Genomic DNA, 42556 nt, shown 5'->3' on the forward strand with positions numbered 1-42556 from the left:
TTTTGCTTTTGCTTTTGCTTTTGCTTTTGCTTTTGCTTTTGCTTTTGCTTTTAAAATATTTTAACATACGCAAATATCTCACTTACAATAATTCAAAATGTGCAGTTTCTTCGAGAATACCACCATAATTAGAATTTAACATAAATTTTTTTCAAAATCAATACTAAAAAATAATGATAACGTTTAACTATTTATATTCATAATATATACAGTTGAATTACATTAATAAATAAATTTAACTGTTTTTTATTTTATATGAATAAATACCTTTGACATACCTTATTAAAAATGTTTTCTATATTTACTAGCAATAAAACTAAAGTAACTTAGTTCTTAAATTTTGTAAATATTCTCGCAATTAGTTGCAAAAAAAATATAAAAGGACTAAAATTATACTTAACATAAAAATAAAAGGGGGATCTATATGAAAGTATTACTAGTAAATGGAAGTCCAAACAAAAACGGCTGTACTTATACAGCCCTATCAGAAATACAGAACACGCTAAAAGATAATGACATTGATTCAGAGATTTTATATCTTGGAAAGGCACCCCTTAATGACTGCATCGGATGTGGGAAATGTCGCGAAACTGGAAAGTGCATATTTGACGATTATGTAAATGAAACTATTGAAAGATTAGATGAATTCGATGGTATAATTGTTGGTTCACCAGTATATTATGCCGGACCTACTGGCAGGATATGTTCTTTTTTAGATAGACTCTTTTATGCTGCTTCTCCTAAGCTTCAATCAAAATTTGCAGCGTCAATCGTTTCATGTCGCCGTGGAGGAGCAAGTTCTAGCTTTGATAGACTTAACAAATACTTCACTATCAACAATATGCCAATTGTTCCATCTCAGTACTGGAACAGTGTGCATGGCAATACTCCTGACGAAGTTCGAAAAGACATTGAAGGTCTTCAGACGATGAGAACTCTTGCAAGCAATATGGCTTGGTTACTTAAACTCAAAAAAATAGCTGAAGAAAATGGTATACCGAATCCAAAACATGAAGAACAAATATATACTAACTTTATAAAATAATTTAAATTAAAAAACAAGATGGCTCTAGAGCCATCTTGTTTTTTAATAAGCCTATAAGATTTATCATCTTATTTTTAGTAAATTGTATATTTAGTTTTATATTTTTATGCAATTAGTATTCTTATTTATTTGTTCTGATACTTGGAGTTTTCCAATATGTAATTACTCTATTTAAGCAAAAAAAGAAAAGCGCAAATGCACTTTTCTTAATATATAAAAGTTTTTAGTGTTTCCAAATTAGCAGTTATACATAGAATGAAATATCAGCTTCATATAGTCCTTAGGACTATCGACATCGACTGTAAATTCTTGAAAGTCTGAGACCCTATCCATATCTTCTAACATATCATTTTGTAAATCATATTCTTTGTTTATATTTTTAAATACGCCAAAAGAATCCTTTATTCTAATGTTTCCATTACATTCATTGACTGTTTCAAAAAACTTATTCACATCATATATATTTAATTTAAACATTGCGTTACCTCCAAAGCAAACAACTACAATGCATATTTTGCAAAACATACCTATTTTAATAAACGTTAACTGGATGAATATCTATCATCTATATATAATTATACTGTATCTTATTTTTTATAAATATACTATTTCTGCCTAATAATATCATTTTTCTGCCAACCATTTCTATATTCAACTGGACTATTTCCCATATATTCTCTAAATACTTTTCCAAAGTAGCTACTACTACCAAGACCACAACTATATCCGACATCACCTACATTCATATTGCTTGATGTAAGCATTTCACAAGCCTTTTGTAGTCTATAACTTTTTAGATATTCTTGTGGGCTAGTATTTAAATACTCTCTAAATGTTCTATAGCAATCTCTCTCACTTGTATATACCGATTGGGCTATCTGTGCGACAGTCAGCTTCTCTGCATAGTGATCATGTATATAGATCATCATTCCCTTAATTTTTTCGCTTACTTTGTCTTTTTCACTATTTATTTTTCTTTCTTCTTCTGTAAGTAAAAAAAGATCACACCATATTTCTGATAATATATTTCTAATTTTGAGCTCATAAAAGTCTTCATCTTCTAAATCAAAAGATCTTTTTATTTTTTCAATTATTTTTCTTTCTTTTTCATTCTCTGGAAAAAGAGCAATTACTTTAAGTTGAGATGATGATAATGGAGTCACATAATCTCTATATATCTTATTTCCCTGTCTGCCACTTATTAACACTGGGTCAAATATATGTATTTTTTGAAGAGTTTCTTCATTTTTTCCATTGGCCCTAGTAGCATGTAACACATTTGAATTTACAAGACCTCCACTCCCCTTAGGAAAAGATATATCACCTTGAGGGGTACTGTACAAAACTTCCCCACTCTTTACATAAAACATCTCTAGTTCACCATGCCAGTGCCAAGGAACTGATTTACATCTATAATTATCTAACTCTACCAAAGATGACATCAATGGAAAATCTTCTTTAATTTCTGTCAAAAGTTGTTCTTTATTGTTATTTTTAAACTCAATCGACTTACATGTATCCATATAATACCTTCCTTTCCTCAACTATTATTTTAAGCTAAACTTCTTAATTTATAATTAAGAAGTTTTTTAAAAAGCATCAAAAAAAGGACCTATACGTATAGGCCCTTTTTCTTTTATTTCATTATCTCTTGTATTCAATTACTACTCTTCTGTAAGGATCAGTTCCTTCACTATATGTTATTACATATCTATCATTTTGTAGAGCTGAATGTACTATTCTTCTCTCATATGGATTCATATAATCAAGTTTCTTTGTTCTCTTAGTTCTAGCAACTTCTCTAGCTGCCTTATAGCAGTATCTTTTTAGAGATTCTTCTCTCTTATTTCTATAGTTTTCAATATCTATGAATACTCTAGTATGAGAGTGCTTGTTTACCTTGTTTAGAGCAAGTCCAGTTAAAAACTGAATTGCATCAAGAGTATCACCTCTTCTACCTATTAGGCAACTTGCATCATCCCCTTGGATATGAATTTTAATTAAATTATCTTCTAATTTAACATCAACATCCGCAGTTACATCAGAATTTTTAAGGAGTTCTTCCACAAATTCTTTTGCTATTTTCATTTCATCTTCAGTTGTTATGCTTACTGTATCTTCTAATTCGTTATCTTCAACGTCTTTATTTTCTTCTTTGTCATAAGATTCTACTTTGTTTTCTTCAACTGTAGTTTCTTCTTTCAATTCAGATTTCTTTTCTAAAAGATCATAGCTTATTTCAAATAAACCATCTCTTGCGCCTAATCCAAAGAATCCTTTGTTAGGCTTTTCCTTTACTGTTACTTGAATACTTTCCTTATCTGCATTAGTAGATTTTAGTAGTTGTTCAACAGCTTCATCTGAATTCTTTGCATAAAATATTTTTGATTCCACTATTCTGCCTCCTACTTTTGCTTCTTTTTGTCCTTCTTTGTTGATTGTGAGCTCTCTTTTTGTGAGCTTGCCTTCTTATCTTTCTTTACTGTTTGTGAACCTGCTTTTTTGTCTTTTTCAACTTGAAGTTTTGTTCTCAATGGTTTTGTAATTATATAGAACTGTAAAATTGAGAACAGGTTACTTACTGTCCAGTAAAGTGTAAGCGCTGCTGGGAAAATGAAACCCCAATAAAATGACATACCTGCCATTACCCAAGTCATTATTTTCATTGAACCTTGGAGCTGGTCTTTTGGAGTCATTACCTTCTGCATAAAGAATGCACTCACACCAGAAAATACTGCTAGTACATAGTCTGGCTTAATTAAACTCTTTATCCATAAGAAATTCTGATTTGCAGCCAAAAATGCTGCCTTGTCAGCAAAAACACCATGAGCTACTGGATCTTTAAACACATAGAAAAGACCAAATAGTATAGGCATCTGTATAAGTAGTGGCAAACAACCTGCCAACGGATTTATTTCCGATTCCTTGTATAATTTTGATATCTCTTCGTTTTGCTTTTCAGGCTTATTTTTATACTTTTCCTGAATTTCTTTAATCTTTGGGTTTATCTCGGACATGGCAAAAGTTGATTTCGTTTGTTTTACTGTTAGCGGTGTCAATATTAGCTTTACAATTACTGTAAATATAATTACTGATAGACCATAGCTATGAGTAAACTCGAAAATACCTTTTAGCACCATTCCAAGAAAATCTGCTATAACTCCCATTCATTCCTCCTAATAATGTAGTATCTCAACTTTTGAGATGACCTTCTATTTTAGCGGGTCGTAACCTCCTGGGTGAAAAGGGTGACATTTTCCTACTCTTTTAATTGTCAACCACAGTCCCTTTAGAAAGCCGTATTTCTTGAAAGCTTGAATAGAATACTGCGAGCAGGTTGGGTAAAACCTACATGTAGGTCCCTTGAGTGGCGATATAAATTTTTGATAAAATCTAATCAGTGAAATACACCCTTTTGCAGGTAACTTACTGATTTTTTTTAAAATTTCACTTGATTTTTCCATAATTATTACCTCTTTGGCTTTGTTACCTTCTTTGTTACTCCAGCTTTTCTTGTAATATACTTCATTGACTTTTCTATATCTTTATATTCAGAGTTTTGACTATTTATTCTAGCAATAAATACTATATCATAGCCTTCTTTGATATTTTCATCTATATTAAGTCTGTAGGCTTCCTTTATATATCTTCTAATTCTATTTCTAACATTGGCCTTACCTACTTTTTTGGAAATAGATATACCTATTCTAGATTTATCTCCCCCATTTTTATAAGTGTATATTACTAAGTTTCTATCCGCCATAGATTTACCTCTTTGGTAAACCTTTCTAAAGTCGGAATCTTTTTTGATTCCGTCGGTGTTATTAAAATGCATAATAACCTCCATAATTTTCATTTTAATGATTTTACAAAAAAAACCACTCATTACAAGTGGCTTTTCATTATCATTAATTAAGCACAGGTAATTAACCTATTAGTGAGTTAATCTCTTTCTTCCCTTAGCTCTTCTTCTCTTTAAAACATTTTTTCCGTTAGAATTCTTCATTCTCTTTCTGAAACCATGTTCTCTTTTTCTCTGTCTTTTCTTTGGCTGATAAGTTCTTTTCATCCTTGAATTCTCCTTTCATCATTCTAATTGTAAACATAACACTATAATTATAATTACTTTTAAGCTAAAAGTCAATTGATTTTTGACTTTTAGACGCTTTTTTGACTACTATCTTCAATTTTTATAATAATTATAATTTATCTAGCTCTATCATATCAATAATAGCTCTTCTCTTCAAGATAATAAAGAGTTTTCTATCTATCAAATTATTGAAATTTAAAGCTTTAAGCTAACAAAATCGCCGAAGGCGATTTTGATTTTTAAAAATTGACTTTCATTTTCTTTAACTTTAATTCAGTTATATAACTTTTAGATTCGCTAATTCTTACTTCTATTTTATTTTATATATAAGCACACTCTCTAAAAAAATAAGTCAAGCTATCTAATACAGAGACTTTCATATCAATTTTTTATCATCAATAAGCATATTGTTTACAATATAATACATTTCATATTTAAAATAGCTTTTCATACAATATTAAATTTATTATCTTTATATTTTTACTTAAATATTTATCAAATAATATACTATTCTTCAGCAAAATTTTAAAGGGTCTCTAGATTCATTATTTTGAATTTAGAGACCCTCTATAATACATGATATAAAGATTAGACTTATATCTCAAGTTTATATATTTAGTTTTTCATCTTGTGAATCTTCTATTTTTTTAATACCATCCTTTATCAATTTATCTAGTTCTTTATCTTTTGAATTTGAAGATTTTAAAGCTTCTCTTATTTTTTGAATACCTTTATCATCAATATTTGTTTCTTTTTTACTTGCATTTTTAAGTAAAGAATCAGCTGTAAGCTTATTTGGCATACTTACAAAATTAGAAAGATCATCTAGGTTCTCAATCAAAAATACCCATTTATTAGATATGTTATCTTTTGATGAAGGATTTCTTAGATCTTCTCTACCCTTATATTTTAAATAATCATCAAACTGGCTATTTATATCCAACTGCATAAAATATTCACCTGCTGGATTTAGAATTTCTTTTGAATAATTAGCAAAATTTATAAGATTTATCTGTTTCATTAATCTTTCCTTTTCATTTAGTTCTGGATAGGCTGATTTAACGTATCCTTCTAATGTCCAAGGATCTGCCTTTAGTAAATCATTCAAAAATAACTCTTTTTTATCTTCAGGATAAGCTTCTTTTTCTATATTTTTCATCAAAGCTTCTTCCCTAGTTTTAATAAGTTCACTTGTCTTTTTTGACTTCATCTCACTCGTATCAAAGGTTATTCCCCTAGCAATATCTTCCTTTGATAATTCTTGACTTTGACTTGTTCCACCTGTTTCTGAAAACTGGCTGACCTTACCAAATTTATTACTGGAAAATGCATAAAATAAGGCTAATAAAAGTAAAATCACTATTAAAGTTACTATCACATAAACTGAACGTTTCTTTTTTGATTTCATAGAATTTCCTCCATTCTAAAAATAAAACTTCTTTCTTGATTGCATTTTTTACAAACTAATTTTGATACTTTAAAATACAAGCTTAAATAGCAATTTCAATAACTCTACCTAACTTAATTTTAAAATTAAATTAGATATTTATTTTTAATTTATAATTTTTTACCATATACACTTTTAATCCGAATTTTAACTCTAATTCATCTTATTTTTTTAATACCCTTTTAATTGAACTTATACTTTTTTTTAAATTTATATACCTTGTAATTAGTTTTTCTTAGTCTATCAATAATAATGAAAAATTCTATTTAAAAATTTATCGATTCAGTTTTAGAAATTTCTATTTTAAAATAACTTTCAAAAATTTTAGGCATTTTTTGCTCAAATTATTATCCACATACAGTATTATTTCTATTTTCTGTAAGATTATATAATATTACAGAAAATTTTGTGGAAAAAATGGACTTTTCCACATTTTACGGTTATTTTTTATATATTATAAATGATATTATTTATTTGTAGATAAAACTCTATATGGCAAAAAAATCATTTACAAAATTCCTAAATTTAAGAAGTTTTTTACATGTTTTTCCTTAGCAAAAGTAGATAAGTTGGTAAAACACCAGAAAAATGAATCCACAAGCTCTTAAATATGTGGATAAAATAAGGGTTTTTTAAATTTTTTTTTATAAAAATTCAAATCGATATACAGAAAGAAATTGGCTATTTTTCCACAGGAAGTACAATATGTGGAAAACTTACTCAAAAAACACAAAGTTATTCACAAACTGTGGATAACTTTGTGGACAAAAAAGTTGATTATAGATATATAATATATTTAGACTTAATTATAGATAGATTTGTACTGTTGATAACTTATATACATTTTTCGCATTATTTATACACAGGGTGTTAATAACTCTGTTTTTTGTGACCTAAATAATTAGTTATCAACAGAATTTATACACAACATAATCAACAATGCATAATAATACAAAGAATGGAGGTTTAGAATATGATGGATGCAAACAAGCTTTGGATATCAGCAAAGCAAAAACTTAAGGGTTCATTCCCTAAGTCATTTTTTGAAATTTATTTCAATGAAGAATCAATTCCCATCGCAATAAAAGATCATGTCTTTTACTTGAAAGGAAATATTAGAACTAAGGAGTTCTTTGAGAATCAAAAAAAAGACATTTTACTAAATGCTTTTAGTGAACTCGCGGCTAATATAAATGATGTGGTGGTAATGACTGATATAGAGGAAGAATTAGCTTTTTTTGATACAATAGACAAAGAAAACGCAAGAAAAGATAATAAAAAAGATGAAAGAGCTAAATTAATTAGTAAGGCTAGCAATATATCAAATGCTAATCTTAATCCTAAATATACATTTGACACATTTGTTGTTGGACCTAGTAATAATATCGCAGTAGCTGCATGCCAAAGGGTTGCTGGTTCGGATGATATTTTAAATGATAACCCACTTTTTCTATATGGTGGTGTAGGTCTTGGTAAAACACATCTTATGCACGCCATAGGACACGATGTTTTAGAAAGAGATCCTTCAAAAAAAGTGCTTTATGTTTCTTCAGAAACTTTTACTAATGAGCTAATAATGGCTATTAGGGAGAAGAAAAATGACGAATTTAGACATAAGTATAGAAGCGTTGATCTATTTATGATAGATGACGTCCAGTTTATAGCGGGAAAAACATCTGTAGAGGAAGAACTTTTCCATACATTTAATGATGTCTATGCGGCTGGAAAGAAAATTATTCTATCTAGTGATAGACCTCCTAGAGATATACCTCACTTAAAGGATAGATTGAAATCTAGATTTATATGCGGAATAATGGTAGATATTCAAGCTCCTGACTACAGTACAAGAATGGCGATACTTCAATCAAAAGCTGAAAATGACAACTTATATATACCAAAAGATGTAATAGAATATATAGCTGATAATGTAAAATCAAATATCAGGGAACTTGAAGGTGCCCTAAATAAAGTTATTCTTTATGCGGATTTATCTTCAAAAGAGCTAAATCTCGATACTGCTAAAGAAGCTCTAAAGGATATATTGGTATCATACAAAACAAAAGCAATTAATGTTTTGAGAATAAAAGAAATGGTTGCTGATGCTTACAATGTAACAGTTGATGATTTAAATTCTAAGAAAAGAACGAAAAATATAGCATTTCCAAGACAGATAGCCATGTATATATCAAGAAAACTGCTTGATATTTCTCTGCCTAATATTGGTGATGAATTTGGTGGACGTGATCATACTACTGTAATGCATGCTATTAAAAAGGTTGAAGATGAGATGAATAAAAGTGAAATAACTAAAGTAAAGATTGAAAAAATCATTTCAGATCTAAATGGATAGTTATCCACATAAAAATAGTTGAAAACCTGTAGATAAAATGTGGATAAAAAAATACCTCAAGTTATACACAATTCATAAAGAAATTATACATATGCTTAATAACAATTTTCTGCACAAGGCAAAGCTCTGTAGATAAATTGATTGAGATAGTTTTTAACATTATCCACACACACTACTACTGTTACTACTACAAGTATTATATTATATATATTTATAGTAATTTTTTAATTATACACATAAATTAAAATAAAGGAGGTTTATACACAATGAATATACTATGTAATCAAAAGAAACTAGCACAGGCTATTACAAATGCTCAGAAGGCCATTAATAATAAAACAAATATAGAACTTTTAAGAGGAATCCTTCTAACAGCTAAAGATAATTCTCTTATCGTTACTGGATACGATAATGAAATAAGCATTGAAACTACAATAGAAGCACAGGTAAATACTGAAGGAAGCATCGTTGTAAATTCAAGACTTATAGGAGATATAGTAAGAAAACTACCAGATACATTCATTGCAATAGAAACAGATGATGAATACAATGTATTTATTAATTGTATTAACTCTAGATTTAAAATTAAAGGTATTGCTGCAGATGAATTTCCTAGACAAGATGAGTTTTCAATGGATAACATGGTTAAGTTTAGCCAGAGTGAAATGAAAAATATGATCAAGCAAACAGTATTTGCAACAGCTACAGAGCCAATCAACCCTACTCTAGCAGGAGAATTGTTTGAAATTAACTCTGAATATGTAAATATGGTAGCCGTGGATGGATATAGACTGGCAGTAAGAAAATCTAAAGTAGATAATACTGTTGAAACACCTATAAATGCAATTATTCCAGGGGTTACACTAAATCATTTGAACAGCTTGCTTGTAGAAGAAGGTGATTTCTTCATAGGATTAGATGAAAAAAACATTATATTTAAGCTAGATAATACAAGAATAGTGGCAAGATTGATAGAAGGTAATTTTACTAAGTACGAAAATCTTTTACCAAAAGAATATATTACAAAAATTGAAGTTGAAACAAGAAAACTTCAAAATGCAATAGAAAGAGCTGCTCTACTCTTCACTAGCGGCAAGAATAATATGATAAAAATAGCAATAAATGATAAATTGATGGCTATAACATCAAACAATGAAAATGGAAATGCCTATGAAGAATTAGAAATCGACTTTGAAGGTGAAAGCCTTGAAATAGCATTTAATTCAAGATATTTTTTAGAGGGTATTAAAAATATAGACAGTGATCGTATATTAATTGAATTTGGAGGATCTGTAAATCCTTGCGTTATAAAACCTGTTTCTGGCGTAGAATATATTTATTTATTATTGCCAGTTAGATTAAGTAACTAATTTTTTGACCTTTATTTTTTTCAAAATATAAGAAAATATATATGATAAAAAAATAACTAATAAAATAACGAGAACACTCAAAAACTATCAACTTTATTTAATATAATTAACGAAAATAATGACAGTGATGCTTTGATTAACAAAATATTGCTTGAGATTTATTTAAATCAGTATACTGTAGAGTTGAAAATGAGTTTTAAAATGGTAAAGTTTAATAATATATGACAAAGCTTAGATCTTAAAAATCCTAATAAAGAGTGAAAACTTGAAGATTTTATAAGATTATTATGAGCCCAAATAGAACTAACGTCTGTGAGAGGCTCTCACAGACGTTAGTTTCATTATATTGCTATTTAAAGATATTTCTCAAAGATCGCCAGTTATGGTATAATATAATAGATGCAATACGCATAGAAGGTATTTTAACTAATAAAAGTGTATTAAAGGCAAGTATTTGACTAAAAAAGAGGTAGGATAATGGAAAGTATAAGAATCGATTCTGATTTTATTAAGCTAGACCAATTTTTAAAATTAGCAGACATAGCCATGTCAGGTGGAGAAGCCAAGCTTATGGTTATGAGTGAAGAAGTAAAAGTAAACGGAGAAGTATGTACTCAGAGAGGTAAAAAGCTGAGATCAGGTGATATTGTAGAATACGAAAATCACAAGGTATCCGTTAAGTAAATTAATTTTAAGGCAGATAATAAAGTTGTAACTATATGATTATGACTTTATTATTCTAGCTTAATGGCTAATATTGCAATAAAAAGGTTATATAATTAGTAAAAGTAGGTGTTAGTTTGTATGTAAATAGTTTAAAATTAGTAAATTATAGAAATTATGAAAGTTTACTAATTGAATTTAATAGAAATATAAATTTAATACTAGGGAAGAATGGTCAAGGTAAAACTAATATAGTTGAATCACTAACACTTATGTCAATTGGTAAGTCATTTAGGACAAATAGGGATAAGGAGTTAATTAGATTTGACAGTGAAAATCTATATACAGCGTGTTCATTTACTAGAAATGGAATAGATAAAAAGATAGAGATAGTGATTACCAAAGACAAAAAAGGAATAAAAATAAATGGAGTATCCATAAAATCCATCCAGGAACTACTTGGAAATTTAAATGTGGTGGTGTTTTCACCAGAGGACCTAAAGCTTGTAAAGGATGGTCCAAAGGAAAGACGTACCTTCATAGATAAAGAAATAAGTCAAATAATGCCAAGATACTATAATCTTCTGACTAGCTACAATAAGGTGATAAATCAGAGAAATAGATTGCTTAAATCACAGAGGGTAGATAACAATTTACTAGACGTCTATGATCAGGGTCTAGCAAATTTTGGGGGAGAAATATACTCAATTAGAACAAAATTTATAGACAAGTTATCTGATATTTCAAATAAACTTCATAAAGATTTGACATCAGATAAAGAAAATTTGACTATAAAGTATAAGAATCAATTGGATATAGACAAAGACACTACTCTGGAAGATATAAGAAAAAAAATGTTAGAAAAGCTTGAAGAAAGTAGACAACAAGATTTATTAAATAGAAATACCAAGATTGGACCACATAGGGATGATTTAGGTATTTTTATAAATGATATAGATGTTAGGCTGTATGGATCGCAAGGGCAGCAGAGAACGGCGTCGATTTCTTTAAAGCTATCAGAAATAGAGCTAATAAAAAGGGAGTTAGGTGACTACCCAGTTCTGATTTTAGACGATGTATTTAGCGAGCTGGATCAGAATAGACAAAAAATGCTAGTAGAAAAACTAGAAGATATACAGATGTTTGTCACATCTGCAGATCCTCTTCACAAAAACATATTAAGTGAGAATAATTATTCTGTATTTTATGTTGAAGAAGGTCAGGTTGTGAAGATTGAAAATGGAGGTAATTAAATGTCAAATAACGAGTATGGTGCAGATCAAATTCAGGTCTTAGAAGGCTTAGAAGCAGTTAGAAAAAGACCTGGTATGTATATAGGAACAACTGGACCGAAAGGACTACACCACCTAGTATATGAAGTGGTAGATAATAGTATAGATGAGGCACTTGCTGGAAATTGTTCAGAGATATATATTTCTCTAAACAATGATGATAGCGTAACTGTAAAAGATGATGGTAGAGGTATACCAGTAGAGGTACATCCAAAAACTGGTCTATCTACTCTAGAGACTGTACTGACAGTCCTTCACGCTGGAGGAAAGTTTGGTGGAGGAGGCTACAAGGTATCAGGTGGACTTCACGGAGTCGGCGTATCTGTAGTTAATGCGTTAAGTGAGTGGTTAGTAGCTGAAGTTACAAGAGATGGTAAGGTATATAGACAAGAATATAAAAAAGGAAGAGCCGCTACTAAGATAGAAGCAGTAAGAGATGCGACTATAGAAAGCGGTACTGCTATTACTTTTATGCCAGACAAGGGCATATTCGATGAAACAGTGTTTAGCTATGAAACATTGGAATATAGATTTAGAGAACTATCTTTCTTAAATAAAGTAATAAAAATTACATTTGAAGATAAAAGAGAAGGACATGAAAAAATAAAAACATTCCACTACACTGGTGGATTGGTTGAATATATAAAGTATCTAAATAGAACAAAAACAACTCTACATGATCAAATTATATATATTGATAAGGTAGCAAAGGGATGTACTATAGAACTAGCTTTACAGTATACTGATTCATATTCAGAAAATATTTATTCATTTGCAAATAATATAAATACTCATGAAGGTGGAGTCCATCTTTCAGGATTTAAAACAGCCCTTACAAAAGTTGTAAATGACTATGCTAGAAGAAATAATTTCTTAAAAGAAAAAGATGTCAACCTATCTGGCGAAGATATAAGAGAAGGTATTACAGGAATTGTTTCTGTAAAGCTTCCTGAACCACAGTTTGAAGGTCAGACTAAGACAAAGCTAGGTAATACATTTATGAGAGGGCTAGTGGAAAGTATTACAAATGAAGAAGTAGGAGCTTTCTTGGAAGAAAATCCTACAGTAGCAAAAATAATACTAGATAAATGCCTGAGAGCACAAAGAGCAAGAGAAGCTGCAAAAAAGGCAAGAGAACTAACTAGAAGAAAGAGCGTACTTGATATGACTTCTCTTCCAGGTAAGCTAGCGGATTGTTCAGAAAAGTCTCCCGCTAAGAGTGAAATATTCTTAGTCGAAGGTGATTCTGCCGGTGGATCTGCAAAAGCTGGTAGAGATAGAAATACTCAGGCGATACTTCCTCTAAGAGGTAAGATATTGAATGTTGAAAAATCTAGATTGGATAAGGTTTTATCATCAGAAGAAATAAAGAATATGATAACAGCATTTGGTTGTGGTATAGGTGATGATTTTGATGAATCTAAGCTTAGATATCATAAGATTATTATTATGACCGATGCCGATGTCGATGGTGCTCATATAAGAACACTACTTCTTACATTCTTCTTTAGATATATGAAGCCTTTGATAGAAGAAGGTTATGTATATGCGGCGCAACCACCACTATATAAAATCAAAAAATCAAAGAAGGATCACTATGCCTTTTCAGATATAGAACTAAGTGACACTCTAGATGAAGTGGGTAGAACTGGAGCTGAAGTATCTCGTTATAAAGGTCTTGGTGAGATGAATGCAGAACAGCTATGGGAGACTACTATGGACCCTGAATCAAGAACACTTCTTCAGGTCAAAATAGAAGATGCAATAGTAGCTGATGAAGTATTTTCAATGCTTATGGGAGATAAAGTAGCTCCTAGAAGAGAGTTTATAGAAGAAAATGCAAAATATGTTAGAAATTTGGATATATAGGAGGTTGGCTGATTAAATGGAAAAAACAAGTAGAATCATTCCGATAGAAATATCAGATGAAATGAAAAAATCATACATAGATTATTCTATGAGTGTTATAGCTGGTCGTGCTCTTCCAGATGTAAGAGACGGTCTAAAGCCTGTTCATAGAAGAATACTTTACTCAATGAGTGAACAGGGGATTACTCCAGATAAGCCTTATAGAAAATCAGCCCGTATAGTCGGTGACGTTTTGGGTAAGTACCATCCACATGGAGACAGCTCAGTTTATATGGCAATGGTAAAGATGGCTCAGGATTTCTCTACTAAAGAAATGCTTGTAGATGGACAAGGTAACTTTGGTTCAGTCGATGGTGATAGCCCAGCGGCAATGCGTTATACAGAGGCTAGAATGAGTAAGCTTGCATTAGAGCTACTTAGAGATATAGAGAAAGAAACAGTAGATTATGGTCCAAACTTTGATGAAACATTGAAGGAACCGCTAGTTTTACCAGCTAGATATCCAAATCTATTGGTTAACGGATCAAATGGTATAGCAGTAGGTATGGCAACATCTATACCACCGCACAACCTTGGTGAAGTAATAGATGCCACAGTTCACTATATAGATAATCGTGAATGTGAAGTGGATGATTTAATAAAGATAGTAAAGGGACCAGACTTCCCTACAGCAGCTACTATTGTTGGTACTGAAGGAATAAAAAGTGCTTATAGAACAGGTAGAGGTAAGGTAAAAGTTAGAGCAAAGGCAGAAATAGAAGAACTTCCTAAGGGAAAACAGCAAATAATAGTAACAGAAATTCCTTATCAGGTAAATAAGGCTAGATTGGTAGAAAGAATAGCTGAGCTAGTTAAAGATAAAAGAGTTGAGGGAATATCTGACCTTAGAGATGAGAGTAGTAGACATGGAATGAGAATAGTTATAGAGCTAAAAAGAGATATAAATGCTAATATAGTTCTAAATAATTTATATAAACATTCCCAGCTAGAGGATACTTTTGGTATAATTATGTTATCATTAGTAAATGGAAGTCCAAAAGTATTGAATTTAAAGGAAATAATAGGCTATTATGTAGAACATCAAAAAGATGTTATAACTAGAAGAACTCAGTTTGATTTGAAGAAAGCTCAGGATCGTGCTCATATATTAGAAGGTCTAAAGATAGCACTAGATAATATAGATAGAGTAATTAAGATAATAAGAGGCTCAAAGACTGGCCAAATAGCTAAAGAAAGCTTGATTGAAGAGTTTGGTTTATCAGAAATACAGTCACAGGCTATACTTGATATGAGACTTCAAAGATTAACTGGTCTTGAAAGAGACAAGATAGATAAAGAATACAATGAACTTATGGAAAAAATACAGTATTTAGAAAGTATACTTGCTGATGAAGATAAGTTATTTGGAGTGATAAAAGATGAGATGCTTGCAATTAAAAATAAATTTGCAAGAGAAAGACTTACAGATATTCAACCTGCAGAAGGAGAATTTGACATAAAGGATCTATTTGAAGAAGAAGAAATAGCAATAACTCTTACTCATCTAGGCTATGTTAAGAGACTTCCAGCAGATACTTATAGAAGTCAAAAAAGAGGTGGAAGAGGAATATCAGCCCTTACAACTAGGGAAGAAGATTTCGTAACAGACCTTATCTCTACAACAACTCACTCAGTAATGTTATTCTTCACAAATAGGGGTAGAGTATACAGATTAAACGCTTATGAAGTTCCAGAAGGAAAGAGAACTTCAAAGGGAACAGCTATAGTAAATCTCCTACAGCTAAATCCAGGGGAAAAAATAGCTAGAACTATATCATTTAATCCAGATGATGATACAAAGAATGAATCAGAATTTCTTCTTATGGGTACAAAAAATGGTATCGTAAAGAAGACTAAGATAAGTGAATTCAAAAATATAAATAAATCAGGATTAATAGCAATCAACCTAAGAGATGGCGATGAGCTAATCGGAGTTAAGATGACTGATGGTGATGAAGAAGTTATGCTAGTAACTCAAGATGGCATGAGTATCAGATTCAGCGAAACAGATGTCAGAGCAATGGGTAGAGCAGCTACAGGTGTCAAGGGTATAACTCTAGGCAAAAAAGATATAGTTGTATCTATGGATCTTGTCAGTGAAGGAAGCGATCTATTAGTAATTAGTGAAAATGGATTTGGTAAGAGATCTGATATAGAAGAATATAGACCTCAGATAAGAGCTGGTAAGGGAATAAAGACTTATAATATCAACTCTAAGACTGGTAAAATAGTAGGAGCAACACTGGTAAATGAAGACGATGAGATAATGATGCTTAACTCAAATGGAGTATTGATAAGGATCAGAGTTGAAGAAATATCAATATACGGAAGAATTACAAGTGGTGTGAAACTAATGAGAACAGATGAGCAAGTAGAAGTGGTATCTATAGCTAAACTAAAGCGTGAAGATGAGATTGAATAAATAATAGGAGGCTGACTATGTCATTGAATATTAACTCAGATTATAAAAACGATAGTAACAGTTGGATTGTTGAGATTTCAGGAGAGCTTGATGTTTCTTGTGCTGACGATTTAAAAAAGGAATTAGATGGCAATATAGATAATAAATTTTCTAATGTTAAAATAGATATGTCTGACTTACAATATATTGACTCTACAGGCATTGGAGTAATTGTTGGAGCTATGAAAAAATTGAGAAAGGGAAAAAAAGATATCTCAATTTTGAATGCAAAAGACAATGTAAAGAAAATATTTAAAATTACTGGCTTAGACCAGATTATACGTATGGAGGGATAGTCGTGGAATACGAAGTAATTAACATGAGTATGTCTAGTAATCCTAACTTTGTATCAGTAGTAAGACTGACAACATCAGGTATTGCAAGTAAGATGGGATTTACATTAGACGATATAGAAGATTTAAAAGTATCGATATCTGAAGCTTGTACTAATGCTATAAAGCACAGCGAAGAAAAAGACTTTGAAATAATGTTCTATATTTATGAGGATAGATTGTCCATTGAAGTAAGAGATAAGGGAATTGGATATGATATGGAATGTGTAGAAGACCCAGATCTTAAAGATCCGAAAACAAGCGGACTTGGATTATTTATAATAAGAACTCTTATGGATGAAGTAGATGTATGCACTTGTGGAAAAAAGGGTACAATAATTAAAATGACTAAAATGGTTGGAGTTGAAGAATAATGAATCAAATGGCCACAGAAAAAAATTACGAGGAAATGGAAGTAAAGCAACTCTTTAAGGTTTTTTCTGAGGATAAGAGCAACACAGCCGTAAGAAATATATTAATAGAAAAACATCTTTACCTAGCGAAGATATTAGCTAGAAAGTATATAAATAAGGGTGTTGACTATGAAGATATATATCAAGTAGCATCTTTGGCTCTTATCTATGCTATTGACAGATATGATGTATCTAAGGGGTTTGAATTTTCAAGTTTTGCGACACCAACAATAGTGGGAGAAATCAAGAAGTATTTTAGAGATAAAGTTTGGACTATGAGAGTTCCTAGAAGGATTCAGGAGCTTAGCAAGAAAATAAGTAATGCCAAGCTACATCTTGAGCAAGAATTTAAGAAGAGTCCTACTCCGTTTGAGATAGCCAGCTATCTGGAGGTGACAGAAGAGGACGTACTAGAAGCTATGGAAGCTTCTTATGGATATCAGCCAATATCACTAGATACACCTAGCAATGATGATTCGGAAGATAAGGACATGACGCTTGGAGATAGAGTGGGGATGGAAGAAAAGAATTTTTCTGATATTGAACAAAAAGATTTCTTGAATAGATTTATGAAGAATCTAAATGATCTTGAGGTCAGTATAATTGAAGGAAGATTTTTTGATAATAAAACACAGTCAGTGATAGCTGATGAACTGGGAATATCTCAGATGACAGTATCTAGACTGGAAAAGAAGATAGTTGAGAAACTAAGAAAAGAATACCTTAAAGGTGTCGAAATATAGTATTTTTAACTAATAAATCAAGTACCACTGTGAGAAATCATGGTGGTACTTTTTTAATATGCATTTTTGGGGGTATAGATAAAACAATTGTATCTTAATTTTCTGACAATTATGATATAATTATAGATAGATTTATTTAAGTATTATATTATGACAATGTTAATGCTAGAATTTATATTTATTATTGTTTTAGCAAAGATATTTGCAGAGGAGGCCGTGGTATGAGTGATAAGTACAAACTAGATAAAGATGCAAATGCTCCATCTTTGGGAGTGAGTAAAAATATGGGAGTTCCTATAGAAAAAATAAGCAAAGACCCAGTCAATCCTAGAAATGCCTATATGTTGGTTAAAGATGAATTATTAAATGAGGGAAATGCTAGACAGAATCTAGCTACATTTTGCCAAACATATATGATTGATGAAGCTAGTAAGCTGATGAGTGAAACAATGGACAAAAATGCTATAGATAAATCAGAATATCCTAGAACTGCAGAACTAGAGAAAAGATGTGTAAATATAATAGCAGATCTTTGGAATGCAAATCCAAATAAAAGCTTCATAGGAACATCTACTGTTGGATCATCTGAAGCCTGTATGTTAGGTGGTATGGCGATGAAGTTTAGATGGAGGGAGATGGCAAAATCTGCAGGAGTAGATATAAATGCCAAAAAACCTAATCTTGTAATTACTTCTGGATATCAGGTTTGTTGGAAGAAGTTCTGTGTTTATTGGGATATAGAGCTAAGAGCTGTCCCTATGGACGAGGATAATCTAAGCTTAAATCCAGATAAACTATTGGATTATGTGGATGAGTACACTATAGGTGTTGTAGGACTTTTAGGAATTACATATACAGGTAAGTTCGATGATATAAAGGGTCTAGACGCCAAGCTAGAGGAGTATAATGCCGAACACGATATAAAGGTATATATGCACATAGATGGAGCGTCAGGAGGCTTATTTACTCCATTTGTAAATCCAGAGCTGGAGTGGGATTTTAGACTCAAAAATGTTGTATCAATCAATACATCAGGTCATAAATATGGACTTGTATATCCAGGAATTGGCTGGATAGTATGGCGAGATAAAAAATTTCTCCCAGAAGAATTGATCTTTGAAGTTAATTATTTGGGAGGGGAACTGCCTACTATAGCAATTAACTTCTCTCATAGTGCAAGCCATATAATTGGTCAGTACTATAATTTTTTGAGATTGGGATATGATGGATATAGAGAAATTCATACATCTACTAGAGATGTTGCTACATATATTTCTAGTGAGCTTGAAAAAACAGGTATGTTTTATATATATAATGATGGATATAACCTTCCAATCGTGTGCTATCGTCTAAAGGATGATGTAAACAGAGAGTGGAATCTCTATGAACTAGCTGATAGGCTATTGATGAAGGGATGGCAGGTTCCAGCTTACCCTCTTCCAGATAACTTGTCGGATATAGTAATTCAGAGAATAGTGGTAAGATCAGATCTAGGTATGAATACAGCTCATGCCTATATAGAAGATCTAAAGTCAGCGATTGATGATTTGGACAATGCAAGGATTTTGTATCATGATAAGGACGAAATAAAAACATTTGGATTTACGCATTAGCATATCTAGTATGTTTAAATAGATGTTATAATGTTATTAAGAAAAATAGGCCCTAAATTATTAGGAGCTTATTTTTCTTATTGAATATATACATAATATGCTATAATCATATGTATATATTTTGATATGGAGGTGAATATATGGAAGAATCAATAGAAAAACAAACCACGATATTTAATAAATCACTAGATGCTTTTATGGATAAATTGCCATCTTTTATAATAGCAATATTGACAATATTAATTGGTGTTTTAATAGCGAGAATGGTAAAAAAAGCACTCACTAAGATGCTTTATAAATATAAATCGAGTGTAGGAATAATCAGTTTCTTGATCAACTTAGCTCAGGTACTAATCATTATGATTGCCTTTATACAGGCGTTGGGTGGTTTGGGAGTCAATACAACATCATTTGCAGCTATACTAGGTGCTGCTGGTTTCAGTATAGGTTTGGCATTTAAGGAAGTACTGGCAAACCTTGGTTCTAGTATGATAATATTATTTTTCAAACCATTTGAAATAGGCGATTATATACTTTGCGAAGATGTAGAGGGAAGTGTGTTTGAAATACAAATGTTTTCTACAACATTAAAGACAGTAGATAACAAGCTGATAATAGTTCCAAACTCAATGATTACTTCAAACCCTGTAATTAATTACACATCACAGGACAGAAGAAGAATTGATTTTGCCTTTAATGTTGAATATGATACAGATGTTAAGAAACTATATGAAATAGCTGAAAGGTTGTTTGAAGAAGAAACAAGAATACTTATGGCACCAGCTCCATTGCTGGGAGTAGACTCCATGGACAATAATATGATTAAATTCATAGCCAGACCGTGGGTAAAGACTGATGATTATTGGGATGTATATTACAAGTTGATGGAAGAATTCAAACATGAATTTGATACTAATGACATCAAATTATCTCAGGTAAATATAATTAGTAATATTTAGAAGGTATTTATAATAGAGTCAGATAAGACATAAAGTTTGATATATGTCTACAAAAATAAGTAATATCAATACTTTAAAGAAGAAGTATTAACACTTTAAAATCATATTTTATTAAAAAGAGCTGTAATATATTACGGCTCTTTTTTGTGCGAAAATTAATTCAACTGAGCAATATAATATGAATTTTGAAATAATATTTTCTATAAAACCAACTCAAATGAGCATCATATGAATTTTAAAACAATATATTAATCGATATATCAAAAGTTTAGAGTATAGCGAGCTATATTTGAATATATAATCTTTTCTTAAATAGTTTGACTCTATGTGTTTTTTTATAAAAACTGATTAACTAGTTTAGCAAAAGACAAGAAAAAACGAGAGTATTTTAGAATAAAGCAAGTTTGAAAAAATTATTTTTGTAAATAATTTACAAAAACTATAAATATAGAGTTTCCTATAAATTTATATGCTATAATTTTAATTAATATCATAAAAATGGGGGGGTATATATGAAAAAATTAATAGCAATATCTATGGGAATTATATTTTTTATGTCAAGTATATCGGGGGTAAAGGCTGATGAAAAACAGGATCAAGTACCCAAGCAAAACATTAGTGTCAGCAGAGTATCCGGTTGGGATCGATACGAAACCGCAGTAAATGCCAATAAAAAATATATGAATCAGGCAAACGGTAACCTTGCAGTAATCGCTAGTGGCAATGATTTTAAGACAGCTCTTTATGCTAGTTATATGGCATCGGCTTTAAAGGTGCCATATTTTGTTAATCCTAGCCATGGAATGAGAAGTGATATTTTAAATGAGCTAAACAGACTCAAGGTCAAAAGAGTATACGTGCTAGGGGACTATTCTAAATTAGATAAAAGCATAGACAATACTCTTTTATCTAGGGGAATAAGGGTTGAAAGAATAGATGATAATAATAAATATTGTAATATACATGGAAGTTGTGACGAAATGAGTTTAGATGGATATATAGATACTGTAATATTTGAAACTCTTCACAAAGGAGAAAATAGAGGAGATATAGGTAATGTAATTTATATAAATGACAATAAATTTCCTGATTTGCTATCAGCAGTTCCATTTGTGGCAAAGACGAGTGCCGTGCAAGCAACTGCTTTATTTGGCATAGACGATCTTTCAGATATGTGGTTGGGTGAAAATGAATACGCAGTATTTAGTAATAGATTTATAATAGGTGGATATGAAAGCGTTCCTGAAGAGTATAGAGTGAGAGATTATTTCTATGGAGCAGAGTTTGAAAATAGATTGATGGTAGATGATGAAGAAACTTATGAACCTTATAGAACATGGGGAAGAATCAGCGGTAAAAACAGGTATCAGACAGCTGTAGAAATAGCAAAGGCCTACAAAATAGTTCTGCATCAAGATATAAATACAGTAGTTTTGGTAAATGGACAGGACTATCCGGATGCTCTGTCATCTAGTTTGATAGCCAGTCAAAATAATGCTGCAGTACTTCTTACTGAGCCAAATAAACTAAATGAAGATACTGAAAAATACATTAGAGAAAACAATATAAAAAATGTAATTATAGTAGGTGGAGAAAGATCTGTGTCTAAAGATGTTGAAAATAAGCTTAAAAACTTTAATTAAATAATATAAAAAAGGTTAGCTGAAAAATAGTTAACCTTTTTATGAATTTCAGTGAAATACTAAAAATAGATAATTAAAGAAAAATAAAAGAAGTTTAAAATGATTTTATATTATCTTAAAGTAAAGGATAATTAGCAATGAATTTTAAAAAGATACAATTGAGGCAATATTTTGTATAAAAAACTTGATAAAAATCATTTATTGATATATAATGTATTCATACAAATTTAAATATGGAGCAATGAAGGAGCCTAGTAGTTTGATTATTGTATTTAGAGAGTGGATGGTCGCTGAAAATCCTCTACAAAATCTTTCGAATCTACTCTGGAGCATCTAGTTTGAAATAGTACTAGACGTATGCCTGCGATAAAGGTATGAGGTGGATTATATTTATAATCAACTAGGGTGGCAACGCGGAATGTGACTTTCGTCCCTTATAGGGATGTTGGTCTTTTTTTATACCCAAAATCAGATATTTTGCTTGTTTTTAAGCAAAACTTAGATTTTTAAAAGCAGTTTTTATGGTTTTAAATTTTTGTAAAATATCTAGCTAAATATTTATTATTTTTAAATTGATTTTGATTTAAGAAAATGGTAAATGTTATTAAAGGAGTTAGCATAGATTAAAATATTGATTTTGAGTAGTAAGGTATAATATTTTATAAAAAATTCATTGCAGTTAAGGATATTATAAACAATTTTATTAAAGGAGAAAAGATATGTTAGAAGTAAAAAGAATAAGAGAAAACTTAGATGAAATAAAAGTTTTGATGGGAAGAAGAGGAGAAGGAGAATTCGATCCTAAGGACCTTGATGAAGTAATAGCACTAGATGACAAGAGAAAAGAAATACTTAAAGAAGTTGAAGTAATGAAGAACCAGTCAAATGTTGAATCAAAGAAGATTCCAACTATGATGAAAAATGGTGAAAATGTAGATGAAGTAAAGGCAGAACTTAAGAAGTTATCTGATAGCATCAAGGGATTTGATGTTGAATTAAAGGAAGTTGAAGATAAATTAAGATATAGACTTCTTAGAATACCTAACGTTCCAAATCCAGATGTTCCACAGGGAGAAACTGATGAAGATAATGTGGAAATCAGAAGATGGGGAGAACCTACTAAGTTTGATTTTGATTACAAGGCTCACTGGGATGTGGGAACAGGCCTAGACATACTAGACTTTGAAAGAGCTGGTAAGATTACAGGATCAAGATTTACTGTATATAAGGGATTAGGATCAAGACTTGAAAGATCTTTAATAGCATTCTTCATGGATTATCATAGTGATCATCATGGATATACAGAGGTAATACCACCTTTCATGGCAAATGAAAACAGCTTTATAGGAACAGGTCAGCTTCCAAAGTTTGCTGAAGATATGTTCAAGATTGAAGGACTTAACTACTATCTAGTACCAACTGCAGAAGTTCCTGTAACTAATATGTATGCAGGCGAAATACTAGACCTAGAAAAGCTTCCAATCAAGCATTGTGCATACACTCCTTGCTTTAGATCAGAAGCAGGTTCTGCAGGTAGAGACACAAGAGGTCTTGTAAGACAGCACCAGTTCAACAAGGTAGAGCTAGTTAAGTTTGTTAAGCCAGAAGATTCTTATGATGAATTAGAAAAGCTTACTCACGATGCTGAAGAAATGCTTCAGTTATTAAATATACCTTACAGAGTAGTGAAGATATGTACAGGTGACCTAGGATTTACTGCAGCTAAGAAGTATGATATAGAAGTATGGATGCCAAGTTACAATAGATATGTTGAAATATCTTCTTGCTCAAACTTTGAAGACTTCCAGGCTAGAAGAGCCAATATAAGATTTAAGAGAGATAGAAAGGCTAAGACTGAATTTGTTCATACACTAAATGGTTCAGGTCTTGCAGTAGGTAGAACTGTAGCTGCTATACTTGAAAACTATCAGCAGGCTGATGGTACAGTAGTAGTTCCAGAACTATTAAAGCCATACATGAACTGTGATGTTATAAAGTAATAATTTTTATAAAACTTTATAAGAGATATTAGAGTATATAATATAACTTAAATTAATAATTGAATATACAAATTATATAACTAGAGTTTTTCTATAATAAACTAGAAGACTCTAGTTATTTTTATATAAATTTATATAAATAAATTCAAGAAAAAGAGTGTATAAATAATAATTTGCAAAATCGAGATAAGTTAAAATGAAGTAAAAATCAATACAAAATAAGGGTGATGAAAACAAAATAAATAATCTAAAAGTAAATGAGAAAATACATATAATTTATATTTTAAAACAAGAGATAATAAAAAAAACAATCCAAAATTAATGTGTTTATGAATAGAAATAAAAATAAAATGAGTAAAAATAAAATAGAAAATATAAAAATTTTGGAAAAGTTCATATTAGAAGTATCAAGATAGGGAAAATAAAAATAAATGCTTGGTAAAAAATGAAAATATAAATAAAAAATATAAATAGTAAAATGGATCAAGCTTCCCTAATATGTTGATGAAAAGAGATGTGTATTCAAAACAAATAGATAGAATTATTTGATTAATACAAAAAATAAAAAATTTGATATTGATAAATCGATAATTATATAGTATAATCCAAGTCATAGTGTTGATTATGTTCGCACGAAGGGGTACACCACCGCGGGTGTAGCTTTCCTTCGTGCGTTTTTTTATGGAAAAACACAGGAAAAAGATAATTTATAGGGAAGGGAGTTGCGATTTTGATAAAAATAAATGGTAAAGATTATGGAGAAGAGTCGATTAGTTTGATTGAATTTATTAAATTACAAGATTTTGATACACAAAAAATTGCAGTAGAACTAAATGGAAACATCATAAAAAGAGGAACTTATGATGAATATGTATTACATGATGGAGATAGTTTGGAAATAGTGTGCTTTGTAGGAGGTGGCTAATTTGAAAGATTTATCTATAGATGATTTGACAATGAGAAATATTGACTCCTCTTTGGAGAGATTTCAATCTGCCAGAGTTTGTATTATTGGGCTCGGAGGATTGGGTTCGAATATAGCTGTTATGCTTGCAAGAAGCTCGGTAGGGGAACTTTTCTTGATAGATTATGACAAGGTAGAAGCATCAAATCTCAACAGACAGTACTATTTTGTAGAGGATATTGGAATGTATAAAAGCCAAGCCATAAAAAATATAATCGGGAAGATAAATCCTTTTGTGAAAGTTCATATTAGAAATATAAAGATAAAAGAGGACAATATCGAAGAATTGATAAAAGGTGAAAAATATATAGTAGAAGCCTTGGACGATGCAGAGTCAAAATCCATGCTTATCAATAAAATATTGGAAAATTTTCCAGACAAATATATTATTTCGGGATCTGGAATGGCAGGTATTGGAGATAGTAATAGTATTTCTACAAAAAAATTAATGAAGAATCTGTATATTTGTGGAGATGGATTTAGCGATTATGAAAAATATTCAGGAATGATGGCACCTAGAGTCAATATATGTGCTGCTCATCAGGCAAATACTGTTTTGGAATTAATATTTAATGAAAAATAAAAATAGGTATAATTTTTGGAGGTTAATATTATGGATGATAAATTAATAATAGCTGGAAGAGAGTTTGATTCACGCTTTATATTGGGTTCAGGTAAATATTCTTTGGATCTAATTGAAAGTGCAATCAAGTATGCAGATGCACAGATGATTACACTCGCACTAAGAAGAGCGGTTGGTGGCGATGTTGAAAATATATTAGACCATATACCAAAAGGAGTAACACTTTTGCCAAATACATCTGGAGCTAGAAATGCTGAAGAGGCTGTAAGAATAGCAAGGCTATCTCGTGAATGTGGCTGTGGTGATTTTATAAAGATAGAGGTAATAAGAGATTCAAAATATCTTTTGCCAGACAATCAGGAAACTATCAAGGCAACTGAAATATTGGCCAAAGAAGGATTCATAGTAATGCCCTATATGTATCCAGATCTAAATGTTGCTAGAGATCTGAAAGAAGCAGGAGCTGCATGTATTATGCCTTTAGGCTCCCCAATAGGATCAAACAAGGGGCTTGCAACTAAGGATTTTATACAGATATTAGTCGATGAAATAGATCTTCCAATCATAGTAGATGCAGGCATAGGAAAGCCTTCTCAAGCATGTGAAGCCATGGAAATGGGAGCAGCAGCTATTATGGCAAATACTGCAATTGCAACATCAGAAGATATACCTATGATGGCAGAGGCATTTAAAGATGCTATAAATGCAGGAAGAAAGGCATATTTGGCAAAGTTAGGAAGAGTAATAGATAAGGGTGGAGTAGCTTCTTCACCACTTACAGGATTTTTGGAAGATTAGGAGGATAAAATGAAAAGAATAGATCATATGAAGTATTTGGAAGGAATGGAAGAGTTGGACTCAGATATTTTGGATAGGGTGATATTCTCTATGAATGAGTTTGATGCAGATAATTTTACTAGATCAGATGTAAAAGAGGCACTTTCAAAAGATATTTTATCTCCAAGAGATTTTCAAGCCTTACTGTCACCATCAGCAGAAGAATTTCTAGAAGATATGGCGATTCGTGCCCAAAAGGAGACAAGAAAACATTTTGGGAATTCAATTTATATGTTTACCCCCCTTTATATATCAAACTACTGTGAAAACTACTGTATCTATTGTGGATTTAACTCTCACAACAAAATAAAAAGATCAAAACTAAATTTTGACCAAATCGAAAAGGAAATGAAGTCAATTTCAGAAACTGGTCTTGAAGAAATATTGATATTAACAGGAGAGAGTAGAAGATTTTCTGATATAGAATATATTGGTGAGGCATGTAAGCTTGCAAGTAAATATTTCAAAATGGTGGGTCTAGAAATATATCCAGTAAACTCTGATGAATATGAATATCTCAATTCTTGTGGGGCTGATTATGTAACTGTATTTCAAGAAACCTATAATTCCGACAAGTATGAAACACTACATCTTGCAGGGCATAAGAGAATATTTCCATATAGGGCAAATGCACAGGAAAGAGCTCTGATGGGATCTATGAGAGGCGTTGGATTTGCAGCACTTTTGGGACTGGATCAGTTTAGAAAAGATGCCTTTGCTACAGGATACCATGCATATCTAATTCAACAGAAATATCCTCATGCAGAGATTGCACTGTCTTGTCCAAGGCTTAGACCGATTATTAATAATGACAAAATAAATCCTAAAGATGTACATGAAAGACAATTGCTTCAAATAATTTGTGCATATAGAATATTTATGCCCTTTGCCAATATTACTGTATCAACTAGGGAAAGAGCAGGATTTAGGGACAATATAATCAAGATAGCAGCTACAAAAGTATCTGCAGGAGTGAGTACAGGTATAGGAAGTCACTCAGATGAAGTAGCTGAAGAAAAAGGAGATGAACAGTTTGAAATATCAGATCCAAGAAGTGTAGATGAAGTATTTCAGGCTATAAAAGATGCAGGTCTTCAACCTGTTATGAGTGATTATATAAATCTAGCAATAGGAAAGTAAGATAAAATGGGCGAATAGGAGGACATGATGATTAGACTAAAAATAATAAGCAACAGAAGCCTATGCCATGCTTCTTTGAATATTACAATTGAAAAGATACTTTATAATTATTCACTTTCTAGAAAAAATCACCAAAAACACAAACAAGTAGATTTAAAGAAAAAAAATAATAAAAAGATAAATAAAAAATTTGATTTGATATACGAAAATTCCTCTTTAAATACGAGTTTTGACAAAAAGATTATAAGTTCAAATTGTGAAAATATTGAAATGATGAGGAAAGATTCAAAGAATTATCCAACTAAAATTGAAGATAAAATACTAGAAGGTAAGCTTTCAGAAAAAGAAACTTTTAAAAACTATGATTTTGACGATGAAAAACGATTAAAAAATCAAAAAATGATCGATTTTTTAAAGAATTTTGAAATCGATTCAATAGTATTAAGAGAAAAAGATTTAAATGAAAGTGATTATAAAAATCTATATAAAGAGATACTTGATATATCGTCTAAATACAATATGTACCTATTTGCCCATTCTTATTATAAAGATGCTCTATATATGGAGGGTGGAAAAATCCACCTTCCACTTTATATTTTTGAGCAAATATGTAATAAAATAGATTCAGCAAAAAAAGATAGCAAAAACTACGAGAATAATAGAAAATGCAATTTAGATTATGAGAATAATGACATAAGCCCAATTAATGATTTAGATAGTAGTAAAGTTCTAAGTAGTAGCAAAAGTTCGAGCGATAATAAAAATTTGGAATATAGGAAAAAATCATATGACAAGAAAAGTTTAGATAAATTTTTTGAATGCTATAAAGAAATAGGTGTATCAGTCCATAGTATTGATGAAGCCAAAAGAGCTGAAAGCCTAGGAGCAAGCTATCTTACCTTTGGGCATATATTTGAAACTGACTGTAAAAAGGGACTGGAGCCAAGAGGTTTAAAGCTTCTAAAAGAGCTTTGTTCATCAGTAGCTATACCAATCTATGCAATAGGAGGAATAACGCCTCAAAACGCATATTTGGCAGTAGAAAACGGTGCAAAAGGGGTGTGCATCATGTCAGGAATAATGAAACTCTAAGTAAAAATCAAATTAAATTTGACGAAATATTTTTTTAAGATATACTAGTCTATGTAGAAACTATATCTAATAAAAAATAAGAGAGAGAAACTATGAATAGAGAAGAACAATTTATGAAAGAAGCAATCCTAGAAGCTAAAAAAGCATACTCACTAAAAGAAACTCCAATCGGTGCTGTGATAGTCTATGAAGATAAAATAGTAGGCAGAGGATTTAATAGTGTAGAAATAAGTGGAGACTCTATTAATCATGCGGAGATTATGGCTATAAAAGATGCTCAGAAAAATCTAGCTAGATGGAGACTTTTTGATTGTGAGATATATGTGACTATGGAACCATGCTTCATGTGTAGTGGGGCAATAGTCAACTCAAGAATCAAGTCACTATACATAGCAGCCAGTCACAATAAAAATAAAAAAGTAGACAAGCACAATGAATTTCAGAGAGCATTTCTAATAGACAGCAAGGTAGAATCACACTTTGGGATTATGGAAGAAGAAGCTTCCAAGCTCTTGACTAGCTTTTTTAGAGAAAGAAGAAAGGAAAAAAAGAAAAATAATAAAAAAATCTCTAAAGATATTTACTAAAAGCATAGTTTTATGTTATTATCATAAGGGTGTGAGATTCAATCTTATACTGTATTAAATATTAATTCCTGCTTAGAATCTTTTAAAAAGGATATGATATATAAAGATACAATATTTATTATGTGGAGAGGTGTCCGAGTGGCTTAAGGGGCTCGCCTGGAAAGCGAGTGTGTGGGCAACTGCACCGAGGGTTCAAATCCCTCTCTCTCCGCCAAATTAAATTAGTGTTGCAAATACTAATTCTTTAGCCTATCAGCTCATTTTCAAATAATCTGTAAATTAATCAAGAAATAATTGATACTTTAAAAACACGCATATTACACATACTGTAGTGTATATATAACAGTTAAATAATTATTATTTAATGCTCGTAATTCACTTTTAAATTGATAACTTTTTATCCATTATTTATGTTATAATTTAAGCATATTATTTAGTGATTTTTTATAATGATAAAACACACTATTAATTTGGAGTATGAGGAAATACAACTAGATTTAATTGTAGTACAGTGTGAAAAATTAGATTATAAAAATTAAAAGTAATAAAAACAAAGATAATATTTATAATGTATTTAAATATTATCTAAATAAAAAATAGGAGAAATAGGATGTATAGCTTTGAAGAATTTTTAAATAAAATCAAAATTTCTTATGATAATTGGGATGATTTTGGCCATAAAACAACTGCCATCCTAAGATTTTATAATAAATATGAAAGAAGTGATGATGAATCTCGTTTAGTGCATTTTAATGTCTACCCGAATGAAAATTATATTTATGATTCAATAAAAAATGGAGTTAAACCAGAGGTATCAGACTTTTGTGTTTTGGGAAATGAAGATTATTATAGTTTTATTAACAAAAATATAATAACAGAAGAAGATAAAAAAAAATGGTATGAATTGACAAATGATTTAGCCTACGATTTAAATCTACTAGAGAGCATGTTGGAAAGAGAAAAAAAATTAGAACGGAAAAAGCGTTTTATTAATGAATCTTTTTTGAGGTCTGTAAGTATATCTGAGGTAAAATCTCAATATAATAGAATGACCAAAGGAGGGGCATATTTATCAAAATTTGAAATACCAATATACTATAGAAATAAAAAAGAAAAAAAGGTAATCTATATAAAGATTGACCCTAACGACTTAATACCAGAAAACACTTATGCGATTATAGGTAAGAATGGAAGTGGAAAAACATACTTCTTAAAACATATTTCTAAAATGTTTTTAGATGAAGACTCAGATTTTTATACAGAAAAATCAAACTTAAGAAATATAGACAGAGTTATCTATATTTCTTATAGTCCTTTTGATAGTACATTAGATATTGAAAATGAAAAATTTTATCAGATAGGATTAAGCAATTTAGGGGAAAGAGTAAGCTTTGATGAAATTAATATCAATAAGTATAATTCTATTTCAGATTACTTCAATAAAGAATTAGAGCTTGCACTAAATGAATTAAAAAATCCTAAACTATATAGCTCAAGGGAATTATGGAAAAATATTTTTAATAAATTTAATTACGAAGATTGGGTAATTGAATTTTTAGAAAAAATAGAGAATTTAGATGCGGAATTAGAAAAAAAAGAATTAATAGGTATAATTGAAAACCTTAGCTCAGGTCAAAAAATAGTATTATTATCTTTAACCAGTTTAGTATTGAAAGTAAAAGAAAAAACGGTAGTAATCGTAGATGAACCAGAGCTTTTTTTACATCAATCAATGATTAAGTCATATGTAAGAGCACTAATTGAAGTTATAACTAAAAATAATGGTATTTGTATAATGGCAACCCACAATCCTATTGTTTTACAAGAAGTACAAACTTCCTGTGTTAAAACTATATGTAGAAATAAAAATAATGTTTTGTTAAAAAATTTGCCAATAAATTCTTTTGGTGAAAATGTCAATATGTTAAATAATGTGGTATTTGGACTGGACATTCAAAATACAGGATATTATGAGTTAATATCATCAATGGATAGAAAAACGCTAGAATATGAGTATGAAAATTTAATAAAAAAAATGGGAAGTGAGGGGAAAATTCTCCTTAATAACTTTAAGGAGAATTTTGATGAGGAAAATTAATAAACCAGAATTTTCCTTAGAAAATATATTTGAGGATAAAAAAAAATATTTTAGAGGAAAATTAAATACGGACACTGAAAAGGATTTTTTAGAAGGGTTGCTTTTACAGGAAGAGCTTTATTTTAGATATGGTGAAGATAAAAAGCTCTATAATATGAAAGAAACCTCTAGTGATGATTGTGAAATCGATTTAATTGAGGCATATAAATATCTTTATAGAAAAGATATTAAACAAGCATATAGGTCAAGGTTATATGATATAGGTGGTGATAGATGCCCAGTATGTGATTCAAGTTATGGATATGGAACCTGTGAATTAGATCATATTTTACCAAAATCAAAATATCATCAGTTATCTATAATGCCTATAAATCTCGTGAAAATATGTAAGTCTTGTAATAGAGGAAAAAGCGACAGTGTAGGTGATTCTAAAGTTGGAATTCTTTCACCATATTTTAATGATTATAACACACAATGTTTTACAAAGCTAAATATAGATATTATTAATGATAAAGTGAAAATAATAGTAAAAATAAAGTCTTTTGATGAAGTTAATATAAGTAATCTGGACATAAACAGTTATGAAAAAATTAAATATAATATTTTACAGCATAGGATAATAGAGACTTTAACGAATAGGGCTATGTCAGTATACAATTCAAGTATCGAGGATGTTATATGCAATATTTGTAAAGATAAAATATCAAAGAAAGAATTAATTCTAAATCTCAAATCCTTTCAAGAAGAAAGATATGAAGCAAACTATATTGATGAATGCTTTTTTAGACAGAAAATTATTGAAACCATATTAAACAGTTCAAATAAAGAAGTATTGATTGAGAATATTTTAATTCATATCAATGAAAAAATTGAAAAAAATAAAATTATTAAAAAACAATTTTACAATGATTTTAATGTATAAATAAAAAAATATACAGGTTACTTTAGGTTAAGGTTTATAATGCAAAATTTCCTTAAAGGATATAATTATAATGTATCAGTGTATTATAATATAGGAAATTAGATATTAATAGATATTATGGATATAATAATAGTAAGCTTGGAATTAAAGTTGTAAACTAAAATATTGAGAAGTTGAAAGAGGAGATTTATCTATAGATAAATATTGATAATAAATTTTATAGTACTAGATTTGCTATATGATATTGTGTTAATAACTTTATTCATATTTATAAACGTAAAAGTTAATAAGAATATTGCAAAAATTAATAAGAATATAATCAGAAGATATTTGTGATTTGTTGGTATGTGTGTTAGAAAAGGAGTTGTTATTATGAAGATGCCAGCTATGTTTGTTGGGCATGGAAGTCCGATGAACGTGATAGAAGATAACGAGTATACTAGAAAGTGGGCAGAAGTAGGAAAGGAAATTCCTAGACCAAAGGGGATTATATGTATATCTGCACATTGGTATACCAATGGTAAATATACAAATGATAAAAGTCATCCAAAACAGATATATGATATGTATGGATTTCCAGAAGAGCTATACGCATTTAAGTATCCAGTCGAGGGCAGCAAGTCTTTGGCAAAAGAGATAAAAAGAGCGATTGATGGAGTGAAGATAGATAACTCTTGGGGAATAGACCATGGAACTTGGTCAGTGCTTTGTAAGATGTATCCAAAGGCAGATATTCCAGTAGTTCAGTTGAGCATAGATGGATCAGTGTCTGTCAAAGAACACTTCGAAATAGCAAAGAAACTATATAAATTCAGAGAGCAAGGCTATTTGATTCTTGGAAGTGGAAATGTCGTACATAATCTTAGACTGATAAATCAAGAGATAGATGGCTATGACTGGGCCTATGAGTTTGATAGATATGTAAAAGAAAGTATATTGAGTAGAGATTTTTCGAAGGTTATAGACTATAAGAGTGCAGGAGCCTCTCATGAGAAGTCATTCAAAACATTAGAACACTTCTTGCCACTAATATACACTTTGGGTGTGGTAGATGAAGATGATAGTATAGAAGTATTTAATGAAGGCTGTATGATGGGGTCATTATCAATGACTTCGTATATATTTAGATAGTTCAATATAAAAAGATAGAAATGATATTAGTTATCTAGATATGATATTAATTTATATACATGGAAAATACAGGTAATGGATTAATATTAGAAAACAATATAATAATATGTAGCTAAATAGGTATATACTTGCAAAACAAAAGAGCAGTTTTCAACTGCTCTTTTTATTGAGTAAATATAGAGTTAAAAACTTTATCTTTGCTCAAACAATACAAAATAAAAGTGATACATACAATTCATCATAATTTAAATAAGTATAAATCAAAGTATTTTTTGATTAATAATATATTGATATTTTGATTTTAAAATAATAGATGAAGAGCTTTGAAAATTCTACATAAAAAACTCACAAAAACTTTAAATATTATATGTTTCTGACTATTCATTCAGATCTAAATCTATAGTTACCAAAGTTTTAAAGCTATTATTTCTGTTATTCATATTATAAATATCACTTGCTTTCGGAATGACCATGTTATTTTCAAATAAACAAATTATATAACCCTCCATGGCCTCTTTTAAATTTGCCATAATTTCATTTGTGTCATCCCCTTGAGTGAGACAGCCCTCTAAATCAGGCACCTCCGCCCAATAACCATCATCTTCCTGATATATTATTGCTGGATATACAAAAAACATAAACTCTCCTTTCTTGGAGCTATACGAAGTCTCCTACAATCACATAACTGAGAAAAATATATATTAAAGAAAATAATCTACTTGAATTTTAATTTTTCTATTCATAATTTAGAATACTGATTTGAATTTTTATGCTTTCTAATTTTTAGCTGTATATTTAAACAAAACTATCGATATTATTAAATCAATTTTTCAGGAAATAATTTAATTAAAATTTTATATATTAATAGTATCATAACACCTATTTGATTTACAATCCACATATCCATATGGCTATACATAGCAAAAGTTTCTAATATACTTAAAAAAATAGTTAGTTTTAGTAAAAGATAATATTATATATGGAGTTATGGCGGACTCTAAAATCTAAAGTCAAAATTATAAAAATTAAAAAGTATTATTGTATATTTATATATAGATTTAGTTTAGAAGCACAATCAAATTAATAATTATTTTTTAAGTTAAATTATATGTAAATGATTAAAAGAATACATATTATGTTATAATCAAATTAATATATATTTAAATAATAAAAAAGGAGATTGTTTATGAAAAAGTTAGTATCAATATGTCTTGGAATTATGTTATTCGTATCTAGTGTATCTGTATCAAATGCTGATGAAAATATCAATATCAGTAGAGTTTCAGGTTGGGACAGGTATGAAACAACGGTAAATGCCAACAAAAAGTATATGAACAGTGCAAATGGTAAGCTTGCGGTAATAGCTAGTGGAAATGACTTTAGAACGGCTCTGTATGGTAGTTATATGGCATCTTCCTTGAAGGTACCTTATTTTGTAAATCCTAAACATGGATTAAGAACGGATATATTAAATGAATTGAAGAGATTAAATGTTAATAGAGTTTATATAATGGGAGACTATAATGTATTGGATAAAAGTGTAGATAATACATTAAAATCTAAGGGGGTAAAGGTTGAAAGGTTTTATGATAGTGCTGAATATTATGATGAAATAGAAGGAAAAGTTGATGGTAAGATATTTTCAACATTTTTCCCAAATGGATCTAGGTGTGATAATGTAGGCATTTTAATAAATGATTTAAAGTTTCCTGATCTATTATCATCAATACCATTTTTATCAGAGTCTATAAGAAGTCAAGAAACGTATCTTATGGGAATGAAATCAGTGTATAATCGAGAGTATTCAGATATTGAATATTTAAAAAATCCTCATAACTGGCAATATATAATAGGTGGATTTAATTCTGTTTCGGGTAAATTTTCTACACACGATCAGTATCAAGGTGGATTAGTTTATAATGACGGATATTACTCAGGTAGAATATATGGTTCAAATAGATATAAAACATCTGTAGAAATTGCAAAAGCATATGAAACAGTATTTAACAAAAGAGTTAAGACAGTTGTCTTAGTAAATGGAGAAGATTATCCAGATGCTTTATCATCAAGTTTGGTAGCTACTCAAAATGATGGAGTAGTACTTTTAACTCAGCCGAATAGATTAAATGAAGATACAGCCAACTACATTAAAAATAATGATATAAAAAATGTAATTATAGTTGGTGGAGAAAAGTCAGTATCTAAAAATGTAGAAAATGAGTTGAAAAGTTTAAAAATAAATGAGGAAAAAGCAGAGGATAGAGATTCTGCATATGAAATAAATGGCAGGAAATTTGATAGGAACGGGATACCTATAGATATTCTAGGTGAAGTAGATTTATCAAATGTTGAGTATTCAGTAGATTTTGATAAAGATTATGATTTAGATGGATTTAGATAAGTAAATAAAAAACAAAAAAAGAGCTAGGTGAATTCACCTAGCTCTTTTGATATTAGCAAAAGAATTTGTTATTTTGCATCATCTACAGTCCAATGTTTCCAAACATTTGATACTAAATCTGGGCTTGGCTTCAGAGTTTTCTTTCCTGGTTGCCATCCTGAAGGAGTAACCTCTGCACCCTTGTGCTTTCTAACATGCTGGTATGCCTGAATCTGTCTTAGAGCTTCAGATACATTTCTTCCCACTGGAGGAGTCAGTACTTCAAATGCCTGTACTATTCCGTCTGGATCTATGATAAATCTACCTCTAGTATCTACCTTGCCTTCATCATCGTATATTCCATACATTTTTCCTATTTCTCCACCAGCATCAGAGCCCATCTTGTAAGGAACGCCTCCATCTACCATCTTTGAAAGTTCGGTATCATTCCATACCTTATGTACGAATACACTATCAACACTCATTGAAATCACTTCTACATCTATATCCTTAAACTCTTGATATCTATCAGCAACTGCTGATACTTCAGTGGCTCAGACAAATGTAAAGTCTCCTGGATAGAAGCAAAGAAGTACCCATTTTCCCTTATAATCACTTAATTTAACGCTTGTAAATTCTCCATTATGGTAGGCTGGAACTTCAAAGTCTGGAGCCAATTTTCCTAATTTTAACATATTTTGTGTTTCCTCCTTCTGAATTAATTTTTCTATATTATCAGTATTTAAATTTTTTGTACTATTATTAGAATTGTTACTAGAACCACATCCAAATGCTTTTTTCTCTTCTGACATATCAATACCTCCTATACTATAATAGTTATAACCTATATTCAAATGTTAAGATATAGATTGTATATATCATAATATCATCTCTCGATAATGAAAGTCAATGATTTTATTGGAAAATTTAGAATAATTAGGGAAAAGTAAATAAAAAAATCAATCTTATTTATCTTATCTATTGAATATTTTTCCTCTATATGATATTATTTAAAATGTAATTGAGTATATAAATTACATTTTTATAGTTTCAACTTTGTTATTAACTTAGATTGAAATTAGTATGTTAGACTACAACATTGGTTATAATTTTGCTGTACTAGATGGGGAGATAGCGGTGCCCTGTAACCCACAATCCGCTTTAGTGGGGTTGAATTCCATTCGGAGGCATTTCTATCAATGATGCAGTCCTACGCAAGTAGTGTTGATATATAGGTCCTAAGCAATGAAAACTCATGAATCCCGTCAGATTCGGAAGGAAGCAGCGGTAAGTGATCATTTTTGTGTGCCTTAGGGAAGCCTATAAGGAGCCAACTACGTAGGCAACGATCAGAGCTAGGTGTCGATGAATGGTGTACAGCTTTAAACATATAAATTCAAATCCCAGTTAATGGGATTATTTTTTTTGGAGGGATATAATGCACAAGGCTTTGTATAGAAAGTATAGGCCTCTCATATTTGATGATGTAATAGGTCAAGAACACATAGTAAGAACCTTAAAAAATCAGATAAAAAATGATAGTTTAAGTCATGCATATCTTTTCTGTGGTACTAGAGGAACAGGTAAGACAACGACTGCCAAGATTCTTTCTAGGGCAGTGAATTGTACGGGAGATTCACCGATACCCTGCAATAAGTGTCAAGAGTGTACAAGCATATTAGATGGATCAAACCTAGATGTTATAGAAATAGATGCAGCATCAAATAATAGTGTAGATGATATTAGAGAATTAAGAGATACAGTCAAATACACCCCCAACAATTCAAAATATAAAGTATATATAATAGATGAAGTTCATATGCTATCTCAAGGGGCATTCAATGCACTTTTAAAGACATTGGAAGAGCCACCTTCATATGTAATCTTTATTTTGGCAACTACCGAACCAAATAAAATTCCAGCCACGATACTTTCAAGATGCCAAAGATTTGACTTTAAGAGAGTATCTATAGAAGATTTGATGGATAAAATGAGATCTATTTGTGAAGAAGAAAAAGTAGAGATAGATGAAGATGCGTTAAAAATAATAGCGAGAAATGGACAGGGATCTGTCAGAGATGCCTTAAGTATACTGGACAAGTGTGTAGCTTTTGGATCTGGAAAATTAAAAGCTAAAGATGTATTAGAACTACTTGGTTCAGCGGATCCTTCTCAACTTCTAGATTTTGCGAGGGCTATATTTGACTCTAATGTTTCAGATTCTATGAAAATGATAGATGATTATTTTATGTGGGGGAAGGATCTTAAAATATTGGTTCAAGATACGACTTCTTTTTTTAGAAGTTTGATGATGATTAAAATCTATGGAAAAGCCGATGATTTTATGGATCTTTCAAGTGAGTATGAAGAAGAAATTACCAAGTTAGCAAATTCTATGGATATGGAAGAAATAATAAGAATACTATCAATTCTTTCTGAACTTATGGATAAGCTAAAGTATTCTAGCAATCAAAGAATGACTCTTGAGATATACATAATGAAGCTATCATCTCCAGCTACGGATGATACAGATCAATCTTTAGTAAAAAGGTTAGAAAATATAGAAAAAATAGTAGAAGATGGAAAGATAAATATAACATCAAATGTAATCGCACCTAATCCTACAAGCTATATTCAATATATAGATGAATCAAATACCTCATCAAACATTGCAAGTGCAAGCTTGAAGGCAGATGATCCGATAATAGCAGATCAAAAGCCAGATATGCTAGATGATGAAGAGTTACAAGGGATTGTGGATGATTGGGATAGAATGTTAGAGCAGATGAGAAAAGATAAAAGAATGCCTTTGAGAGCATTTTTGGTAGAAAAGTTGGATTTGAAATATAAAAATGAGATACTATATGTGATTTTCAATGAAGGCTTCACATTTGCTATAGATAGATTAAAGGAAGAAGATAACTATTCATATATAAAATCAACTATGAGAAAAGTTTTTGGATTAAATATAGAACCTAGATTTATACTTGAAAAAGATGTTAAAAGCATGAATTTTGGAGATGCAAAAGAAGAGGATAGTAGTAAAGAAGAAGAACACTTGGATGGAACTTTAAAATCGCTCAAAGAAACACTTGGAGATAAACTAGAGATTCAAGACTAATAACGATATAAAAATTGTATCTTAAGACAGAAATGATTTAGATATAAAATATTGTACACTAGGACTAATAACGATATAAAAGTTGCACACTCAGAATAATTACGGTAAAATAAGCTACATATGATTATTTCAAATAGAATATAATAGAAAATTTAATTGAAGATAATGAGGAGGAATTAAAATGGCTAAAAAAGGTGGATTTGGCGGTAAGATGCCAGGCGGAATGAATATGAACAATCTATTAAAGCAGGCTCAAAAGATGCAGGCTGATATGGAAAAATCACAGGCAGAGCTAGAAAACAAGGAAGTAGAAGCATCTGTAGGTGGTGGAGCTGTAGTAGTAAAGATGAATGGAAAGAAAGAAGTAACAGATATAGAAATTAAGCCAGAAGTAGTAGATCCAGATGATGTAGAAATGCTACAAGATCTTGTTTTAAGTGCAGTAAATCAGGCTATAAGAGAAATAGAAGAAATACAAAAATCACAGATGAGTAAGTATACTGGAGGAATGGATCTACCTTTCTAATTACTAGAAAAGTTGATTCTTTGAAAAATAATGGAAAATTATAGTGAACCTATAGATAGGCTAATTAATGAATTTTCAAAGCTACCTGGCATAGGTAGAAAGACAGCTCAAAGACTTGCATTTCATGTGATTAACATGAATCAAAGTGATGTTGAAGGTCTATCTAAGGCACTTGTAGACGTAAAAAAAGAAATAAAATACTGCAAACAATGTTGTAATATTTCGGATGCGGATATTTGTCCTATATGTGCAAATTCACACAGAGACGCAAGTACTATATGTGTTGTAGAAGATCCTAGAGATGTTGCAGCAATGGAGAGAACGAAAGACTACAATGGAAAATATCATGTTTTAAACGGTGTTATATCTCCAATGGATGGCATAGGTCCTGAAATGTTAAATATTAAAGAACTGCTGTCTAGATTGGGAGATGGTACTGTAAAAGAGTTGATAATGGCTACAAACCCAACAATAGAAGGAGAGGCCACAGCAATGTATATATCTCGCCTTGTAAAACCTATGGGAATTAAGGTTACTAGAATAGCCCACGGTCTTCCAGTAGGTGGAGATCTAGAATATGCAGATGATGTGACTATATCGAAGGCATTGGAAGGAAGAAGAGAAATATAAATTAGAGGTGATATATTTGGAAAATTATGATGAAAACAAAGCTACAGACCTTCTAATTAAAAAAAGACATAATAAAAAAAAGGTCGGTGCAGCTAAAAAAAGCTCGAAATACAAAAGGGTAAATGATAATAGTGTATTTAGAAATAATGCTAGGAATTTTCAGTATGATTATGAAGAGGATTATTACGAGCCGCCGATTAAAAAATAGCAAAATAAAAGGTTGGGTGAATCACCCAACCTTTTTATATTATTAATTTAATTATTATTAAGTACTTTTTAAAATTTGATATCTATTCTATACTATTTTTAGTTTTAGATTTTATAAAAAAAAAGATAGAAAAGAGCTGAAGTTCATTAGTCCGTTGTGTTCTAGTTTTTCTAGGGCACTTTTTTTATTTAATAAAGCTGAATAGTCAACCTTATAGTTTTCGAAAATATCTAAAGATAAGATCGCAATATTTTCTGAGGAATTTAATTTTTTGATACCTCTTATATTTTCTTTCATTCTTTCTATTCTTTCTGGATTGTCAATTAGTACCTTGATTACTGATTTAAGAGAAAATTTATGTGTAGTTCTAATAGCTACACCACAGTTTGTAAGGAAGTCTAAGTTCTCACCTTCTTGCCCAGGTATGAAGTAAGGTATTATCATAGGTACATCCTTTAAAAGTGCTTCTGTGGTAGTTAAACCACCTGGTTTTGTTACCAAGATATCTATTGCAGAAAGTATATCGTTCATTATGTTTGTAAAGCCTATAATTTTTATATCAATATTTGTATCATATTCTGATACCCTTGATTCAAGGCTCTTTTTTAAAGATTCATTTCTTCCTGTCACTACCAATACCTGAAAGTCACGATCTATTACAGATAATTCATCTAAAGTACCTTTGATGTTACCAGCACCAAAGCTTCCACCCATAAGAAGTACAGTCTTTTTTTGAGGATCAAGTCCAAGTTCTTCTAAGACTTCCTCTCTAGGTCTATTCTCCATGAAAGACTTCTCGACAGGTATACCAAAAGGCTTTATTTTTTCTTCAGGGATATCATCTTCTATAAGAAGTTCTTTCACATATTCATCTCCACATATATAGTAATCTATTTCATCTTGTAGGTAAGAAGAGTGAGCTGTGTAGTCTGTAAGTACAGAAATTAGGGGAGGGAAGTTGTAAGTTTCCTCTTTTGTTTTTGCTACAAATTCTTCAAAGTCCTTACCTAATTCTTCACCACGTGCACCCTTTTTCAATCTGCTAAGTGCAACTGATGGAAAGGCATGTGTACTTATTATCAAATCAGGAAGTTCTTCTCGGATCATTTTTTTAAACTTTCTTGCCATTACTATAGATAAAGGGTTATTTTTAAATTCATTGCTTGAGAAGAATTTTTTGTCAGATAAATTATATATTTTACCATAGGCGTATGGTGTATACTTTGCTGACATTTCATATCCTTCCGAAATCACCTTATCCATAGTCTGGTTAACTAACTTAAAACTATCTATTATTTTACATTCTATCTTTTCACCATTAAAAGTTCTTACCTCTAGTTCTTCTACGATGGCTTTGGCAGCTCGGTTGTGTCCACCACCAGTAGAAGCAGTCATTATCAATACTTTTTTCATATTAGTTTGGCTTTTAAGCCGCCTCCTTTCTTTACGATTAAATTATAATTAAACTTAACTATTTAATAAAAATATATTTAAAGTGTATTTAAATATACTAATAATTAGTTATAGAAGTCTATATACTATATTTACCTACCAATTTACATATGATTATAGAACATAATTATCTTGATGAAAAGCAAATTACGCAAAACATTATGGAATCTTAAGATATTCTTAATAAGTGTCAAAATGGCTTCCAATAATTAAATTAATAGGTTATAATATAAAAGCAGGTTAAATAAATGGAAATGAATAATTTGACGCAAGTTTTCAAACAAATATTTGAAAAAAATATAAATATCCCAAAAAAAGTTATAAATTCTATTGACAATTGTATTAGACTTTGGTATTATAATACTTGTCCAAAGGGGCAACAGTTAATAAAACGTTATGAGATACTTGAGCGTCAATGACTAAGGCTCATTGGTCAAGTGGTTAAGACTCCGCCCTCTCAAGGCGGCAACAGGGGTTCAAATCCCCTATGAGTCATAATATAATATGCGGGTGTAGCTCAATGGTAGAGTTCTGGCCTTCCAAGCCAGCTGTGAGG

At 30.4% G+C, this 42556-nt stretch carries 39 protein-coding genes, 2 tRNA genes, 1 other RNA gene and 1 other annotated feature; of the genes, 31 read left to right on the forward strand and 11 right to left on the reverse strand.

Annotated features, from left to right (window positions below; genetic code table 11):
- The first annotated feature begins 424 nt into the window (after positions 1-424).
- The gene (locus RR561_RS08645; RefSeq protein WP_332507438.1) at positions 425-1045 is read left to right on the forward strand and encodes a flavodoxin family protein; all 621 of its coding nucleotides are present in this window, start codon (positions 425-427) and stop codon (positions 1043-1045) included.
- Between the two features lie 237 nt (positions 1046-1282).
- On the opposite strand, the gene RR561_RS08650 is transcribed toward RR561_RS08645, so the two are convergent.
- From RR561_RS08650 to RR561_RS08685, 8 genes are all read right to left on the reverse strand, one after another.
- Positions 1283-1522 (reverse strand): hypothetical protein, encoded by a 240-nt coding sequence (locus RR561_RS08650; RefSeq protein WP_332507440.1) that lies wholly within the window; start codon positions 1520-1522, stop codon positions 1283-1285.
- Between the two features lie 128 nt (positions 1523-1650).
- Complete coding sequence (locus RR561_RS08655) at positions 1651-2568, reverse strand: AraC family transcriptional regulator (protein WP_332507442.1); 918 nt, start codon at positions 2566-2568, stop codon at positions 1651-1653.
- 121 nt (positions 2569-2689) lie between these two features.
- Entirely contained in the window at positions 2690-3439 is a 750-nt protein-coding gene (jag, locus tag RR561_RS08660; protein WP_332507444.1) for an RNA-binding cell elongation regulator Jag/EloR, read from the reverse strand.
- Positions 3440-3450: 11 nt separating this feature from the next.
- Positions 3451-4212 (reverse strand): YidC/Oxa1 family membrane protein insertase, encoded by a 762-nt coding sequence (locus tag RR561_RS08665; RefSeq protein WP_332507446.1) that lies wholly within the window; start codon positions 4210-4212, stop codon positions 3451-3453.
- A gap of 45 nt (positions 4213-4257) precedes the next feature.
- Entirely contained in the window at positions 4258-4509 is a 252-nt protein-coding gene (gene yidD, locus RR561_RS08670; protein ID WP_332507448.1) for a membrane protein insertion efficiency factor YidD, read from the reverse strand.
- A 5-nt stretch (positions 4510-4514) separates the two neighbouring features.
- The gene (gene rnpA / locus RR561_RS08675; RefSeq protein WP_332507450.1) at positions 4515-4880 is read right to left on the reverse strand and encodes a ribonuclease P protein component; all 366 of its coding nucleotides are present in this window, start codon (positions 4878-4880) and stop codon (positions 4515-4517) included.
- A 99-nt stretch (positions 4881-4979) separates the two neighbouring features.
- Positions 4980-5114, reverse strand: coding sequence for a 50S ribosomal protein L34 (gene rpmH, locus RR561_RS08680; protein WP_106777082.1), 135 nt, complete (start codon positions 5112-5114; stop codon positions 4980-4982).
- Between the two features lie 628 nt (positions 5115-5742).
- Positions 5743-6543 (reverse strand): hypothetical protein, encoded by an 801-nt coding sequence (locus tag RR561_RS08685; protein WP_332507452.1) that lies wholly within the window; start codon positions 6541-6543, stop codon positions 5743-5745.
- Between the two features lie 1015 nt (positions 6544-7558).
- Here RR561_RS08685 and dnaA point away from each other — a divergent pair.
- The 23 genes from dnaA to ygiD all read left to right on the forward strand — a co-directional run bounded on the left by dnaA (position 7559) and on the right by ygiD (position 33683).
- The gene (gene dnaA, locus RR561_RS08690) at positions 7559-8932 is read left to right on the forward strand and encodes a chromosomal replication initiator protein DnaA (RefSeq protein WP_442952305.1); all 1374 of its coding nucleotides are present in this window, start codon (positions 7559-7561) and stop codon (positions 8930-8932) included.
- A 266-nt stretch (positions 8933-9198) separates the two neighbouring features.
- Positions 9199-10302 carry a DNA polymerase III subunit beta gene (gene dnaN / locus RR561_RS08695; protein ID WP_332507455.1) on the forward strand — a complete coding sequence of 368 codons (1104 nt, stop codon included), beginning with the start codon at positions 9199-9201 and terminating at the stop codon, positions 10300-10302.
- A gap of 477 nt (positions 10303-10779) precedes the next feature.
- The gene (locus RR561_RS08700) at positions 10780-10986 is read left to right on the forward strand and encodes an RNA-binding S4 domain-containing protein (protein WP_334309609.1); all 207 of its coding nucleotides are present in this window, start codon (positions 10780-10782) and stop codon (positions 10984-10986) included.
- A 116-nt stretch (positions 10987-11102) separates the two neighbouring features.
- Entirely contained in the window at positions 11103-12218 is a 1116-nt protein-coding gene (gene recF, locus RR561_RS08705) for a DNA replication/repair protein RecF (RefSeq protein WP_332507457.1), read from the forward strand.
- Entirely contained in the window at positions 12219-14126 is a 1908-nt protein-coding gene (gyrB, locus tag RR561_RS08710) for a DNA topoisomerase (ATP-hydrolyzing) subunit B (protein ID WP_332507459.1), read from the forward strand.
- 16 nt (positions 14127-14142) lie between these two features.
- Positions 14143-16587, forward strand: a complete 2445-nt coding sequence (gene gyrA / locus RR561_RS08715) for a DNA gyrase subunit A (RefSeq protein ID WP_332507461.1) — start codon at positions 14143-14145, stop codon at positions 16585-16587.
- Positions 16588-16604: 17 nt separating this feature from the next.
- A complete protein-coding gene (locus RR561_RS08720; RefSeq protein WP_332507463.1) occupies positions 16605-16922 on the forward strand; it encodes an STAS domain-containing protein in 318 nt (105 codons plus the stop codon).
- A gap of 2 nt (positions 16923-16924) precedes the next feature.
- Positions 16925-17332: an ATP-binding protein gene (locus tag RR561_RS08725; protein ID WP_332507465.1), complete on the forward strand. Its 408-nt coding sequence runs from the start codon at positions 16925-16927 to the stop codon at positions 17330-17332.
- Positions 17332-18114, forward strand: coding sequence for a SigB/SigF/SigG family RNA polymerase sigma factor (locus RR561_RS08730; RefSeq protein WP_332507467.1), 783 nt, complete (start codon positions 17332-17334; stop codon positions 18112-18114). Before RR561_RS08725 ends, RR561_RS08730 begins: the two co-directional genes overlap by 1 nt.
- Positions 18115-18335: 221 nt before the next feature.
- Positions 18336-19727 (forward strand): glutamate decarboxylase, encoded by a 1392-nt coding sequence (locus tag RR561_RS08735; RefSeq protein WP_332507469.1) that lies wholly within the window; start codon positions 18336-18338, stop codon positions 19725-19727.
- Between the two features lie 140 nt (positions 19728-19867).
- Positions 19868-20686 carry a mechanosensitive ion channel family protein gene (locus tag RR561_RS08740; RefSeq protein ID WP_332507471.1) on the forward strand — a complete coding sequence of 273 codons (819 nt, stop codon included), beginning with the start codon at positions 19868-19870 and terminating at the stop codon, positions 20684-20686.
- A gap of 512 nt (positions 20687-21198) precedes the next feature.
- The gene (locus tag RR561_RS08745) at positions 21199-22329 is read left to right on the forward strand and encodes a cell wall-binding repeat-containing protein (protein WP_332507473.1); all 1131 of its coding nucleotides are present in this window, start codon (positions 21199-21201) and stop codon (positions 22327-22329) included.
- 232 nt (positions 22330-22561) lie between these two features.
- Positions 22562-22767, forward strand: a binding site (T-box leader).
- A 281-nt stretch (positions 22768-23048) separates the two neighbouring features.
- Positions 23049-24329 carry a serine--tRNA ligase gene (gene serS, locus RR561_RS08750; RefSeq protein WP_332507475.1) on the forward strand — a complete coding sequence of 427 codons (1281 nt, stop codon included), beginning with the start codon at positions 23049-23051 and terminating at the stop codon, positions 24327-24329.
- Positions 24330-25059: 730 nt separating this feature from the next.
- The gene (thiS, locus tag RR561_RS08755) at positions 25060-25254 is read left to right on the forward strand and encodes a sulfur carrier protein ThiS (protein ID WP_332507477.1); all 195 of its coding nucleotides are present in this window, start codon (positions 25060-25062) and stop codon (positions 25252-25254) included.
- Between the two features lies 1 nt (position 25255).
- A complete protein-coding gene (gene thiF, locus RR561_RS08760) occupies positions 25256-25876 on the forward strand; it encodes a sulfur carrier protein ThiS adenylyltransferase ThiF (protein WP_332507480.1) in 621 nt (206 codons plus the stop codon).
- A 30-nt stretch (positions 25877-25906) separates the two neighbouring features.
- The gene (locus RR561_RS08765) at positions 25907-26674 is read left to right on the forward strand and encodes a thiazole synthase (RefSeq protein ID WP_332507482.1); all 768 of its coding nucleotides are present in this window, start codon (positions 25907-25909) and stop codon (positions 26672-26674) included.
- 9 nt (positions 26675-26683) lie between these two features.
- Positions 26684-27853, forward strand: a complete 1170-nt coding sequence (gene thiH / locus RR561_RS08770; protein ID WP_332507484.1) for a 2-iminoacetate synthase ThiH — start codon at positions 26684-26686, stop codon at positions 27851-27853.
- A 27-nt stretch (positions 27854-27880) separates the two neighbouring features.
- Positions 27881-28945 (forward strand): thiamine phosphate synthase, encoded by a 1065-nt coding sequence (locus tag RR561_RS08775; RefSeq protein ID WP_332507486.1) that lies wholly within the window; start codon positions 27881-27883, stop codon positions 28943-28945.
- 92 nt (positions 28946-29037) lie between these two features.
- Positions 29038-29532, forward strand: coding sequence for a nucleoside deaminase (locus tag RR561_RS08780; protein WP_332507488.1), 495 nt, complete (start codon positions 29038-29040; stop codon positions 29530-29532).
- A gap of 124 nt (positions 29533-29656) precedes the next feature.
- A tRNA-Ser gene (locus RR561_RS08785) sits at positions 29657-29746 on the forward strand.
- Positions 29747-30142: 396 nt separating this feature from the next.
- The gene (locus RR561_RS08790; protein ID WP_332507490.1) at positions 30143-31630 is read left to right on the forward strand and encodes an AAA family ATPase; all 1488 of its coding nucleotides are present in this window, start codon (positions 30143-30145) and stop codon (positions 31628-31630) included.
- Positions 31617-32552, forward strand: a complete 936-nt coding sequence (locus RR561_RS08795) for an HNH endonuclease (protein WP_332507492.1) — start codon at positions 31617-31619, stop codon at positions 32550-32552. The genes RR561_RS08790 and RR561_RS08795 overlap by 14 nt, the downstream gene beginning before the upstream one ends.
- Positions 32553-32924: 372 nt before the next feature.
- Positions 32925-33683, forward strand: coding sequence for a 4,5-DOPA dioxygenase extradiol (gene ygiD, locus RR561_RS08800; RefSeq protein ID WP_332507493.1), 759 nt, complete (start codon positions 32925-32927; stop codon positions 33681-33683).
- A 377-nt stretch (positions 33684-34060) separates the two neighbouring features.
- On the opposite strand, the gene RR561_RS08805 is transcribed toward ygiD, so the two are convergent.
- Entirely contained in the window at positions 34061-34321 is a 261-nt protein-coding gene (locus RR561_RS08805) for a type II toxin-antitoxin system HicB family antitoxin (RefSeq protein WP_332507495.1), read from the reverse strand.
- 548 nt (positions 34322-34869) lie between these two features.
- Here RR561_RS08805 and RR561_RS08810 point away from each other — a divergent pair.
- A complete protein-coding gene (locus tag RR561_RS08810; RefSeq protein ID WP_332507497.1) occupies positions 34870-36084 on the forward strand; it encodes a cell wall-binding repeat-containing protein in 1215 nt (404 codons plus the stop codon).
- A 68-nt stretch (positions 36085-36152) separates the two neighbouring features.
- On the opposite strand, the gene prxU is transcribed toward RR561_RS08810, so the two are convergent.
- Positions 36153-36875, reverse strand: coding sequence for a thioredoxin-dependent peroxiredoxin (gene prxU / locus RR561_RS08815; protein ID WP_442952304.1), 723 nt, complete (start codon positions 36873-36875; stop codon positions 36153-36155).
- A gap of 302 nt (positions 36876-37177) precedes the next feature.
- Here prxU and ffs point away from each other — a divergent pair.
- The 5 genes from ffs (at position 37178) to RR561_RS08840 (ending at position 40548) form a co-directional block, all read left to right on the forward strand.
- Positions 37178-37443, forward strand: an RNA gene (gene ffs, locus RR561_RS08820) — signal recognition particle sRNA large type.
- Between the two features lie 58 nt (positions 37444-37501).
- A complete protein-coding gene (gene dnaX, locus RR561_RS08825; protein ID WP_332507499.1) occupies positions 37502-39184 on the forward strand; it encodes a DNA polymerase III subunit gamma/tau in 1683 nt (560 codons plus the stop codon).
- 181 nt (positions 39185-39365) lie between these two features.
- Positions 39366-39710 (forward strand): YbaB/EbfC family nucleoid-associated protein, encoded by a 345-nt coding sequence (locus RR561_RS08830; RefSeq protein ID WP_332507501.1) that lies wholly within the window; start codon positions 39366-39368, stop codon positions 39708-39710.
- A gap of 30 nt (positions 39711-39740) precedes the next feature.
- Positions 39741-40340 (forward strand): recombination mediator RecR, encoded by a 600-nt coding sequence (gene recR, locus RR561_RS08835; RefSeq protein WP_332507503.1) that lies wholly within the window; start codon positions 39741-39743, stop codon positions 40338-40340.
- Positions 40341-40356: 16 nt separating this feature from the next.
- A complete protein-coding gene (locus RR561_RS08840) occupies positions 40357-40548 on the forward strand; it encodes a hypothetical protein (protein ID WP_332507504.1) in 192 nt (63 codons plus the stop codon).
- 111 nt (positions 40549-40659) lie between these two features.
- Here RR561_RS08840 and RR561_RS08845 read toward each other — a convergent pair whose 3' ends face one another.
- A complete protein-coding gene (locus RR561_RS08845) occupies positions 40660-41961 on the reverse strand; it encodes an MGDG synthase family glycosyltransferase (protein ID WP_332507506.1) in 1302 nt (433 codons plus the stop codon).
- Positions 41962-42423: 462 nt separating this feature from the next.
- On the opposite strand from RR561_RS08845, the gene RR561_RS08850 reads away from it, so the two are divergent.
- Positions 42424-42495 (forward strand) — tRNA-Glu (locus RR561_RS08850).
- The last annotated feature ends 61 nt before the right edge of the window (positions 42496-42556 follow it).

Origin of the sequence: Peptostreptococcus sp. (assembly GCF_036639115.1) — a bacterium.
Classification (GTDB): Bacteria; Bacillota; Clostridia; order Peptostreptococcales; family Peptostreptococcaceae; genus Peptostreptococcus.

Coding starts and splice junctions, on each gene's coding strand:
- RR561_RS08780 (WP_332507488.1), top strand. CDS start 29,038: ATGAATAGAGAAGAACAATTTATGAAAGAAGCAATCCTAGAAGCTAAA.
- RR561_RS08845 (WP_332507506.1), bottom strand. CDS start 41,961: ATGAAAAAAGTATTGATAATGACTGCTTCTACTGGTGGTGGACACAAC.
- RR561_RS08665 (WP_332507446.1), bottom strand. CDS start 4,212: ATGGGAGTTATAGCAGATTTTCTTGGAATGGTGCTAAAAGGTATTTTC.
- rnpA (WP_332507450.1), bottom strand. CDS start 4,880: ATGCATTTTAATAACACCGACGGAATCAAAAAAGATTCCGACTTTAGA.
- RR561_RS08735 (WP_332507469.1), top strand. CDS start 18,336: ATGAGTGATAAGTACAAACTAGATAAAGATGCAAATGCTCCATCTTTG.
- RR561_RS08700 (WP_334309609.1), top strand. CDS start 10,780: ATGGAAAGTATAAGAATCGATTCTGATTTTATTAAGCTAGACCAATTT.
- gyrB (WP_332507459.1), top strand. CDS start 12,219: ATGTCAAATAACGAGTATGGTGCAGATCAAATTCAGGTCTTAGAAGGC.
- RR561_RS08730 (WP_332507467.1), top strand. CDS start 17,332: ATGAATCAAATGGCCACAGAAAAAAATTACGAGGAAATGGAAGTAAAG.
- yidD (WP_332507448.1), bottom strand. CDS start 4,509: ATGGAAAAATCAAGTGAAATTTTAAAAAAAATCAGTAAGTTACCTGCA.
- serS (WP_332507475.1), top strand. CDS start 23,049: ATGTTAGAAGTAAAAAGAATAAGAGAAAACTTAGATGAAATAAAAGTT.
- recR (WP_332507503.1), top strand. CDS start 39,741: ATGGAAAATTATAGTGAACCTATAGATAGGCTAATTAATGAATTTTCA.
- RR561_RS08645 (WP_332507438.1), top strand. CDS start 425: ATGAAAGTATTACTAGTAAATGGAAGTCCAAACAAAAACGGCTGTACT.
- RR561_RS08795 (WP_332507492.1), top strand. CDS start 31,617: ATGAGGAAAATTAATAAACCAGAATTTTCCTTAGAAAATATATTTGAG.
- ygiD (WP_332507493.1), top strand. CDS start 32,925: ATGAAGATGCCAGCTATGTTTGTTGGGCATGGAAGTCCGATGAACGTG.
- RR561_RS08650 (WP_332507440.1), bottom strand. CDS start 1,522: ATGTTTAAATTAAATATATATGATGTGAATAAGTTTTTTGAAACAGTC.
- dnaA (WP_442952305.1), top strand. CDS start 7,559: ATGGATGCAAACAAGCTTTGGATATCAGCAAAGCAAAAACTTAAGGGT.
- RR561_RS08740 (WP_332507471.1), top strand. CDS start 19,868: ATGGAAGAATCAATAGAAAAACAAACCACGATATTTAATAAATCACTA.
- thiH (WP_332507484.1), top strand. CDS start 26,684: ATGAAAAGAATAGATCATATGAAGTATTTGGAAGGAATGGAAGAGTTG.
- RR561_RS08720 (WP_332507463.1), top strand. CDS start 16,605: ATGTCATTGAATATTAACTCAGATTATAAAAACGATAGTAACAGTTGG.
- RR561_RS08745 (WP_332507473.1), top strand. CDS start 21,199: ATGAAAAAATTAATAGCAATATCTATGGGAATTATATTTTTTATGTCA.
- RR561_RS08830 (WP_332507501.1), top strand. CDS start 39,366: ATGGCTAAAAAAGGTGGATTTGGCGGTAAGATGCCAGGCGGAATGAAT.
- dnaX (WP_332507499.1), top strand. CDS start 37,502: ATGCACAAGGCTTTGTATAGAAAGTATAGGCCTCTCATATTTGATGAT.
- dnaN (WP_332507455.1), top strand. CDS start 9,199: ATGAATATACTATGTAATCAAAAGAAACTAGCACAGGCTATTACAAAT.
- RR561_RS08805 (WP_332507495.1), bottom strand. CDS start 34,321: ATGTTTTTTGTATATCCAGCAATAATATATCAGGAAGATGATGGTTAT.
- rpmH (WP_106777082.1), bottom strand. CDS start 5,114: ATGAAAAGAACTTATCAGCCAAAGAAAAGACAGAGAAAAAGAGAACAT.
- RR561_RS08810 (WP_332507497.1), top strand. CDS start 34,870: ATGAAAAAGTTAGTATCAATATGTCTTGGAATTATGTTATTCGTATCT.
- RR561_RS08765 (WP_332507482.1), top strand. CDS start 25,907: ATGGATGATAAATTAATAATAGCTGGAAGAGAGTTTGATTCACGCTTT.
- RR561_RS08790 (WP_332507490.1), top strand. CDS start 30,143: ATGTATAGCTTTGAAGAATTTTTAAATAAAATCAAAATTTCTTATGAT.
- RR561_RS08775 (WP_332507486.1), top strand. CDS start 27,881: ATGATTAGACTAAAAATAATAAGCAACAGAAGCCTATGCCATGCTTCT.
- RR561_RS08655 (WP_332507442.1), bottom strand. CDS start 2,568: ATGGATACATGTAAGTCGATTGAGTTTAAAAATAACAATAAAGAACAA.
- gyrA (WP_332507461.1), top strand. CDS start 14,143: ATGGAAAAAACAAGTAGAATCATTCCGATAGAAATATCAGATGAAATG.
- RR561_RS08685 (WP_332507452.1), bottom strand. CDS start 6,543: ATGAAATCAAAAAAGAAACGTTCAGTTTATGTGATAGTAACTTTAATA.